The 57671-nt window shown below is 74.2% G+C and carries 50 protein-coding genes and 2 tRNA genes (1 of these 52 running past the window's edge); 27 read left to right on the forward strand and 25 right to left on the reverse strand.

Going from position 1 to position 57671, the window contains the following annotated elements; genetic code table 11:
- Positions 1-114 precede the first annotated feature (114 nt).
- The 5 genes from DT076_RS11775 to DT076_RS11795 all read right to left on the reverse strand — a co-directional run bounded on the left by DT076_RS11775 (position 115) and on the right by DT076_RS11795 (position 5396).
- Complete coding sequence (locus DT076_RS11775; protein WP_114126890.1) at positions 115-1500, reverse strand: DNA polymerase IV; 1386 nt, start codon at positions 1498-1500, stop codon at positions 115-117.
- Positions 1501-1547: 47 nt separating this feature from the next.
- Complete coding sequence (locus tag DT076_RS11780) at positions 1548-2606, reverse strand: NAD(P)-dependent alcohol dehydrogenase (RefSeq protein ID WP_114126891.1); 1059 nt, start codon at positions 2604-2606, stop codon at positions 1548-1550.
- Positions 2607-2672: 66 nt separating this feature from the next.
- A complete protein-coding gene (locus DT076_RS11785; protein ID WP_114126892.1) occupies positions 2673-3506 on the reverse strand; it encodes an alpha/beta fold hydrolase in 834 nt (277 codons plus the stop codon).
- A gap of 46 nt (positions 3507-3552) precedes the next feature.
- On the reverse strand, positions 3553-4935 hold the full coding sequence (locus tag DT076_RS11790) for a hypothetical protein (protein ID WP_114126893.1): 1383 nt from the start codon (positions 4933-4935) through the stop codon (positions 3553-3555).
- The gene (locus DT076_RS11795) at positions 4932-5396 is read right to left on the reverse strand and encodes a ribose-5-phosphate isomerase (protein WP_114126894.1); all 465 of its coding nucleotides are present in this window, start codon (positions 5394-5396) and stop codon (positions 4932-4934) included. The genes DT076_RS11790 and DT076_RS11795 overlap by 4 nt, the downstream gene beginning before the upstream one ends.
- Positions 5397-5463: 67 nt before the next feature.
- Between DT076_RS11795 and DT076_RS11800 the strand changes: the two genes are divergently transcribed.
- The 4 genes from DT076_RS11800 to DT076_RS11815 all read left to right on the forward strand — a co-directional run bounded on the left by DT076_RS11800 (position 5464) and on the right by DT076_RS11815 (position 10309).
- Entirely contained in the window at positions 5464-6246 is a 783-nt protein-coding gene (locus tag DT076_RS11800) for a hypothetical protein (protein ID WP_114126895.1), read from the forward strand.
- A gap of 124 nt (positions 6247-6370) precedes the next feature.
- The gene (locus tag DT076_RS11805) at positions 6371-7306 is read left to right on the forward strand and encodes a type IV toxin-antitoxin system AbiEi family antitoxin domain-containing protein (protein WP_158548113.1); all 936 of its coding nucleotides are present in this window, start codon (positions 6371-6373) and stop codon (positions 7304-7306) included.
- A 148-nt stretch (positions 7307-7454) separates the two neighbouring features.
- On the forward strand, positions 7455-10004 hold the full coding sequence (locus DT076_RS11810; protein ID WP_147264135.1) for an alkaline phosphatase D family protein: 2550 nt from the start codon (positions 7455-7457) through the stop codon (positions 10002-10004).
- 86 nt (positions 10005-10090) lie between these two features.
- Positions 10091-10309 carry a hypothetical protein gene (locus DT076_RS11815; protein WP_114126898.1) on the forward strand — a complete coding sequence of 73 codons (219 nt, stop codon included), beginning with the start codon at positions 10091-10093 and terminating at the stop codon, positions 10307-10309.
- A gap of 82 nt (positions 10310-10391) precedes the next feature.
- Here DT076_RS11815 and DT076_RS11820 read toward each other — a convergent pair whose 3' ends face one another.
- Positions 10392-11006, reverse strand: a complete 615-nt coding sequence (locus DT076_RS11820) for a DsbA family protein (RefSeq protein ID WP_114126899.1) — start codon at positions 11004-11006, stop codon at positions 10392-10394.
- 231 nt (positions 11007-11237) lie between these two features.
- Between DT076_RS11820 and pepN the strand changes: the two genes are divergently transcribed.
- A complete protein-coding gene (pepN, locus tag DT076_RS11825) occupies positions 11238-13835 on the forward strand; it encodes an aminopeptidase N (RefSeq protein ID WP_407642729.1) in 2598 nt (865 codons plus the stop codon).
- A 4-nt stretch (positions 13836-13839) separates the two neighbouring features.
- On the forward strand, positions 13840-14688 hold the full coding sequence (locus DT076_RS11830) for a Nif3-like dinuclear metal center hexameric protein (protein ID WP_233493899.1): 849 nt from the start codon (positions 13840-13842) through the stop codon (positions 14686-14688).
- A 211-nt stretch (positions 14689-14899) separates the two neighbouring features.
- On the opposite strand, the gene DT076_RS11835 is transcribed toward DT076_RS11830, so the two are convergent.
- The gene (locus DT076_RS11835) at positions 14900-15184 is read right to left on the reverse strand and encodes a hypothetical protein (RefSeq protein WP_147264136.1); all 285 of its coding nucleotides are present in this window, start codon (positions 15182-15184) and stop codon (positions 14900-14902) included.
- 204 nt (positions 15185-15388) lie between these two features.
- Here DT076_RS11835 and pyrR point away from each other — a divergent pair, with 204 nt between their 5' ends.
- The 5 genes from pyrR (at position 15389) to DT076_RS11860 (ending at position 20682) form a co-directional block, all read left to right on the forward strand.
- The gene (gene pyrR / locus DT076_RS11840) at positions 15389-15946 is read left to right on the forward strand and encodes a bifunctional pyr operon transcriptional regulator/uracil phosphoribosyltransferase PyrR (RefSeq protein WP_267896825.1); all 558 of its coding nucleotides are present in this window, start codon (positions 15389-15391) and stop codon (positions 15944-15946) included.
- Positions 15943-16887, forward strand: a complete 945-nt coding sequence (locus DT076_RS11845) for an aspartate carbamoyltransferase catalytic subunit (protein ID WP_114126901.1) — start codon at positions 15943-15945, stop codon at positions 16885-16887. Before pyrR ends, DT076_RS11845 begins: the two co-directional genes overlap by 4 nt.
- Positions 16884-18161 carry a dihydroorotase gene (locus DT076_RS11850; RefSeq protein WP_114126902.1) on the forward strand — a complete coding sequence of 426 codons (1278 nt, stop codon included), beginning with the start codon at positions 16884-16886 and terminating at the stop codon, positions 18159-18161. The genes DT076_RS11845 and DT076_RS11850 overlap by 4 nt, the downstream gene beginning before the upstream one ends.
- A 171-nt stretch (positions 18162-18332) precedes the next feature.
- Positions 18333-18788 carry a globin gene (locus DT076_RS11855; protein ID WP_114126903.1) on the forward strand — a complete coding sequence of 152 codons (456 nt, stop codon included), beginning with the start codon at positions 18333-18335 and terminating at the stop codon, positions 18786-18788.
- Positions 18789-18840: 52 nt separating this feature from the next.
- A complete protein-coding gene (locus DT076_RS11860) occupies positions 18841-20682 on the forward strand; it encodes a glycoside hydrolase family 13 protein (protein WP_114126904.1) in 1842 nt (613 codons plus the stop codon).
- Positions 20683-20812: 130 nt separating this feature from the next.
- On the opposite strand, the gene DT076_RS11865 is transcribed toward DT076_RS11860, so the two are convergent.
- The 5 genes from DT076_RS11865 to DT076_RS11885 form a co-directional block, all read right to left on the reverse strand.
- Positions 20813-21661 (reverse strand): acyl-CoA thioesterase, encoded by an 849-nt coding sequence (locus tag DT076_RS11865; RefSeq protein WP_114126905.1) that lies wholly within the window; start codon positions 21659-21661, stop codon positions 20813-20815.
- An 8-nt stretch (positions 21662-21669) separates the two neighbouring features.
- A complete protein-coding gene (locus DT076_RS11870; RefSeq protein WP_233493906.1) occupies positions 21670-23463 on the reverse strand; it encodes an AMP-dependent synthetase/ligase in 1794 nt (597 codons plus the stop codon).
- Positions 23464-23637: 174 nt separating this feature from the next.
- Positions 23638-24858 carry an acetyl-CoA C-acetyltransferase gene (locus DT076_RS11875; protein ID WP_114126907.1) on the reverse strand — a complete coding sequence of 407 codons (1221 nt, stop codon included), beginning with the start codon at positions 24856-24858 and terminating at the stop codon, positions 23638-23640.
- A gap of 37 nt (positions 24859-24895) precedes the next feature.
- Positions 24896-28693 carry an efflux RND transporter permease subunit gene (locus tag DT076_RS19975; protein WP_114126908.1) on the reverse strand — a complete coding sequence of 1266 codons (3798 nt, stop codon included), beginning with the start codon at positions 28691-28693 and terminating at the stop codon, positions 24896-24898.
- A 221-nt stretch (positions 28694-28914) separates the two neighbouring features.
- Entirely contained in the window at positions 28915-29460 is a 546-nt protein-coding gene (locus DT076_RS11885) for a YceI family protein (protein ID WP_114126909.1), read from the reverse strand.
- Positions 29461-29549: 89 nt separating this feature from the next.
- Here DT076_RS11885 and DT076_RS11890 point away from each other — a divergent pair, with 89 nt between their 5' ends.
- The gene (locus DT076_RS11890) at positions 29550-30029 is read left to right on the forward strand and encodes a MarR family winged helix-turn-helix transcriptional regulator (protein WP_233493907.1); all 480 of its coding nucleotides are present in this window, start codon (positions 29550-29552) and stop codon (positions 30027-30029) included.
- Between the two features lie 25 nt (positions 30030-30054).
- The gene (locus DT076_RS11895) at positions 30055-32892 is read left to right on the forward strand and encodes an FAD-binding and (Fe-S)-binding domain-containing protein (protein ID WP_114126910.1); all 2838 of its coding nucleotides are present in this window, start codon (positions 30055-30057) and stop codon (positions 32890-32892) included.
- A 27-nt stretch (positions 32893-32919) separates the two neighbouring features.
- On the opposite strand, the gene DT076_RS11900 is transcribed toward DT076_RS11895, so the two are convergent.
- From DT076_RS11900 to DT076_RS11910, 3 genes are all read right to left on the reverse strand, one after another.
- Positions 32920-33117, reverse strand: coding sequence for a DUF4253 domain-containing protein (locus DT076_RS11900; protein ID WP_158548114.1), 198 nt, complete (start codon positions 33115-33117; stop codon positions 32920-32922).
- 275 nt (positions 33118-33392) lie between these two features.
- Entirely contained in the window at positions 33393-34562 is a 1170-nt protein-coding gene (locus DT076_RS11905) for an amidohydrolase (protein WP_114127114.1), read from the reverse strand.
- A 469-nt stretch (positions 34563-35031) separates the two neighbouring features.
- On the reverse strand, positions 35032-35595 hold the full coding sequence (locus tag DT076_RS11910; RefSeq protein ID WP_199539146.1) for a GNAT family N-acetyltransferase: 564 nt from the start codon (positions 35593-35595) through the stop codon (positions 35032-35034).
- On the opposite strand from DT076_RS11910, the gene arfB reads away from it, so the two are divergent.
- Both arfB and DT076_RS11920 read left to right on the forward strand, forming a co-directional pair.
- Positions 35594-36016 (forward strand): alternative ribosome rescue aminoacyl-tRNA hydrolase ArfB, encoded by a 423-nt coding sequence (arfB, locus tag DT076_RS11915; protein ID WP_114126913.1) that lies wholly within the window; start codon positions 35594-35596, stop codon positions 36014-36016. The two genes, DT076_RS11910 and arfB, sit on opposite strands and share 2 nt — an antisense overlap.
- Positions 36017-36083: 67 nt before the next feature.
- Positions 36084-36953: a hypothetical protein gene (locus DT076_RS11920; RefSeq protein WP_147264137.1), complete on the forward strand. Its 870-nt coding sequence runs from the start codon at positions 36084-36086 to the stop codon at positions 36951-36953.
- A 15-nt stretch (positions 36954-36968) separates the two neighbouring features.
- On the opposite strand, the gene ettA is transcribed toward DT076_RS11920, so the two are convergent.
- Positions 36969-38651 (reverse strand): energy-dependent translational throttle protein EttA, encoded by a 1683-nt coding sequence (ettA, locus tag DT076_RS11925; protein ID WP_114126915.1) that lies wholly within the window; start codon positions 38649-38651, stop codon positions 36969-36971.
- A 252-nt stretch (positions 38652-38903) separates the two neighbouring features.
- On the opposite strand from ettA, the gene DT076_RS11930 reads away from it, so the two are divergent.
- Positions 38904-39347: a single-stranded DNA-binding protein gene (locus DT076_RS11930; RefSeq protein ID WP_158548115.1), complete on the forward strand. Its 444-nt coding sequence runs from the start codon at positions 38904-38906 to the stop codon at positions 39345-39347.
- Here the strand turns inward: DT076_RS11930 and DT076_RS11935 are convergent.
- The 7 genes from DT076_RS11935 to DT076_RS11965 form a co-directional block, all read right to left on the reverse strand.
- Positions 39268-39888, reverse strand: a complete 621-nt coding sequence (locus DT076_RS11935; RefSeq protein ID WP_199539147.1) for a hypothetical protein — start codon at positions 39886-39888, stop codon at positions 39268-39270. The genes DT076_RS11930 and DT076_RS11935 overlap by 80 nt on opposite strands.
- A 120-nt stretch (positions 39889-40008) precedes the next feature.
- Positions 40009-41652, reverse strand: coding sequence for a GTPase (locus DT076_RS20260; protein ID WP_114126917.1), 1644 nt, complete (start codon positions 41650-41652; stop codon positions 40009-40011).
- Positions 41652-43547 (reverse strand): GTPase domain-containing protein, encoded by a 1896-nt coding sequence (locus DT076_RS11945; protein WP_114126918.1) that lies wholly within the window; start codon positions 43545-43547, stop codon positions 41652-41654. The genes DT076_RS20260 and DT076_RS11945 overlap by 1 nt, the downstream gene beginning before the upstream one ends.
- Before the next feature lie 119 nt (positions 43548-43666).
- Positions 43667-45115 (reverse strand): PrsW family intramembrane metalloprotease, encoded by a 1449-nt coding sequence (locus DT076_RS11950; protein WP_114126919.1) that lies wholly within the window; start codon positions 45113-45115, stop codon positions 43667-43669.
- Between the two features lie 74 nt (positions 45116-45189).
- On the reverse strand, positions 45190-45903 hold the full coding sequence (locus tag DT076_RS11955; protein ID WP_114126920.1) for an alpha/beta fold hydrolase: 714 nt from the start codon (positions 45901-45903) through the stop codon (positions 45190-45192).
- 269 nt (positions 45904-46172) lie between these two features.
- Positions 46173-46245: transfer RNA gene (locus DT076_RS11960), tRNA-Arg, on the reverse strand.
- A gap of 242 nt (positions 46246-46487) precedes the next feature.
- Positions 46488-47024 (reverse strand): hypothetical protein, encoded by a 537-nt coding sequence (locus tag DT076_RS11965; protein WP_147264138.1) that lies wholly within the window; start codon positions 47022-47024, stop codon positions 46488-46490.
- Positions 47025-47228: 204 nt separating this feature from the next.
- On the opposite strand from DT076_RS11965, the gene DT076_RS11970 reads away from it, so the two are divergent.
- Positions 47229-49232 (forward strand): aldo/keto reductase, encoded by a 2004-nt coding sequence (locus tag DT076_RS11970; protein ID WP_114126922.1) that lies wholly within the window; start codon positions 47229-47231, stop codon positions 49230-49232.
- Positions 49233-49292: 60 nt separating this feature from the next.
- Here the strand turns inward: DT076_RS11970 and DT076_RS11975 are convergent, their stop codons facing one another.
- Both DT076_RS11975 and DT076_RS11980 read right to left on the reverse strand, forming a co-directional pair.
- Positions 49293-49604 carry a DUF1330 domain-containing protein gene (locus tag DT076_RS11975; protein ID WP_114126923.1) on the reverse strand — a complete coding sequence of 104 codons (312 nt, stop codon included), beginning with the start codon at positions 49602-49604 and terminating at the stop codon, positions 49293-49295.
- A gap of 47 nt (positions 49605-49651) precedes the next feature.
- Positions 49652-49867, reverse strand: coding sequence for an RNA-binding S4 domain-containing protein (locus DT076_RS11980; RefSeq protein ID WP_114126924.1), 216 nt, complete (start codon positions 49865-49867; stop codon positions 49652-49654).
- Positions 49868-49980: 113 nt separating this feature from the next.
- Between DT076_RS11980 and DT076_RS11985 the strand changes: the two genes are divergently transcribed.
- The 10 genes from DT076_RS11985 to DT076_RS12030 form a co-directional block, all read left to right on the forward strand.
- Complete coding sequence (locus DT076_RS11985; protein WP_114126925.1) at positions 49981-50463, forward strand: YbaK/EbsC family protein; 483 nt, start codon at positions 49981-49983, stop codon at positions 50461-50463.
- A 7-nt stretch (positions 50464-50470) separates the two neighbouring features.
- The gene (locus tag DT076_RS11990) at positions 50471-51652 is read left to right on the forward strand and encodes an MFS transporter (RefSeq protein ID WP_233493908.1); all 1182 of its coding nucleotides are present in this window, start codon (positions 50471-50473) and stop codon (positions 51650-51652) included.
- A 21-nt stretch (positions 51653-51673) separates the two neighbouring features.
- Entirely contained in the window at positions 51674-52327 is a 654-nt protein-coding gene (gene orn, locus DT076_RS11995) for an oligoribonuclease (RefSeq protein WP_114126926.1), read from the forward strand.
- An 88-nt stretch (positions 52328-52415) separates the two neighbouring features.
- A tRNA-His gene (locus tag DT076_RS12000) sits at positions 52416-52491 on the forward strand.
- Between the two features lie 199 nt (positions 52492-52690).
- Positions 52691-53914, forward strand: a complete 1224-nt coding sequence (locus tag DT076_RS12005; RefSeq protein WP_114126927.1) for a benzoate/H(+) symporter BenE family transporter — start codon at positions 52691-52693, stop codon at positions 53912-53914.
- 164 nt (positions 53915-54078) lie between these two features.
- The gene (locus tag DT076_RS12010; protein WP_114126928.1) at positions 54079-54960 is read left to right on the forward strand and encodes an ABC transporter substrate-binding protein; all 882 of its coding nucleotides are present in this window, start codon (positions 54079-54081) and stop codon (positions 54958-54960) included.
- 1 nt (position 54961) lies between these two features.
- Complete coding sequence (locus tag DT076_RS12015; RefSeq protein WP_114126929.1) at positions 54962-55666, forward strand: amino acid ABC transporter permease; 705 nt, start codon at positions 54962-54964, stop codon at positions 55664-55666.
- Positions 55666-56403: an amino acid ABC transporter ATP-binding protein gene (locus DT076_RS12020; protein ID WP_233493909.1), complete on the forward strand. Its 738-nt coding sequence runs from the start codon at positions 55666-55668 to the stop codon at positions 56401-56403. The genes DT076_RS12015 and DT076_RS12020 overlap by 1 nt, the downstream gene beginning before the upstream one ends.
- Positions 56400-57053, forward strand: coding sequence for a GntR family transcriptional regulator (locus DT076_RS12025; protein WP_114126931.1), 654 nt, complete (start codon positions 56400-56402; stop codon positions 57051-57053). The genes DT076_RS12020 and DT076_RS12025 overlap by 4 nt, the downstream gene beginning before the upstream one ends.
- A gap of 57 nt (positions 57054-57110) precedes the next feature.
- Positions 57111-57671 carry the start of a pyridoxal phosphate-dependent aminotransferase gene (locus DT076_RS12030; protein WP_114126932.1) on the forward strand. The gene runs 651 nt beyond the window's last position, so 561 of the gene's 1212 nt are visible here — the first part of the coding sequence; it begins with the start codon at positions 57111-57113; its stop codon lies off the right edge, out of view.

Genomic DNA, 57671 nt, shown 5'->3' on the forward strand with positions numbered 1-57671 from the left:
AAGGTCTTGGACTACGCCACCCCGGCTGAGAAACTCAACGAACTACTCACTGTTGCGCACACCCCTTGAATCCGCCGCCCCTGAGCGTCCGCTATCACCTCGAACCGCGAGGGGTCAGGACGATGGCGGGGGGTCGGGGGTGGTGGGGGGTTCGGGCTGGTAGACGGGTGGGTCGGCCGGGTGCAGGGCGGGGTCGGTGATGGCGAAGGTGCGGATCCGCCCCGGGAGGGTGTGCGGGCCCTCGAAGCGGACGGTGACCCGGCCGGCCCCGCTGCCCTGCACCCACCCCGGGCCGTGCTCGTCGTGCGCGACGTCCTGACCGGGCCGCCAGCCGGGCTCGGTCGGCTCGATCCGCAGCTCGTCCACGGCCTCCTCGCCCGGCTCGTCCGCCACCGCGTCCTCCGGCCCCTCCTCGGTGTCGGAGAGCAGGTCGGCCTGGGCGTACTCGGTCAGCCCGGACACCCCCACCCCGAGCAGCCGGACGCCGTCGGCCACCTCCAGCCCGGCCAGCAGCTCCCGGGCCTGCCGGGTCACCTCCCGGGTGGAGGCGGTCGCGTGCTGCAGCGTCCGGGAGCGGTTGAGGGTCTGGAAGTCGAAGCGGCGCACCTTGATGGTGACGGTCCGCCCGGCCAGCCCCTGGGCCCGCAGCCGGGCGGTGACCCGTCCGGCCAGCTGCCCGACCCGGTGCTCCAGCTCGCTGCGTCCGGTGAGGTCGACCCCGAACGTCTCCTCCGCCGAGACCGACTTGGCCTCCCGCTCGCTGACCACCGGGCGGGGGTCGATCCCGCGCGCCAGCGCCCACAGCGACGACCCGTGCGCGCGGCCCAGCAGCCGCACCAGCTCGGTCTCCCCGGCCCGGGTCAGATCACCGACGGTACGCAGCCCGTGCCGGGCCAGCCGCTCGGCGCTGACCGCCCCGACCCCGGGGATCCGGCGCACCGGCAGCGGGGCCAGCAGGGCCTCCTGCTCGGCCGGCGGCACCACCACCAGGGCGTCGGGCTTGCGCAGGTCGGAGGCGATCTTGGCCACCAGCTTGCTGGCTCCCGCACCGACCGAGACGGTCAACCCCGTCCGGGCCAGCACGTCGGCGCGGAACCGTTCGGCGACCCGCGTCACCGTCTCGGGGTCGGGCACCAGGCCGTCGGTGCGGGCACCGAGGTCGACGTAGGCCTCGTCCAGCGACACCGGCTCGACCAGCGTGGACAGCTCGCGGGCCAGCGCCATCACCTCCGCCGACACCCGCCGGTAGGCCTCGAACCGTCCGGCCAGGTAGGCCGCTCCCGGGCACAGCCGCCGGGCCTGCGCGGTGGGCATCGCCGAGCCGATCCCGAACCGCCGGGCCTCGTAGGACGCGGTCGCCACCACCCCCCGTCCGCCGACCCCGCCGACCACCACCGGACGGCCGCGCAGCGACGGCTTGTCCCGCTGCTCCACCGCGGCGAAGAAGGCGTCCAGGTCGAGGTGCAGGACGCCGGGACGGGTCGGGTCGGGTCCGGGCACCCCTCACCTCCTCCTGCGTCGGGGCCGACGACGCCGACCGGTGCGGATCAGCCCTGCTCCGCCGCGAAGGTCGAGGTGTCGATGACGAAGCGGTAGCGGACGTCGCTGGCCACCACCCGGTCGTAGGCGGCGGTGATGTCCTCCCCGCCGATCCGCTCCACGGTGGCGCCCAGCCCGTGCTCGGCGCAGAAGTCGAGCATCTCCTGGGTCTCGGCGATGCCGCCGATGTTCGACCCGGCCAGCTGCTTGCGGCCGCCGTTGAGCGAGCCCGCGCGCAGCGACAGCGGCTCCTCCGGCAGCCCGACGTTGACCAGGGTGCCGTCGACGACGAGCAGCGACAGGTAGGCGTCGAGGTCGAGGGTGGCCGAGACGGTGCTGATGATGAGGTCGAAGGACGAGCGCAGCGTGCGGAAGGTCTCGGGGTCGCTGGTGGCGTGGTAGGCGGCCGCGCCGAAGCGGCGACCGTCCTCCTGCTTGGACAGGCTCTGGCTGAGCACCGTCACCTCCGCACCCATCGCGGCGGCGAGCTTGACGCCCATGTGGCCGAGCCCGCCCATGCCGACGATGGCGACCCGCTTGCCGGGGCCGGCACCCCAGTGCCGCAGCGGGGAGTACAGCGTGATCCCGGCGCACAGCAGCGGCGCCGCCTCGGCCAGGTCGAGCCCGTCGGGGATGCGCAGCGTGTAGTCCTGCTCGACGGTGATCGAGGTGGAGTAGCCGCCGTCGTTCCACCGCCCGTCACGGCCGACGGCGTTGTAGGTGCCGACCATGCCGCCGCCGCTGCAGTACTGCTCGCGGCCGCTGCGGCACTCCGGGCACTTCCGGCAGGAGTCGACGAACACCCCGACCCCGACCCGGTCGCCGACGGCGAACTTCGTCACCTCGCTGCCGACGGCGGCGACGGTGCCGGCGATCTCGTGGCCGGGCACCAGCGGGAAGTGCGCCTCGCCCCACTCGTTGCGGGCGGTGTGGATGTCGGAGTGGCAGATGCCGGCCCAGGCGATGTCGACCAGCACCTCGGTCGGCCCGGGCTCGCGGCGCTCGATGGTGGTGCGCTCGAACGGGGCGCGGGCGGACGGGGTGGCGTAGGCGACGGCCTGCGGCATGGGACTCCTCCTGGGACGTGGTCGACGCCCCAGCCTGCCACGACCCCGGCGGGGGTCGTGCCGGGCTCAGCCGGCCGCGGCCGGCCGCACGCTGCGCACGGCGGTGGCGACCAGCTCGGGTCGGTCCACCATCAGCATGTGCCGGCCGTCGTCGACGACCACCTGGCGCCCGCCCAGCAGCCGGGCCAGCCGGTTCTGCCGGGCCAGTCGGTCCCGGCCGCCGGTGCTGCTGGAGGACAGCAGCACCGTTGGCACCGGGGGGTAGGGGTGGGCCGACCGCAGTGCGAGCAGGTCCCAGCCCTGACCACGGTAGGCCGAGTACTCTGCCACGGCGGCGGCGAGCGCGTCGGCGTCGGTGTAGCGCTCGAGCAGCTCCGGACGCCGGCGCACCCGCGCCCGCTCGGAGGACAGCAGGGCGACCCCGCCGCGGTGCACCCGTCCGCCCAGCCGCCCGACCGGCCGCAGCCGGGCCAGCCGGTGCACCGCCCGCGCCGCGGTGAGCCCGGCCTCCCGCGGCGGGGTGCGCGGGAAGCTGACCGTGGTGTCGACCAGCACCACCCCGGCCACCAGGTGCGGGTGGCGGCGGGCCAGAGCCTCCGCGGCGTAGCCCGCCATCGACTGGGCGACCACCACCGCCGGCCCGCCCCGGTCCTCGACCGCCGCCGCCATCAGGTCGACCACGCCGGTCAGGGTCGGCACCCACCGCGACCAGGCGGTGCCGCCGAGACCGGGCCGGTCGAGGGTGACCCAGTGCAGGTCCTCCAGCAGCGCGGTGACCCCGTCCCAGTACTCCGCGACCACCCCGGCACCACCGCAGAACAGCACCACCGGACCCTCTCCCGGGTGCTCGCGGAGGCGGACCTCAGCCCCCGCCAGCTGCTTCACCTCGGTGTTGATCATCCGACCAGCATGGCAGCCCGACCCGCCGGGCGCCGCCGGCGCCGCCTCAGGACGGGGACGCGGCGGTGCTGAGCAGGCAGAGCGCCTCGGTCGACAGCTCCTCCCCGCGGGAGGCCAGGAGCCGGCGCTCGGCGCGCTGCCGCAGCTCGGGCAGGGTGCTGGTCGGGGCGAGGTGCTGCTCCAGCCGGCGGGTCTCGGCGTCGGGCAGCCAGGCCAGCAGCGCGAGCCGGTGCGCGGCGGTCAGGTCGTCGGTGGGCAGGGGCAGCCCGGGCAGCCCGGCCCCGAGCTGCTGGGCGAGGGTGAGCGCGGTGCGCCGGGACGCCTCCGACAGCCGGCCCCCGAGCGCCTCCAGCTCCAGCGCGAGCGGACCCGTGGCCTGCGGCAGCCACCGGGCCAGCGCCGCCCCGGGCGCCACCGGCTGACCTCCCGCACCGGCCACCGCCACCAGCAGCGACACCGCGGCCACCGCCGCCCCCGGCTGCAGGGCGAGGTCGTCGAGCCACTGCTCGGCCGTCGCCAGCCAGGACGGCTCACCGGTGCGGCGGGCGTGCTCGACCGCGAGCAGGACGTGCCAGGGCGTCGGGGACGAGCCCGCACCGGCCAGGACGGCGGCGACCGCCTCCTCCGCCTCGGCACCGGGCTCGCCGCGGGACACCAGCAGCGCCTCGGCGGCCGACCCGAGCCGGGGGACGTCCTGACGTCGCGGGGCGCCGGCCAGCAACGCGGCCGCCCGGTGCCCGACGGCGGCGTCCACGGTGTCGGCCCGGCACGGCCGCAGCCACACCTCCCCCTCGGGCCCGGACAGGGTGACCGGCCACTGCTCCGACCAGGGGCTGGTGCGCTCGGCGGGGTGCTCGACCAGGGCGGCGTCGGGGTGCTCGAGCTCGAGGACGTCGTCGAGCTCGAGCTCCAGCGGCGGCAACCAGACCGGCAGCGCCCCGACCAGCTCGGCCAGCGACTCCCACCGGGTGCGCAGCCGCAGCACGCGTCGTTCACCGGCCCGCAGCGCCACCGGTCCGAGGTCGGCGTCGTCGCCCAGCGACCCCGGGCCCGGCCGGGTCACGAGGACGTCGTCGGCGAGCCCGAGGACGGCGGTGAAGCCGATCTCGCCGGCCGGGAAGTGCCACTGCGGGGCGGGCCCGTCGAGCTGCCAGCGCAGCCGGTCGACCCGGTGGTCCCGCTCGGCCGCCAGCACGACCCGGGTGTGCCAGGCGTCGGTGAAGGTGTGTCGCACGGTCCACCGCAGACCGGCGCCCGCACCGGTCAGGGTGATCTCGTCGGGCTCGACCTCCACGCCCCGTGCGGGTGCGCCGTCGGGTCGCAGGGTGCAGCGCAGCAGCGTCTCCCCGGCACGCACCAGCGTGATCCCGCCGTCGTCGGCGGTGACCTCCAGGGCGCCCCAGTGGGCGCGGGAAGGGGCCGGCCTCACACCGTCGGCAGCTTGCCGCTGGTCTCGTAGGCGTCCACCTGCGCGATCCGCCGGGCGTGGCGCTCCTCGCCGCTGAAGGGGGTGCCGAGGAAGGTGCTGACGATCTGCCAGGCCTCCTCCTCGGTGTGCATCCGGCCGCCGAGCGAGACCACGTTGGCGTTGTTGTGCTGACGGGCCAGGGTGGCGAGCTCGGTGCTCCAGGCCAGCGCGGCGCGGACGCCGGTGACCTTGTTCGCCGCCATCTGCTCCCCGTTGCCCGACCCGCCCAGCACGATGCCCAGCGAGCCGGGATCGGCGACCACCGCCTCGGCGCAGGGGATGACGTAGGTCGGGTAGTCGTCATCGGCGTCGAAGCTCTCGGCGCCGTGGTCGACCACCTCGTGGCCGGCGTCGACGAGGCGGGCGACCAGGTGCTCCTTGAGCTCGTAGGCCGCGTGGTCGGTGGCGATGTGCACGCGCATGGGCGTCAGTCTGGCAGCACCGGCGGACACCCGGCACCCTGCGGGGCGCTGGGTAGCATCGGGTCCCGTGCTCTCCCGGCGGACGCTGCTGGCCGGCGCCGCGGCGGCCGCCGGGGCCGGGCTGCTGAGCGGGTGCGGGTCGGGCCCGCCGTTGGCGCTGCCGCGCCCGCGGGCGTCCTGCGTGCCGCGCTCGTCGTTGCGCCGGACCGCGGCCATCGGCGCCACCGAGCTGGTCTACGAGGAGAACGGACGCGCCCAGCCCTTCCTCCTCGACGCCGGTTTCGCCGCCCAGCTGGGCGGCTGGCTGGATTGGTGGGTGGAGCACTCCGGGCTGCCCGCCCCCGACCAGCTGTGGACCTTCGGCACCTGGATCGACGGCGGTGGGCGCTGCGACTCCTGGCACCACGCCGGCCGCGCCTTCGACGTCACCAGCCTGCGCCGCGACGGCGACGTCCAGGCCCCGGGGCGGATGGACCGGGTGGACGCCCTGCCCGCCGCCGAGCGGGCCGCGGCCCGACGCCGCTACTGGCAGCTGGTGGCCGGGCTGTCCCGGCACTTCGCCGACGTGCTGACCTCGCTGTTCGACCAGGCGCACCGCAACCACGTGCACGTCGACAACGGCCGCTCCGGGAGCGCCCTGGCGGTGTTCACCGGACGCTCCGACATCCAGAACCGCAACCTGCAGGCGGTGCTGCGCGAGGTGTGGGGCCTCGGGGTCGACATCACCGGTGACTGGGACCGCGCCACCCGCCGCGCCGCCGATGCCGTGCTCGAACCGCTCGGCCGCTCCGGCGACCTCACCGACGAGGCGGCCTGGGACGTCTTCTGCACCGCCTCCGTGGGCGCCTGAGGCGCACCGACCCGGAGCGGAGTGGGGAGGGTTCTGCACCGAGTTCGGTGCACATCCCTCCCCGTTGTCCACAAGCAGCCGGCGAGCGGCGGCAGGCGGGCGGGGGCGTGCGCACGTGGGGAGCATGAGGACACGCATCGACCCCCCGCCCGGGCTCACGGACCTGGTCGCGCTGCAGGGCGGGGTCGCATCGATCGAGCAGGTGATGGGTCTGGGGCTGCCCCGCCGGTCCCTGCAGCGGCTGGTGGCGCAGCGGCGCTGGGTGCACCTCTGCCGCGGCATCTACGGCGTGGAGCCACTGACCTGGGTGAGCCATGCCTGGGCCGGCACGCTGCTCGGCGGTGACCGCAGCCGGATCGGCGGCACCGCCGCCCTGCACCTGCACGGTCTCGTCGCGGAGCCACCCGAGCAGATCGACGTGTGGGTGCCCCGCGAGCAGCGACCGGGCGACCGCGGCCCCTGGCGCTTCCGACGCGAGACCCCGGTGACCCACAGCGGTGCCACCGTCGGCGGGCCACCGCGGCTGGCCGTGGAGGACGCCGTCCTCGACGCCGCCGCCGACCTCGCCGAGGACGACTGGGCGGCGCTCGTCATCACCACCGTGCAGTGTCGGCGCAGCACCGCCCGCCGCCTCGCCCGGGCGGCCCGGCACCGGCAGCGACTCCGCCACCGGCGTGTCCTCGACGGCCTGCTCGGCGACGTCACCGACGGGGTGGAGTCACCGCTGGAGCGCGCCTACCTGCACGCGGTGGAGCGGGCGCACGGGCTTCCCCGCGGCGTCCGGCAGCACCGTTCCCACGGGATGCGGCGGGACGTCGTCTACCGCGGGCTGGGCGTCGTCGTCGAGCTGGACAGCCGCTGGCACGACGGCCGGATCCGCTTCGACGACATGTGGCGGGACAACGTGGCGCGGCTGAGCGACGAGATCACCCTGCGCTACGGCTGGCCCCACGTCGTCGGGTCGCCGTGCCGGACGGCTCAGCAGGTCGCCGAGCTGCTCATCGCCCGCGGCTGGCCCGGCCTGCCCACCCGGTGCGACCGGTGCCGCCGCGTGCCCTGACCAGCGAGGAGGGTCCTGCACCGAGTTCGGTGCACATCCCTCCCCGCTGACGGCTCGTCACCCGACCGTCGTCCGCGGTTCTCCTGGAGGGCACCGGGGTCTGGGGGAATGGGTCGGTCCACTCCCCCGAGACCCCCAGGTGGCTGCCGTGCCCGGACTGCGCATGTCCTCGCCCGCGATCGACCGTCGTCGCTTCCTCACCCTCTCCGCTGGCGTGGCCGTCGCCGGCCTCACCGCCCGCGAGCTGCTCGCCGCCACCGAGGCGGCCGCGGCCACCGCGGACCTCGACCCCGCCCCGTTCACCCTCGGCGTGGCCTCCGGCGACCCCGCCGCCGACTCGGTGGTGCTGTGGACGCGGGTCGTCCCCGACCCCTTCGCCGAGGACGGCGGCATGCCCGACCGGGCCGTGGACGTCCACTGGGAGATCGCCCGCGACGAGGCGCTGCGCAGCGGCCGGCGCACCGGCGTCGTCCGCACCGACGCCGCCAGCGCCCACACCGTGCACGTCACCGTCGACGGGCTGCGTCCCGACAGCTGGTACTGGTACCGGTTCACCGTCACCCTCGACGGGACGCCGGTGAGCAGCCGGATCGGTCGCACCCGCACCCTGCCCCGGCCCGGCGAGCGGGTGCCGCGGCTGCGGTTCGCCTTCGCCTCCTGCCAGTCCTGGGTGGGCGGGCCCTACCCGGCCTGGCGCGACCTCGCCGAGCAGGACCTCGACCTGGTCGTGCACCTCGGCGACTACATCTACGAGACCCAGCTCGGCACGCTGGCGGAGTTCCGCCGGCTGCACGCGCTCTACAAGACCTCACCCGACCTGCGCGAGGCGCACGCCCGGTTCCCCTTCGTCACCACCTGGGACGACCACGAGGTGCAGAACAACTACGCCGACGAGGTGCCCGGTGCCGCCGGCGACGGGCGTCCCTTCCTGGACCGGCGGGCCAACGCCTACCAGGCCTACTTCGAGCACCTGCCGCTGCGGGCGACCTCGGAGCCCGATGGCCCGGACCTGCTGCTCTACCGCCGCTTCGACTTCGGCCGGCTCGCCCGCTTCAGCGTCCTCGACACCCGCCAGTACCGCACCGACCAGCCCTGCGGGGACGGCCGACGGGTGCCGTGCGCGGAGGTGTCCGACCCGGCCGCGACGATGACCGGGCCCGAGCAGGAGCGGTGGCTGCTGGACAACCTCAGCAGCTCCCCCGCCACCTGGAACGTCATCGCCCAGCAGACGATCATGGCCCAGTTCGACTACGACCTCGGACCGCAGAAGGTGGTCAACCTCGACCAGTGGGACGGCTACCCCGCCGCCCGCTCGAGGATCCTCGGCCACCTGGCCCAGCACGCGGTGCGCAACCCGGTGGTGATCAGCGGCGACTGGCACACCGCCTGGGTGAACGACCTGCTGGCCGACTTCGACGACCCGTCCTCGCCGGTGCTGGCCACCGAGTTCGTCGGCACCTCGATCTCCTCCGGCGCCGGCTGGGACGCCGACGTCCAGCTGGGGCTGCCGGCCAACCCGCACGTGCGCTTCTACGAGGGCAGCTACCGCGGGTACGTGATGTGCGAGGTGACGCCCGGACGCTGGCGCTCCACCTACCGGATCGTGCTGGACGCCCGTGACGCCGCCAGTCCGGCCTACACCCTGGGCGTCTTCGACGTCACCGACGGGACGCCGGGTGCGGTGCAGGTCGGCTCCGGTGACGGGCTGAACGGCACCCTCACCGACACCGCCGGCGACCCGCTGGGCAACGCCGAGGTGGTGGTCGAGCAGGACGGGCGGGGCGTCAGCGCCGCGACCACCGACGCGCACGGCCGCTGGCGGGTGTTCCTCCCCTCCGGCGCCTACACCGTCACCGGCCACGCCGTCGGGTACGAGTCGCGCTCCACGACGGCCGAGGTGGATGGCGATCGCACCGAGGTCGGGCTCGCCCTGCCCGCCCTCGCCGACGCCCGCGCCGGGGTCGGACGGGTCCCGGGTCCGCGCCGGGAGGCCGGCGCGGCCGACCTGGTGCTGCAGAACAGCGAGCTCGCGGTGGCGATCGCCGTCGCCTTCTCCGACGGCCAGCTGGCTCCGGTCACCGCGGGGAAGCCGGTCGACCTGGCCGCCCGCGGCTCGCTCGACCAGCTGGACTGGATCAACCTGCCCTACGCCTCGCCGACCCAGCCCACCGGCACCGAGGCCTGGCAGTCGCGCACCGTCCGCTCCTCCGAGGTGCGGGTGGTCACCGCGCGGGGCGAGGTGGCCGAGGTCGAGGCGGTCGGCACGGTGGTCGGGCAGGAGCAGGTCCGGGTGAGCACCCGGTACCGGCTCGCGGCCGGCTCCCGCGACGTCGAGGTGCGCAGCACGTTCGCCAACCAGGGCTCGTCCGCGGTGACGCTGTGGGTGGGCGACGCGATGGACCACGACGGCGCCGGACAGCGCAGCGGCGTGCCCGGTCACGGCACCATCGCCACGCCCTACGGCTCACCGGCGGCCTACGCCCCGAGCGCGCCGTGGATGGGGATGACCGGGACCGACGGGCAGGTGTACGGGCTGCTCTACGCCGAGGACGGCTTCGACTGCTACGGCAACGGCAACTGGATCATGTCGCGGCGCGAGGTGCGTCTGGAGCCGGGCGCCACGGTCGAGCTGGTGCGCCGGCTGACGGCCCGGGCGGTCCTGGACGAGGACCCGTGGGAGGTGCTCGGCTCCGCCTGATCGGCGACGGCACCGGCGCGGGCGCGTGTGCGGGTCCCGCTACCGGGTACCGCCACGGCACAGCAGTCCAGACGAAGGAGCACACCATGTTGAAGTCCCTGCACAAGATGGGCGTCCGCAGCGAGTACGCCTACCTAGCCGGTCTCGGCAGCATCGTGCTGTCGCTGATCGCGTGGCTGAGCAGCCGCAAGGCCTCCAGTGACGACAAGCCACAGGCCGACCGGTGGGGCATCTTCATCGGCCACTGGGCCCCGACCTTCTTCGCGATCGGCGTGGGTCTGCGGCTGGAGGAGCAGGACGACTGAGGTGCCGACCGGCACGAGGACGGCCCCGCGACGCGGGACCGTCCTCGTGGCGGTTCGGGGGTCGGTGCGGTCCTGACGTGGGTCAGTCGAAGATCGGGCCGACGTCGCGCGTGCGCTTGAGCTCGAAGAAGCCGGGGTAGGCGGTGACCTTCTCGAACCCGTCGAACAGCTGGCCGGCCTCCTCGCCCTTGGGGGCCGGGGAGATCACCGGACCGAACAGCGACTTGCCGTTGATCCGCACCACCGGGGTGCCGACCTCCGAGCCGACCGGGTCCATCCCCTCGTGGTGGGAGGCGCGCAGCTTGTCGTCGTTCTCGTCGGTCTCGCCGAGGTCGGCGAGCTCGCGGGGCAGGCCGACCTGCTCCAGCGCCTGCTCGATGGTGGCCCGGTCGTTCTGCTGGCCACCGGGGTGGATCAGGGTGCCGACGGCGGTGTAGTAGTCGCGCAGCTTCTCCGAGCCGTAGCGCTCCTCGACGCCGATGCAGACCCGCACGTTGGCCCAGGTCCGCTTCATCCCCTCCCGGTAGTCCTCGGGGATGTCCTTGTCCTCGTTGAGCACTCCTAGGCTCATCACGTGGAAGGTGGTGCGCACGTTGCGCACCTTCTCGACCTCCAGCATCCAGCGCGAGGTCATCCAGGCCCACGGGCACGCGGGGTCGAACCAGAAGTCGACCTGCTTCATCTCGGTCTCAGCCATGTCCCGAACCCTAGGACGGGGACCCCAAGCACCTGCGGACGGGTCGACCGGCGGCCGGTGGCGGTCCGTCGTGCCGCAGCGGCGGGCTCCGGGCGGCCCACTTCGTGTAACGTCTCGCGGGCCCGGGGTGCCCGCCCCGGCCAGTGGTGCGTCCCCGCAGGGCCGGGTGCAGCGCAGGACGGGCTCGCCCGGTCGCGCCTGCCCGCCGTGCCCGGGCCGTGCCCTGCTGTGCTGATGACAGGTGGTGCCGTGTTCCCTGACAACCTGACGCGCGACGAGGCCCGCCAGCGGTCGGAGCTGGTGAGCACCGACTCCTACCAGGTGCTCGTCGACCTCTCCGGCAACGCGCCCGACGGCACGGCGCTGTCGGCCCCGGAGCACAACTTCGTGACGACGTCGACCGTCCGCTTCAGCTCCCGGGCGGGCCGGACCCACATCGACCTCATCGCCGACCACCTCTACTCCGCGACCCTCGACGGCGCCGCCCTGGACGTCGCCACCTTCGCCGACTCCCGGCTGCCGCTGGAGCTCACCGAGGGCGACCACGAGCTGGTCGTGGTGGCCATGCACCGCTACAGCCGCTCCGGGCTCGGCCTGCACCGCTTCGTCGACCCGGCCGACGGGCTCGTCTACCTCTACACCCAGTTCGAGGTGTCGGAGGCGCGCCGCGTCTACGCCTGCTTCGAGCAGCCCGACCTCAAGGCCACCTTCGAGCTGTCGGTGATCGGCCCCGCCGGCTGGACCGTCGCCTCCAACGCGCCGTCGGTCGAGCCGACCGACGTGGCCGAGGGGCTGCAGCGCTGGGACTTCACCCCGACCCTGCGGATCTCGACCTACATCACCGCGCTGGTGGCCGGCAGCTACCACCGGGTCACCGACACCTACACCGGCGTCCACGGCGACGTGCCGCTGTCGCTGCTGTGCCGCCAGTCCAAGGTGGCCGACCTCGACGCCGAGCGGATCCTCGCCACCACGAAGGCCGGGTTCGACGTCTTCGAGCAGCACTTCGGGACGCCGTACCCCTTCGGCACCTACGACCAGGCCTTCGTGCCCGAGTACAACATGGGTGCGATGGAGAACGCGGGCTGCGTCACCCTGCGTGATGAGTACCTGTTCCGCTCGCGGGTGACCAAGGCCCAGTACGACGGCCGCGACAACACGATCCTGCACGAGCTGGCGCACATGTGGTTCGGCGACCTGGTGACGATGAGCTGGTGGGACGACCTGTGGCTCAACGAGTCCTTCGCCGAGTGGGCCTCCCACTTCGCCCAGGCCGAGACCGGCGACCCGCACGAGCCGTGGGCCACCTTCGCCAACAGCCGCAAGATCTGGGCCTACCGCCAGGACCAGCTGCCCTCGACCCACCCGATCGCGGCCGACATGGTCGACCTCGAGGCGGTGGAGCTGAACTTCGACGGCATCACCTACGCCAAGGGCGCCTCGGCGCTGCGCCAGCTGGTGGCCTTCGTCGGCCGCGACCACTTCCTGGAGGGGGTGCGCACCTACTTCCAGCGCCACGCCTTCGGCTCCACCCGCCTCAGCGACCTGCTCACCTGCCTCACCGAGGCGTCGGGCCGTGACCTGTCGGGCTGGTCGGGCCAGTGGCTGGAGCAGGCCGGGGTGAACACCCTGCGCGCTGACTTCGACACCGACGCCGACGGCCGCTTCACCCGGTTCGCGGTGCTGCAGGGCGCCACCGAGCAGCACCCGACGCTGCGGGCGCACCGGCTCGCGATCGGGCTCTACACCCTCGACGGTGAGGTGCTGCGCCGCACGCACCGGGTCGAGGTGGACGTCGACGGCGAGCGCACCGAGGTGGCCGACCTGGTGGGCCAGCAGCGGCCCGACCTCGTGCTGCTCAACGACGACGACCTCACCTACGCCAAGGTCCGGCTGGACGAGCGGTCGCTGCAGACGCTGACCGAGCACATCCACCACCTGGAGAGCCCGCTGGCCCGGGCGCTGTGCTGGGGCGCGGCCTGGGACATGTGCCGCGACGCCGAGATGGGCGCCGCCGACTACCTGGAGCTGGTGCTGCGCGGGATCGCCACCGAGTCCGACCTGGCCGCCGTCCAGCGGACGCTGGGCCAGGCCCAGCTCGCGGTCCACCAGTACACCCCGCGCGACCAGCGCGAGACCCTGGCCCGACGCTGGACGTCCGGGCTGGCCTCGCTGCTGGCCGCGGCCGTCCCCGGCTCGGACCACCAGCTCGCGCTGGCCCAGGCGCTGGCCCGCTCGATCCGCACCGACGCCGGGGTGCGGGTGCTGCAGGGCTGGCTGGCCGGGGAGGAGGTGCCCGAGGGGCTGGAGGTCGACACCGACCTGCGCTGGCTGCTGATCACCCAGCTGGCCCGGCTCGGCCAGGTGGACGAGGCCGCCGTCGCCGCCGAGCAGCAGCGGGACCAGACCATCGCCGGGGCCGAGCGGGCCGCCGGCGCCCGCGCGGCGCGTCCGACGGCCGAGGCCAAGCAGGCCGCCTGGGCGCTCGCGGTGGACGACCCCGACGTGCCGAACGAGACCCAGTACCAGGTGTGCGTGGCGTTCTGGCAGTTCGGCCAGGAGGAGGTCGGCGCCCCGTTCGTCGACCGCTACCTGCAGGCCGTGGAGGACATCTCCGCCGCGCGTGGGGTGTGGGCCACCAAGGGGTTGTCGCTGAAGAACAACGTGCTCGAGCACCTCTTCCCCGTGCCGCTGGCCGACCAGGCGCTGGTGGAGCGGATCGAGCGGTGGATCGGCGAGCGCGAGCTCACCGAGCCGGTGCGCCGGGTGCTGGCCGAGCGGCTCGACGACGCCCGCCGCGCGCTGCGCTGCCAGCAGCGTCAGGGCTGAGCCGGTGGCGGGGTCGCCGCTGACCGTCGGGGCGGTGCTCGACGTCCTCGAGCACCGCTACCCGCCCACGACCGCCGAGGGGTGGGACCGGGTCGGGCTGGCCGTCGGCGACCGCGCCCAGTCGGTGACGTCGGTGCTGCTGACGGTCGACGTCACCCCGCAGGTGCTCGCCGAGGCGGTCGGGCTCGACGCACAGCTGGTGGTGGCCCACCACCCCCTGCTGCTGCGCGGGATCACCGCCGTGGACGCCGCCGAGCCCAAGGGCCGGCTGGTGATCGAGGCGGTCCGGGCCGGGGTGTCGGTCTACACCGCGCACACCAACGCCGACATCGCCGTCGACGGGGTGTCGGCGTCGCTGGCCGAGACGGTCGGGCTGGTGGACACGCGTCCGCTGGTGCCGTCGGCGCACGACCCCGCGGTCGGCGCCGGCCGGGTCGGACGGCTGGCCGAGCCGCTGACCGCCGGGGGCTGGCTGGAGCGGGTGGCCGCGGCGCTGCCGGCGACGGCGGCGGGGGTCCGGCTGGCCGGTGACCCCGACCGGCTGGTGCGCACGGCCGCAGTGGTCGGCGGGGCCGGTGACTCCTACCTCGACGGCGCCCTGGCCGCCGGGGTGGACGCCTACCTCACCTCCGACCTGCGCCACCACCCCGTCAGCGAGCTGCTGCAGCGCGACGACGCCCCGCTGCTCCTCGACGTCCCGCACGCCGCCGCCGAGGCGACCTGGCTGCCGGTGGTGCAGCGGGTGCTCCGCGACGGCCTCCCCGACCTCGACGTCACCGTCTCCGGAGTCCGCACCGACCCGTGGACGCGGCACGCCGCCTCCCCCACCGCCAACCCGCACACAACGCGCTGAGCTTGTCGAAGCGCGACAGGACCCGCCCTTCGACAGGCTCAGGGCGCTGGGATACAGCGGCTGCCCGGGCCACGACCCCGCACCGTCCTCAGCCGCGGGGAAACCGACACCTCACGCACCCCGGCCCCTGCAGCGCGCTGAGCTCGTCGAAGCGCGACAGAGCCCGGCCTCGACAGCTCAGGGCGTTGGGGTGGGCCAGAGGATCGGACCGTCAGCGCTCGATCGCGCGGCGGTCGTCGACGCCGGCGGACAGCTGGTGGTACTCCTCGGGGGTCTCGACACCCCAGATGCTCAGCGGGTGGTCGATCTCGGGAGCGGTCTCGCCGCGGCCGCGGGCGATCAGCCGCGGCACCATCCCGAGCACGAAGATGATGAGCAGGGCCACCAGCGGCAGCCCGACCATGACGAACAGGGCCATCAGCACCGTCGGCTCCTCCACCGAGGGCCACCCCGGGAGGGTGCGCAGGGGCACTAGCATGCTGGTCAGTCCGCTCACAGGCCCTACCGTAGTGCCTGCCGGGAACCGGCGCGCCACCAGACGCCCGACACCCGACACGCACCCGGGGGCCTGGTCCGAACCAGCACCGAAGGGGACCTCGTGCCACGACCCTCCGAGCCAGGCACCGGCCCGGACCCGTCCCAGCGTCCTCCCCGACCTCCCACGGCACGACCCGGTGGCGCCGCCGCGCCCGCCGGCCGGGTGGTGATGAACGCGGAGGAGATCAACCGATCGCTGGCCCGGATCGCCCACCAGGTGCTCGAGGCCAACCACGGCGCCCGCGACCTGATGGTGCTGGGCATCCCGACCCGCGGCGTCCCGCTGGCCGCCCGGCTGGCCCGGCTGATGGGCGAGGTCGAGGGCCACCCGGTGCCGACCGGGCAGCTGGACGTGACGATGTACCGCGACGACCTGCGCAGCCAGCCCACCCGCCCGGTCGGGCGCACCGTGCTGCCCGGGGACGTCGACGGCGCCGTGGTGGTGCTCGTCGACGACGTGCTCTACTCCGGGCGCACCGTGGTCGCCGCCCTGGACGCCCTGCACGACCTCGGCCGTCCGGCGGCGATCCGGCTCGCGGTGCTGGTCGACCGCGGCCACCGCCAGGTGCCGGTCCGGGCCGACCACGTCGGCAAGAACCTGCCCACCGCCAGCCACGAGCGGGTCCAGGTGCGGCTGGCCGAGACCGACCACGTCGACGCCGTCTCGATCCTGCGGGACGCCCCCGCGGAGCAGGGCGTCGGGACGGAGGGGGCGCGGTGAAGCACCTGCTGTCGGCCGCCGACCTCTCCCTGGACGAGATCACCGGCATCCTCGACCTCGCCGAGGAGATGTCGCAGGTCCAGAGCCGCCCGGTGAAGAAGCTCCCGGCGCTGCGCGGACGGACCGTGGTCAACCTCTTCTTCGAGGACTCCACCCGCACCCGCTCCTCCTTCGAGCTGGCCGGCAAGTGGCTGTCGGCCGACGTCATCAACGTCTCGGCCAAGGGCTCCTCGGTGTCGAAGGGTGAGTCCCTGCGCGACACCGTGCTCACCGTCGCCGCGATGGGGGTGGACGCGCTGGTGATCCGGCACATGGCCTCCGGCGCCCCGCAGCAGGCGGCGCAGTGGGTCGACGCGCACGTCCTCAACGCCGGCGACGGCACCCACGAGCACCCCACCCAGGCCCTGCTCGACGCGTTCTCGATGCGCCGCCACTTCCGGGCGAGCGACCCCGACGTCGACTGGCGGGACAAGACCGTGGCCGTGGTCGGCGACCTCACCCACTCCCGGGTGGTGCGCAGCAACGTGCTGCTGCTGCGGACCCTCGGCGCGCGGGTGGTGCTCGTCGCCCCGCCGACGCTGCTGCCCTCAGGGGTGCACAGCTGGCCGGCGGAGGTCAGCACCGACCTGGACGAGGTGCTCGGCAGCGCCGACGTGGTGATGATGCTGCGGGTGCAGCGCGAGCGCATGTCGGGCGGCTACTTCCCCACCCCGCGGGAGTACACCGTCGGCTACGGGCTGACCCGCGACCGGCTCGCCCGGCTCAAACCCGGGGCGGCGATCTGCCACCCCGGCCCGATGAACCGCGGCCTGGAGATCTCCGCCGACGCCGCCGACAGCGCGGCCTCGCTCGTGCTCGACCAGGTCGCCTCCGGGGTGGCGGTGCGGATGAGCGTCCTGTACCACCTGCTCGGCGGCGACGACGAAGGAGGAACGCGGTGACCCACCCGCCCGTGCTCATCACCGGGGCCCGGCTGCCCGACGGCCAGCCCCGCGACCTGCTGCTGGAGGGCGGCCGGTTCGCCGACCCCGCCTCGGCACCCGCCGACGTCCGCCGGGTCGACGCCGACGGCCTGCTCGCCCTGCCCGGTCTGGTCGACCTGCACACCCACCTGCGCGAACCGGGCCGCGAGGACGCCGAGACGGTCCGCACCGGCACCCTGGCCGCGGCCCGCGGCGGCTACACCGCCGTGCTGGCGATGGCCAACACCTCCCCGGTCACCGACACCGCCGAGGCGGCCGAGCACGTCGCCGCCCTGGGACGCCGCGACGGCTGCGCCCAGGTCGCCCCGGTCGGGGCGGTCACCAAGGGCCTGGCCGGGGAGGAGCTGGCCGAGCTGGGGCTGATGGCCCGCTCGGCCGCCGGCGTCCGGGTGTTCTCCGACGACGGCCACTGCGTGCACGACTCCCGGTTGATGCGCCGGGCGCTGGAGTACGTGCGGGCCTTCGACGGGGTCATCGCCCAGCACGCCCAGGACCCGCGGCTGGCCGGCCCGGACGCCTGCTGCCACGAGGGCGAGATCTCCGGACGTCTCGGGCTGGGCGGCTGGCCCGCGGTGGCGGAGTCGACCATCGTCGCCCGCGACGTCCAGCTCGCCCGGCTCACCGGCTCCCGGCTGCACGTCTGCCACGTCTCCACCGCCGAGACGGTGGAGGTGCTGCGCTGGGCCAAGGGGCTGGGCATCGCGGTGACCGCCGAGGTCACCCCCCACCACCTGCTGCTCACCACCGACGCGGTCACCGGCTACGACCCGACGTTCAAGGTCAACCCGCCGCTGCGTCCCGACGAGCACGTCACGGCGCTGCGCCAGGCGCTGGCCGACGGCACCATCGACGCCGTCGGCACCGACCACGCCCCGCACGCCCGCCACGACAAGGAGCACGCCTTCGCCGACGCCGCCTTCGGCATGGTGGGGCTGGAGACCGCGCTCGGCGTGGTGGCCGCGACCATGGTCGAGACGGGGCTGATGGCCTGGGAGGACGTCGCGGTGCGGATGTCGACCTCCCCGGCCCGGATCGCCGGGCTGACCGACCAGGGACGTCCGCTGGCCGTCGGCGAGCCGGCGAACCTGGTGCTGGTCGACCCCTCCCGGCGCACCCGGGTGGACGCCGCCGACACGCTGTCGCTGTCGCGCAACAACCCCTACCACGGCCTGGAGCTGCCCGACCCGGTGGTCGCCACCTTCTGGCAGGGCCGCCCCACCTTCACCCGCTGACCCGGCGCTCGCTCTCGGGCAGGTAGGGGCTGTCGTGGTCGTCGGTCGCGGTGTCGCCGCGGTGACGGGGTTCGTCCTGGCCGGGGACGTACCGAGGCAGCCAGGTGATGTCCGCGTGCTGGTCACCGGTCCCGGCGGCGCCGCTGGAACCGGCAGGCAGAATGGACGCCGATGACTGAGACCAGCTACTACGACGCCGTCGGCGGCCACGAGACGTTCGCCCAGCTCACCCGCGTGTTCTACGAGCAGGTCGCGCAGGACCCCGAGATGCGGGCGATGTACCCCGAGGAGGACCTGGGCCCGGCCGAGGAGCGGCTGCGGATGTTCCTCGAGCAGTACTGGGGCGGCCCGACCACCTACCACGAGCAGCGCGGGCACCCGCGGCTGCGGATGCGGCACGGCCCGTTCAAGGTGACCCCGACGATGCGCGACCACTGGGTGGCGCACATGCGGGTGGCGCTGGACTCGCTGCAGCTCTCCCCGGAGCTGGAGCAGCCGCTGTGGGAGTACCTGCAGCGGGCGGCCTCGTTCATGGTCAACACCGAGGACCCGCGCCCGCCGACGCCCGCGCAGGTGCTGCCGTTGAGCGCCGTCGAGCGGCCGGGGCCGGACGTCCCGCTCACCTGAGGCACCCCGGCGGCGGTGACGCGGGGGGCGGCCTCTGCCAGACTCGCGTGACATGACAGTCGACGACCCGACGACCGGCCCGCTGCCCGACGACACCGGCGCCGCGGGCGGCGACGACGCACCGGGTGGGGCACCGGGTGGCGGCGAGCAGACCGCGACCCGGCCGGCCCCGGCCATCACCGACGACCCGCTGTGGTGGCGCAGCGCGGTGGTCTACCAGATCTACCCCCGATCCTTCGCCGACAGCGGCGACGACGGGACCGGCGACGTCCGCGGGATGATCGAGCGGCTGCCGCACCTGGCCTCGCTCGGCGTGGACGCCGTGTGGATCTCGCCGTGGTACCCCTCCCCGCTGGCCGACGGCGGCTACGACGTCGCCGACTACACCGGCATCCACCCCGACTTCGGCACCCTGGCCGACGCCGACGAGTTCGTCGCGGCCGCGCACGCCCTCGGCATCCGGGTGCTCATCGACCTGGTGCCCAACCACTGCTCCGACCAGCACCCGCTCTTCCAGGCCGCCCTGGCCGCCGGACCGGGCAGCCCCGAGCGCGAGCTGTTCGTCTTCCGGGACGGTCGCGGCCCCGACGGCTCGGAGCCGCCGACGAACTGGCCGGCCGTCTTCGGCGGCAGCGCCTGGGAGCGGGTCACCGAGCCCGCTGGAGACGCGGCTTCCGCCGCGGGGCCCGACGGCACTCCCGGCCAGTGGTACCTGCACCTGTTCGCGCCGGAGCAGCCGGACTGGAACTGGGAGCACCCCGAGGTGTTCCGGTTCTTCGAGTCGGTGCTGCGGTTCTGGTTCGACCGCGGGATCGACGGCTTCCGGATCGACGTCGCCGACTCGATGAAGGTCGACCAGGAGTTCCCGGACCTGCCCGTCGACCCGGGCACCGGGCTGGCCACCCTGGAGAAGTTCCCGGGCGGACCGGTCTTCGACCGTCCCGACCTCGACGAGATCCACCGGCACTGGCGGGCGGTGGCCGACGAGTACGCCGCCGCCGGCAAGGGCACCAAGGTGTTCGTCTCCGAGGCCTACCTCACCCCCGCCGAGCGGCTGGTGCGCTACGTGCGTCCCGGCCAGCTGCAGACGACGTTCAACTTCGACGCCCTGCTGTGCGAGTGGACCGCGGAGTCGCAGCGCCACGTCATCGACCTCACCGTGGCCGCGCACGAGGCGGTGGGCGCCCCGCCGACCTGGGTGCTCTCCAACCACGACGTGACCCGGGTGGCGACCCGCTACGGCAAGCCGCGCACCGGGTGCCGCTTCACCGCCGAGGGCATGCACCCCGACGACCTGCGGCTCGGCCCGTCCGACCTGGCCGAGCTCCCCACCGACATCGAGCTGGGACGCCGCCGCGCCCGCGCCGCGGCGCTGCTCGAGCTGGCGCTGCCCGGCGGGGCCTACGTGTACCAGGGCGACGAGCTGGGCCTGCCGGAGGTGGAGGACCTGCCCGAGGAGGTGCTGCAGGACCCGACCTGGCTGCGCTCGGGCCACACCGTCCGCGGCCGTGACGGCTGCCGGGTGCCGATCCCCTGGTCGGGTGACCGTCCGCCCTACGGCTTCGGCACCGGGACGCCGTGGCTCCCCCAGCCCACCGACTGGGCGCCGCTGACGGTCGAGGCCCAGGACGGCGTCCCCGGCAGCCACCTGGAGCTCTACCGGGCCGCGCTGCAGATCCGCGGCCAGCACCCGGCCCTCGGCGACGGCACCCTGCAGTGGCGCGACAGCGGCCCCGAGGTGCTGCACTTCTCCCGCGGGCAGGGGTTCGAGTGCCTGGTGAACTTCGGCCCCGAGCCGGTCGAGCTGCCGGCCGGCGCGGAGGTGCTGGTCGCCTCCGGCGACGTCACCGGCGGTGTCCTCACCCAGGACGTCGCCGTCTGGCTCTCCGTCTGACCTGAGGGAACCCCCCACGCCCTGAGCCGACCCCAACGCCCTGAGCCGACCCCAACGCCCTGAGCCTGTCGAAGGGCGAGCCTGCCGCGCTTCGACAGGCTCAGCGCGCTGTGGTGGTGTGCTGCGGATGTCAGACGTGCTCGAGAGCGCTGCGGACGGTGTCCGGCAGCGGCACGGGACGCCCACGCTCGTCGGCGCAGACGGCGACCGTGCGCACCTCGGCGAAGAGGGTGCCGTCCTGCGGGTCGCGGACCAGGGTGCGTAGCGTCATCGATGTGCGGCCCAGCGCGGCCACGGCCACCGACGCCTCGTAGGGCTCGGAGCGGTAGCCGAGCTGGGCGCGGTGGTCGACGTCCTGGCGCACCACCAGCCACTGCCCCGCCCCGTCCGGGGTCCCGGCGAGCACCTGCTGCAGCAGCCGGATCCGGGCCTCCTGGGCGTAGTCGAAGAACCGGACGTTGTTGACGTGACCGTAGGAGTCCAGGTCGGACCAGCGCACCCGCAGCGGCACCGCCAGCCCGGGCCGGTCGGCTCCCGCCAGCTGCGGCCACGGCTCGGCCGGCACCTCACGGGCGCGGAAGAACGCCCGCTGCTCCGGCGTCAGCCGCAGCACCCGCCCGCCGGCCAGGTCGTAGGGCGCGAGCAGGGTTCTGGCCCGCGCCACCGGGGCGTCGGCCGGCCCGAGCTCGTAGCCGAGGGTGAACCGGGCCCCGCCGACGGCGTGCAGGTCCATCCGGACCTCCAGCTCCTCGGTGCTCCAGATCAGCGGCCGCAGCAGCTCCACCTGGGTGCGCACCACCAGCACCCCGTGCGAGGCGGGCGCGGTCCCGTCGGCCCGGCCGAGCATCCCGGCCACCTCCGAGCGGGTGAGGAAGTCGACCCGCGCCTCCTGCAGGTAGTCGACGAAGGCCCCGTTGTTGACGTGGGCCTGCGCGTCCATGTCGCCCCAGCGCAGGGGGCAGCGGTAGACGTGGAGCACCGCAGCGATCAGTCCTCGTCGTCGTAGAGGCCGGCGAGCAGGTCGGCGTGCTTCTCCGCGATGGCGGCCCGGCGGATCTTCATGCTCGGGGTCACCTCGCCCTCGTCGATGCTCAGCTCGGCGGGCAGCACCGCGAAGCGCTTCACGGTCTCGTGCCGCTCCAGCGTGGCGTTGGCCTTGTCGACGTGGGACTGCAGCAGCGCGCGCACCTGCGGGGAGTTGATCATCGCGGCGTAGTCGTCGGTCGGCAGCCCCTGGCTCTTCGCCCAGGCGGTGATCGAGTCCGGGTCGAGGGCGATGAGGGCGACGATGTACTTGCGTCCCTCGCCGCTGACCACGACCTGGCTGGCGTAGGGGCTGGCGGCCACCAGGGCGCCCTCCACCTTCTGCGGCGCCACGTACTTGCCGCCCGAGGTCTTGATGAGGTCCTTCTTGCGGTCGGTGATCTTGAGGTAGCCGTCGGCGTCCAGCTCGCCGATGTCACCGGTGTGGAACCAGCCGTCGACGAAGCTGCCCGACTCCAGCTCGTCCTGGCCCTGGTAGCCGCTGGCCACCCCCGGACCCTTGATCAGCACCTCGCCGTCGTCGGCGATCTTGATGGTGGTGCCGGGCAGGGCCGGCCCCACGGTCCCCAGGCGCGGTGTGCGGGGGTCGTTGACGGCGCTGACCGCGCTGGTCTCGGTGAGCCCGTAGCCCTCGATGACCAGCAGCCCGGCGGAGTAGAACCAGCTCTGCACCTGGGCGTTGAGCTTGTTCGAGCCCGAGACCATGAAGCGGATCCGACCGCCCAGGCGGGCCTTGAGCTTGCTGAACACCAGCCGGTCGGCGATGGCGTACTGCACCTTGAGCAGACCGGTCAGCGGCTCGCCGCGCAGCCGCGGCGCGGCCGAGCGCTTGCCCACGCTGAACGCCCAGCGGGCGATCTTCGCGCGCGGGCCGCTGGCGGCGCCGGTCATCACCCGGGCCCGCACCTTCTCGAAGATCCGGGGCGCGCCGGCCATGAACGTCGGCCGCACCTCACCGAGCCCGTCGACGATCCGGTCGATCCGCCCGTCCACCGCGGTGGCGAAGCCCACCTCGAGCTGGATGGCGATCAGCGCCTTGCCGAAGACGTGGCTCAGCGGCAGCCAGAGGAACTGCAGGTCGTCGGGCCGGAGCAGGTCGATGGCCACCACCCCGCGGCCGATGTAGGCCCAGGAGTCGTGGGTGATCCGCACGCCCTTGGGCTGCCCGGTGGTGCCGGAGGTGTAGATCAGGGTGGCCAGCTGCTCCGGACGGGTCCCGGCGACGGCCTCCTCGACGACGTCGGGCTGCTCGGCCAGCAGCTCGCGGCCGCGGCGGCGCAGCTCCTCCCAGCCGAGGACGCGCTCGGAGTCGCTGGTGCCCTCGATGAGGACGATCGTGGTGGCCTCGTCCACGTGGTCGAGCACCTTGGCCAGCTGCTGGTCGTCCTCCACCACGAGGATGCGCGACTCGGAGTCGGACAGGATGTAGTCGACCACCGGCGCGGTGCTGGTCGGGTAGATGGTGGTGGTGGCACCGCCGGCGCACATCACGGCGAGGTCGGCCAGGATCCACTCGATCCGGGTGCTGCTGGCGATGGCGACCCGCTGCTCGCGCTCCAGGCCGAGGCTGAGCAGCCCCGCCGCGAGCTCGAACACGATGTCGCGGGTCTCCGCCCAGGTCAGCGAGACCCACCGGTCGTCGGCGTCGCGGTGGCGGAACGCCTCGCGGTTGCGACCGAGGGCGACCTGCGCGGTGAACATCGCCCCCACGGAGGGCGACCGGTCGCTGACGTCCACGTCCTGAGAGCGATCAGGTCCCTGCGGAGCGAGTTCGGCGCTGCTACTCATCTACCATCCCCGTCTCGTGGACGGCGCCCTCACGCGCCGTCGCGGTGTCTCGCCCGCCAGCCTAGTGCCGGTACGCCCGTTCGTCCCGGTGGCGCGAGCGGAGCAGCCGCGGGAGCCCGCCGGTCAGAGCCGTTGGACGAGCAGCGCCATCCCCTGGCCGCCCCCCACGCACAGCGTCTCCAGCCCGATCTCGGCGTCCCGCTCGACCATCGCGTTGAGGAGTGTGGTGAGCATCCGGACGCCGGTGGCGCCGAAGGGGTGCCCGAGCGCGATGGCGCCGCCGTGCACGTTGAGCCGGTCGAGGTCGAGCCCGAGCTCGCGGGCGCAGGCGAGCACCTGGGCGGCGAAGGCCTCGTTGAGCTCGACCAGGTCGACGTCGTCGATGGTCATCCCGGCCCGGTCGAGCACCCGCCGGGTGGCCTCGACCGGCCCCATCCCCATCACCTCCGGGCTGAGGGCGCTGGTGGCGGTGGCGACGACCCGCGCCAGCGGGGTCAGCCCGAGCTCGCGGGCCCGCTCGTCGCTGAGTACCACGACCGCGGCGGCGCCGTCGTTGAGCGGGCAGCAGTTCGCCGCGGTGACGGTTCCGCCGGCGCGGAACACCGGCTCCAGCGCGGCCACCTTCTCCAGCGTCACCCCGGCCCGCGGCCCGTCGTCGGCGCCGACCACCCGGCCGTCGGGCAGCGTGGCCGGGAGGATCTCGCGGGCGAAGACGCCCGCGGCGACCGCGTCCTGCGCGCGGTGCTGGGAGGCGACGGCGTAGGCGTCCTGGTCGGCCCGGCTGACGTCCCAGGCGGTCGCCACGTTCTCCGCGGTCTGCCCCATCGCGACGTAGACGTCGGGCAGCTCGCCGCCCAGCCGCGGGTCGCTCCACCGCCGGTTCGTCGCGGCGGTCTCCGCCGACCGGCGACCGGCGGCGGCGAACGCGGGATGGTGGGTGTCCTCGGGGTCCAGACCGGCGCCGGCGAACCCGCGGTAGCGCGAGACGCACTCCACCCCGGCCGAGACGAAGGCGTGCCCCTCCCCCGCCCGGATCGCGTGGAAGGCCATCCGGGTGGTCTGCACGCTGGAGGCACAGAACCGGTTGATGGTGGCGGCCGGCACCTCGTCCAGGCCGAGCAGGACGGCCACCCGCCGGGCGAGGTTGCCACCGTGCTCGTCGCGGGGGTCGGCGCACCCGACGTAGAGGTCGTCCAGCGTCCGCGGGTCGAGCTCGGGCACCCGGGCCAGCACGTCGGCGACCACCCCGGCCACCAGGTCGTCGGGGCGCACCGTGGTCAGCGAGCCCCTGGACGCCCGTCCGATCGGCGTCCGCCCCGCCGCCACGACCACCGCCTCCGCCATGTCCGCACCCTAGCCGCGGGGCCGGCGGGCGCCCGGCTCAGGTGAGCATCTCCTCCAGCTTGCCGTCCTCGGTGCCGTCGTCCTCGCGACGGCGCCCGCGCGGCCGGCTGCCCCGCTCGCGCAGCTGCTCGACCAGTCGGTAGAGCACCGGCACGAGCACCAGGGTCAGCACGGTGGAGGAGATCAGGCCACCGATCACCACGATCGCCAGCGGCTTGGAGATGAACACCCCGCCACCGGTCAGGCCGAGGCTCATCGGCACCAGGGCCATGATCGTGGCGAGCGCGGTCATGATGATCGGGCGCAGCCGCAGCCGGGCCCCGTGCACCACCGCGTCGTCGATCGAGGCGCCCTGGGCGCGGTAGTGGTTGACCAGGTCGATCAGCACGATCGCGTTGGTCACCACGATGCCGATGAGCATCAGCAGCCCGATCATCGACGGGATGCCCAGCGCGGTGTCGGTGAGCAGCGACAGCCCGATCGCCCCGGTGGCGGCGAAGGGCACCGACACCAGCAGGATCAGCGGCTGCAGCAGCGAGCGGAAGGTCGCCACCATCACCACGTAGACGATGGCGATCGCCACCCCCATCGCCAGGAACAGCTGGCCGAACGCCTCGTCCTGCTCCGCCGACACGCCACCGATCTCGGCGCGGACGCCGTCGGGCAGGTCGAGCCCGTCGATGGCCTGGGTGACGGCGAGCGTGGTGGCGCCGAGGTCGTCGCCGGTGCTGGTCGCGGTCACCGTGACGGTGCGGGCGCCGTCCACCCGGGTGATGGTGGCGGGGGCCCGGACCTCCTCCACGGTGGCGACCTCACGCAGCGGGACGGGGTCGGCACGCAGGTCGGCGATGCCCTCGGTCCGCTCCTGCAGCTCCTCGGCCTCCCGCTGCTGGGCCTGGGAGTCGGCGCGCTGATCGGCCAGCTCGACGGTCTGCTCGTCGAGGGCGACGATCTGCTCCTCGAGCTGGTCGATCGACTCCTCCAGCTGCTCGACCGCCGCCGCCTGCTGCTCCGCCGCCGCGGCGGCCTGCGCGGCCGCGGCCTCCTCCGCGGCGCGCTGCTGCTGCTCGACCGCCCGCTGCTGGTCCTCTGCCGCCTGCTCGGCGGCCTCCCGCAGGGACTCCGCCACGTCCTCGGCCGCCTGCTGCAGCTCCTCGGGGCTGGCGTCGGCGAGGTCGCTGGGCAGGCTGCTGGGCAGGTCGTCGGGCAGTCCGCCAGCGGGAAGCCCCGCACCCGGCAGCCCCGCCCCGGGCACCCCGGCGCCGGGTGCGCCACCGGCGCCACCGGGCAGCCCGGCCGAGGGGGCGGGCGCGTTGCGGGCCTCCTCCAGCTGGTCGTTCAGCTCGGCCAGCTGGTCGGTCAGCTCACTGCGCTGCTCGGCCAGCGCCTCGGCCTGCTCGTCGAGCTGGGCCTCGGCCTCGGCCTGCTGCTCCTCGGCGTTCTCCTCCTGGATCTCGGTGACCTCGTCGGACTCCCGCTCCTGGACGTCGGCGGTCTGGCGCTGGGTCACCGGCAGCTCCAGCGCCTCCAGCGCGGCCTTGTCCTCGACCGGGGCGCGGGAGCGCAGCACCACCTGCTCGGTGCGGTCGTCCAGCACGACCTCACCCAGCGGCTGACCGTCCAGCGCCTGGGCGACGGCCTGGCCGATGGTGGACTGGTTCATCCCCAGCTCCGCGGCGCGCACCTGGTCGACCTCGACGGAGAAGACGGTCTGCTGCTCGGCCAGGTCGCTGCCCACGTCGGTCAGGCCGGGCACGCCGGCGAGGGCCTGCTCGACCTGCTCCGCGCCGGTGGCGATCGCCTCCTCGTCGGTCGCCACCACCTGGACCGCCATCTCGTTGGTGCCGCCGGCGCCGCCGTCGGCCAGACCCACCTCGGTCTCGCCGATGTCGGTCATCGGGTCCAGCTGGGCGCGGAGCCGGTCGGCCACCACCGATCCGTCGGTGTCGGGCCGCAGGGTGATCGAGATGGTCGCCGTGTTCGACCCACCGCCGGACCCGGTGAGGACGTCCGCACCCTGGCCGCCGACCGTGGTCTGGTAGGTCTCCACCGCCGGATCCGCGGCCACCACCGCCTCCACCTTCTGCGCGGCGGCGTCGGTGTCGGCCAGCGTGGTGCCGCTGGGCATCTCCTGGGAGACCAGCAGGGTGTTCTGACCGGCCTCACCGAGGAAGTCGGTCTTGAGCAGGGTGGTCGAGCCCAGCGTCAGCACGAACACCACGGCGGCCACCACGAGGGTGATCACCGGGTGCCGCAGCGCCGCGCGCAGCACCGGCAGGTAGCCCTTCTGCAGCGGCGTCTCCCGCTCCTCGTGGGCGGCCCGCACCGAGTCGTCGGTGGCGTCGACGGCCGCCTGCTGCTTGCGGCTGGGCCGCATGAACCACATCGCCAGCACCGGCACGATCGTCAGCGAGACCAGCAGGGAGGCCAGCAGGGCCACCGTCACGGTGACCGCGAAGGGGCGGAACAGCTCACCGACCTGCCCGCCGACCAGCGCGATCGGCAGGAACACCGCGACGGTGGTGATGGTGGAGGCGGTCACCGCCCCGGCCACCTCCCGCACCGCGCCGAGGATCGTCGACGTGCCGAACGGCTCGCCCAGGCCGAGGTGGCGCTTGATGTTCTCGATGACGACGATCGAGTCGTCCACCACCCGTCCGACGGCGACGGTGAGCGCACCCAGGGTGAGGATGTTGAGGCTGAACCCACCGACGTAGAGCCCGATCATCGCGATGAGCAGCGACAGCGGGATGGAGATCGCGGTGATGATCGTGGAGCGCACCGAGAGCAGGAAGACCAGGATGACGATGATCGCCATCGCGAGCCCGAGCCCGCCCTCGACCGCGAGGTCGTGGATGGACTGCTCGATGAACGGCGACTGGTCGAAGACCGTCTGGAACCGGGTGCCCGAGCCGATCTCCTGCTCCAGCTCCGGCAGCAGCTCGCGCAGGTCGTGGGCCACCGTCACGGTGTTGGCCTCGGTGGTCTTGGTGACGTTGAGGCTGATCGCGGGCTCGCCGTTGACCCGCGAGATGGCGGTGGCCTCGACCGGGTCGTTGGTGACGTCGGCGACGTCACCCAGCCGGACCGGGCCGTCGGTGCCCTGCAGCTGGATGGCCTCGACGTCCTCGACCGAGCCGAGCGTCCGGCCGACCTGGACGTTGACGCGCTGGCTGCCGGTGTCGAGGTCGCCGGCCGGCACCTGCGTCCCGTGCACCTGGAGCAGCTGCTGCAGCTCGGTGGGCTGGACGCCGAGGCGATCCAGGTCGTCCTGGCGGGTGGTGATGACGACCTCGCGGACCTCCTCACCGGAGACCGTCGCCTCCCCCACCCCGTCCAGGGCGTTGATCCGCGGCACGGCGACGGTGCGCAGCCGCTCGGACAGGTCGGCCGGGGAGAGGTCGGAGGAGACGGCGAGGGAGACCACCGGGAGGGCGTCGAAGTCGAAGGCGGCGATCTCGGGCTCGACGTCGGCGGGCAGCCCCGGGACGGCGTCGACGGCGGCCCGGATCTTGTTCTCCATCTCGGTGGCGTCCTCGCCGTAGTCCCACTCCGCCGAGATCTGGGAGACGTTGGCCGAGGAGGTGGAGCTGACGCCGGTCACCCCGGCCACGCCCTTGACCGCGTCCTCGATGGGACGGGTGACGTCACGCTCGACCGAGGCCGGCGCCGCACCCTGCCAGATGGAGAGGACCGTGACCTGGGGGAGGGTCAGCGAGGGCATCAGCTCCTGCTTCAGCGCCCCGGTGGAGAACAGCCCGGCGCCGATGATGACGAGGCTGAGCAGGGCGACGACCGCCCGGTTGGCCAGGCTGAGGCGGGCCAGCCCGGTCATCGCGCGCCCACCCCTTCCGGAGCGGTGGTGGTGGCGGGGCGGACGGTCACGCTGCTGGGCACGCCGTCACAGTACGGACCGCACCCGCACCGGAGACACCCGCTCAGGGTCCTCCGACGCGATCCCCGGGGTCGAGCCCGGGGTGCCCCCAGGGCCGGGTCCGACCCCGGGACGGCTCCCCCCGAGCCGTCCCGGGGAGCCCTGCACCCGGGGTCGTCCGATCAGGCCTTGACGGCCTGGATCGTCAGGGTGATGTCGACCTTGTCGCCGATCAGCACCTTGTCGCCCTGGAGCGCGACGTTGAAGTCGATGCCGAAGTCCTTGCGGGAGATCGAGGTGGTGGCCTCCACGCCCAACCGGGTGGCGCCGTAGGCGTCCACGTCGACCCCGAGGAACTCCGCCTGCAGCACGACCGGACGGGTGGTGCCGTTGATGGTGAGGTCGCCGGCGATCTCGTACTCGCCGTCGGCACCGGTGATGCCGGTGGAGACGAAGGTCATCAGCGCGTCCTTCTCGGCGTTGAAGATGTCGGCCGAGCGCAGGTGGCCGTCGCGCTGCTCGTTGCGGGTGTTCACCGAGGCGAGCTTGACCTCGGCGGTGACGCTCGCGGCGGTCGGGTCGTCGGAGGTGGTGGTCACGGTGGCGACGTAGTCGTCGAAGGTGCCGCGCACCTTGCTCATCAGGTGCCGCACGGTGAAGCCGACCTCGGAGTGGGCGGGGTCGACGTTCCAGGTGCCGGCGGTGAGGGTGAGGGTCTGGGCGTCCATGGGGGTTCTCCAACTGGTTGAAGTTTCAACAACGCGACCAGGGTAGCCCAAGAAGTTGAACTGTCAACTTCCTTGGTTACGATGTGGACATGACCGAGCAGACCATGGAGAGCCCGACGCGCTGGCTCGACGCCGAGCAGCAGCGCATCTGGCGCACCTACCTGCTCGGGGCGGCGCGGATCAACGAGGTGCTGGACGCCGACCTGCGCACCCACGGCCTCGACCTCGCCGAGTACGAGATCCTCGTCACCCTGTCCGAGGCCGACGACCGGCGGCTGCGGATGGCCGAGCTGGCCGAGGCGGTGCACCAGTCCCGCTCGCGGCTGACCCACACGGTGACCCGGATGGAGCGCCGCGGGCTGGTCGAGCGGCAGAGCTGTCCCGATGACCGGCGCGGTGTGTGGGCGCACCTCACCGAGGCGGGGATGGGTCTGCTGCGCCGTTCGGCGCCCAGCCACGTGGAGTCGGTGCGCCGGGTGTTCGTCGAGGCCGTCGGCCCCGAGGACTTCCGCGCCGTCGGTCGCGCATTTGAACGCGTCCTCGCCGCCGGGCGGGAGTCGGCAGACTGACCCCCATGACCTCTGGGTGCCCGCGATGACCGATCGTGCCCTGCTCGACCGCGAGCTCGGCCGGCTCAGCTGGCGTCTGGACCGAGCGGGCTCCTCCGGTCTGGTCGACACCTCCAGCCTGGCCCGGGCCCTCTACTCCAGCGACGCCTCGCTCTACCGGGTGGTGCCCCGCGGCGTCGCCCACCCCCGCACCGTCGAGGAGCTGACCCGGCTGCTGGACGAGGCCCGCGCCGACAAGGTGCCCGTGACGCTCCGCGGCGCCGGGACGTCCTGCGCCGGCAACGCCGTCGGGCCCGGTCTGGTCGTCGACGTCAGCCGCCACCTGCACCGGGTCGTCGACGTGGACCCCGAGCGGCGCACCGCCGTGGTGGAGCCCGGGGTCGTCCAGGCGGCGCTGCAGAAGGTGGCGGCCCCGCACGGGCTGCGCTTCGGACCCGACCCCTCCACCCACAACCGCTGCACCCTCGGCGGGATGATCGGCAACAACGCCTGCGGCCCGCGCGCGCTCGGCTACGGCAAGACCGCCGACAACGTGCTCGGCCTGGAGGTCGTCACCGGCTCGGGTGAGCGGCTGGTGCTCGGCGGGTCCGACGCCACCGCCGTCGAGGACTCCCCCACCCTGACCGCGCTGCGCGAGCTGGTGGGGCGCAACCTCGCGCTGATCCGCACCGAGTTCGGCCGCTTCGGACGCCAGGTGTCGGGCTACAGCCTGGAGCACCTGCTGCCGGAGAACGGCTTCGACGTGGCCCGCTTCCTCGCCGGCACCGAGGGCACCCTGGCCACCATCACCCGCGCCACGCTGCGGCTGGTCAGCGACCCGCCGCACCGGGTCATGGTCGCCCTGGGTTACCCCTCGATGGCCGAGGCCGCCGACGACGCGCCCACCGTGCTGGCGCACCGGCCCACCGCCTGCGAGGGTCTGGACGCCCGGATCGTCGACGTCGTGCGCGACCGCCTGGGTCCCTCCGCCGTGCCCGAGATGCCCGCCGGCCAGGGCTGGATGCTGGTCGAGCTGGCCGACGACGACCCGGTGCGGCTGGGCGAGCGCGCCCGCGCGCTGCTCGCGGCCAGCGGCTGCGGTGACGGGTTCGTGGTCGAGGACGCGGCCCGCGCGACCGCGCTGTGGAAGATCCGCGAGGACGGCGCCGGGCTGGCCGGGGTCAGCCTGGGTCGTCCGGCCTACCCCGGCTGGGAGGACGCCGCGGTGGCGCCGGAGCACCTCGGGGCCTACCTGCGCGCCTTCGACGAGCTGCTCACCCGGCACGGGCTGCGCGGGCTGCCCTACGGCCACTTCGGCGACGGCTGCGTGCACGTGCGGATCGACTTCCCGCTCACCGAGGAGGGCGGCGCGGCCGGCTACGAGTCGTTCGTCACCGAGGCCGCCGAGCTGGTCGCCTCCTTCGGTGGCTCGATGTCGGGCGAGCACGGCGACGGCCGGGCCCGCTCGGCGCTGCTGCCCACGATGTACTCCGCCGAGGCGATCGCCCTGTTCGGCGCGGTCAAGCAGGTCTTCGACCCCGACAACCTGCTCAACCCCGGCGTGCTGGTCGACCCGCGTCCGGTGGCCGCCGACGTCCGCGCCGACCTGGTCCGCCACGCGCCGATGCGCGGACGTGAGCTCGAGCTGGCCGCCGACGTCCACCGCTGCAGCGGGGTCGGCAAGTGCCTGGCCGACACCACCGGCTCGCTGGGGGTGATGTGCCCCTCGTTCCAGGCCACCCGCCAGGAGAAGGACTCCACCCGCGGCCGGGCCCGGGTGCTGCAGGAGATGATCAACGGCAGCACCGTGAAGCGCGGATTCCGCTCCCCGGAGGTGCACGAGGCCCTCGACCTCTGCCTGTCCTGCAAGGGCTGCCGGCGCGACTGCCCGACCGGCATCGACATGGCCGCCTACAAGGCCCGGGTGCTGGACGAGACCTACCGCGGCGGGATCCGCCCGCGCAGCCACTACGCGCTGGGCTGGCTGCCCCGCTGGGGCCGGCTGATCACCCGGGTGCCCGGGCTGTCCGCGCTGGTCAACGCGGTGATGGCCGCGCCGCTGCTGCGCAACGCGCTGAAGTGGGGCGCCGGCGTCGACCAGCGCCGCCAGCTCCCCCGCTTCGCCCGCCGCTCGGCGACCGCGACCGGCCGCCGGGAGGCGACGGGGCAGACCGCGCCGAACGGACCGGTCGTCATCTGGGTCGACTCGTTCTCCGACGCCTTCGCCGGCGCCGGCGCCCGCCCGATGGTCGAGCTGCTGCGCGGCGCCGGCTACGAGCCGCGGTTCCTCGAGCGGGACGCCTGCTGCGGGCTGACCTGGATCAGCACCGGCCAGCTCGACGGCGCCCGCCGCCAGCTGCGCCGGGCGCTCGACGTGCTGCACCCGGTGGTCAGCGCCGGGACGCCGGTGGTGGGGATGGAGCCGTCCTGCCTGGCGGTCTGGCGCAGCGACGCCCCCGAGCTGCTGCCCGACGACCCGCGGGTGCCCGAGGTGGCCGCCGGGGTGCTGACCCTGGCCGAGCTGCTGACCCGCACCCCCGGCTGGAGCGCACCCGACCTCAGCGGCACCACCGTGGTGGCCCAGCCGCACTGCCACCACGCCTCGGTGACCGGCTGGAAGACCGACGCCGCGCTGCTCGCGGCCACCGGGGCCAGCGTCACCACGGTCGGCGGCTGCTGCGGGCTGGCGGGCAACTTCGGCGTCGAGCAGGGCCACTACGAGGTGTCGGTGCAGGTCGCCGAGCACGACCTGCTGCCCGCGGTGCGGGCGGCCGGGGACGACGCGGTGGTGCTGGCCGACGGGTTCTCCTGCCGCACCCAGCTGGCCGAGCTGGCCGACCGGGGCGCGCTCACCCTGCCCGAGCTGCTGCTGCGCGGACGCTGAGCCGGGGGCCCGGGCGTCCCGGGCCGCTCAGTCCCACCAGAACGCCCAGACCCCGCGGTCGGGCTGCTGGGCGGCGAGCCCGGCGCGGTACTCCTCGGCCGGCAGGCCCTGGTCGATGCCGTCGGGGCAGAAGGCGTGGTGCTCGGCCACCAGGGCGTCGAGCCCGGCCGGGTCGGTCGGCGTCCGGCCGGCCTGCAGCAGCAGGGTGTCGGAGCCGATCCCCACCACAGGACGGCGCCGAAGCGGTCCTCCCAGCTGCGCAGCACCGCGCTCACCTCACCGGGGCCGAGCTCGTGGTTGACCGGGCCCTGCCAAGCCCAGCCGGGCCGGGACGTCGGCCGCTCGCAGCGCCGGCACCAGCATCAGCGGCGAGCCGGCCGGGTCGAGGGAGACCGGCAGCTCCCGGGGCGGGCCGTCTGCCCGGACCGGGCAGACAGCCGCGGGTGGAGACGTCATGGCCGGAGCCTCGGACGCTGCCGGGGAGCGGCCGGACCGGCCGCTCAGGCCGTCTCGCGGGTGTGGGCCTCGCGTCCCTGCACCCACACGCGGTCGGCGTGCTGCATGACGTCGAGCGGGTCCCCGCTCCACAGCACCACGTCGCCCAGCTTGCCGACCTCGAGCGAGCCGACCCGGTCCTCCAGCCCGAGGGCGCGGGCCGGGTGGATGGTGATCGAGCGGAGCGCGGTGTCGCGGTCGAGCCCGGCCTTGACCGCGAACGTGGCCTGGTGGACGAGGAAGTGGATCGGCACCACCGGGTGGTCGGTGATGATGGAGATCTCCACGCCGGCGCGCGCGAGCCTCCCGGGGTTGGCGGTGGAGCGGTTGCGCAGCTCGACCTTGGAGCGGCTGGTCAGCAGCGGCCCGATGAGCACCGGGATGCCCCGCTCGGCCAGCACGTCGGCGACCAGGTGCGCCTCGGTGCCGTGGTCGATGACCAGCTGGTAGCCGAACTCGTCGGCGATCCGGACGGCGGTGGCGATGTCGTCGGCGCGGTGGGAGTGCTGGCGCCACGGGATCTCCCGCTCCAGCACCGACACCAGCGCCTCCAGCTTGAGGTCGCGGGCGTCGAAGGTGGTGCCCGCGCCCTCGGCGTTGCGCTGCCGGCGGCGGTAGTTGTCGGCGGCGACGAAGGCCTCCCGCAGCACCGCGGCCACCCCGAGCCGGGTGGAGGGCATCTTCTTCTGCTCGCCGTAGACCCGCTTCGGGTTCTCCCCGGTGGCGGCCTTCACCCCGACCGGGTGGCGCAGCACCATCTCGTCCACGGTGCGGCCGACGGTGTGGATCGCCACGCAGAGCCCGCCGATGACGTTGCCCGAGCCGGGGTTGACCCCGACCGTGGTGACGCCGCCCTCCAGCGCGTCGGCGAAGCCGGTGTCGCCGGGGTAGATGGCGTCCAGCGCGCGCACCTGCGCGGTGACCGGGTCGGTCATCTCGTTGGTGTCGTCGCCCGACCAGCCCTCGCCCTCCTCGTGCACGCCGAGGTGGGTGTGGGCGTCGACGAACCCGGGCAGCAGCCAGCGGCCACCGGCGTCCACCACCTCGGCGTCGGCCGGCACCTCGACGTCCGGGCCGAGCGCGGAGATCCGGCCGTCGGTGACGACGAGCGTCCCCTCGAACGGGTCGGCGGTGATGGGGACGACGGAGGCGTGGGTGATCGCGAGGGTGCTCATCCCCGTCACCCTAGGCCGGCGGGAGCGGGCGGCACGTGTCCTCCTCCGGCGAGCCCAGCGCCGGCCTGCGTCACCGACGGGCGCGGCGTGCGCCGAGCAGCGACACGACCGGGCGGTGCTCCGCTCCAGCGGCCGTTGGAGCACGAAGGATCGCCCCGAGCGGGCGGTCCTCAGCACCGGGGGCGTGCGCCACGGACCACCCGTGCGGCGGACGTCCCCGGCAGTCCACGAAGGCGAAGCAGTGACGCGAGCGGGCGATCCTCAGCCCCAGCGGACGGGAAGGCGGGAAAGAACGAGCCGACCGGGCGGTCCTCAGCGCGGTCGGCCCGTCACCGGTGAGGAGCGTCTGAGACCGCGCCAGTCAACCGACTGGCGCACACCGAGAAGCCACGCGTGCGGCGGTCCGACGAGGTGCGGCCGGTCGAGGCCGGAGCAGTTCAGGAGCCGACCGGGGCGACGACCCGGCGCATCACGCAGTTGCCCTGGCCCTTCGGCGGTCGTGGACGAAGCCGGCCCGCTCGTACATGGTGCGGGTGCCGTTGTAGAGGAAGGAGGAGGAGACCTTCTTGCCCTGCCGCTTCTTCTCTGCGAGGTCGTGCGGGTAGCCCTCGACCGTCCCGCCGCCGGCGGCGGCGATGAGCAGGAGCGCCCCGCGCAGCGCGACCTCGGCCCAGCCCTGGCGGCGGTGCGTCTTCTCCACCTGGATGCAGGTGACGCGCCAGTCGGTCGGCTCGGTCAGGGTGGCCTCGTACTCCTTGCGGTGGTGGATGCGGGGGAGCTCCTCGGGCGTGCCGTACTCGGCCCAGGCGATGGCCCGGTCGTCCAGCACCACCAGGGCCGCGTGCGCGATGCCCTCCTCGACCATCTCCCGCTTGAACTCGCGGGAGCCCTCGGCCCCGGGCGTCCGGTCGTCGCGGTCGGGGTGGAACCAGGAGCACCAGCAGCCGCCGAACAGCCCGCCCTGACGCTGCACCAGGTCGGCGAACAGGGTCCAGCTGGACGGCTCCAGCGCGACGATAGAGTGCTCGGCCATGAGCGGCACGCCAGCCCTCGTGGTGCCGCCGGGGCCAGGACTGCCGGACGGTCTGGTCGTCCCCGGCGAGGAGCTGGTGGAGCGGTTCAGCCGGGCCTCCGGGCCGGGCGGGCAGGGCGTCAACACCACCGACAGCCGGGTCGAGCTGGTCTTCGACGCCACCACCAGCAGCGTGCTGCCCCCGCACGCGGCCGAGCGGCTGGGCGTCGTCCGGGTCGTCGCCACCGAGCAGCGCAGCCAGCGGCAGAACCGGGTGGCCGCCCGGGACCGGCTGGCCGAGCGGATCCGGGAGGCCTGCGCACCACCGCCGCCGAAGCGGGTGCCGACCAAGCCGTCGAAGGCCTCGCGCCGGCGTCGGCTCGAGGCGAAGGCGCGCCGCGGGCAGACGAAGGCACTCCGCGGACGGGTCCGTCCCGACTGACCTGCCCGGGGCCGGGTGGGCCCCGGACGCCCGCGCGGTGGGCTCCCGGGCTGGTTCAATGCCGCGGATGCGTACCGAACCGGCCCCCGACCACCAGGGCACCCCGCCACCAGGACCGGCTGGACCCACGCTGCTGACCGCGGCCGAGCGGCAGCACCTCGCGCAGGAGGACCGGCGCGACCTCCGGCGGCTGCTGGTGGTCCTCGTCCTGGCGGTGCTGGCAGGGGCGGTCCCCGCCGCGGCCTACCTGCCCTCTCCGGGCCGGGTCGACCACCTGCTCGGGCGCGACGTCGCGACCCACGCCGAGGTGGTCGCCGTCCACCCGGACGGGCGGTGCGGCCGCAGCAGCAGCCGATTCCGGGTGGAGGTGCGCTACGACGTGGGCTCCGGCCCGCGGCTCGGCAGCTACCGCGAGTGCGGGGCCGTCCCGGGCCGGGGTGCGCTGATCACCGTCTGGGTCGGACCCGCGGGCACCGTCGAGGACCGCTCACCCGCCTACGACCGGGTCGGGCTGGCCGCCAGCTCGCTGGTCATCGCCGGGCTCCCGGTGGCGGTGGGGTGGCTGGTGGTGGGGCGGCCGCGGCGGCTGCGCCGGCTGCTGCGCGAGGCCGACCGGGACGGTGTCGGCGTCGCCGCCGAGGACACGGTCACCGTCCGGGGCCTGCGGGTGCCGCGGGTGGTGCCCGTCCGCCCGCTGCAGCATCCGCCGGCGCCGGAGTACGGGTTCGAGGCGATCACCGGCCGGGACATGGTGCGGGCCGAGCTGGGCAGCACCCCCGACCCGGCGGCCCGGCGCTGGCGGATGCGGCTGCTCCCGCCGCACCGGCCGCTGCGTCGTCTGGTGCTGCTCGAGCACGAGGGCACGCGGATCTGGGGTGCGGTCGACCTCCGGGAACGGCCCACGCTGAGCGCGCGGATCCGCCCCGGACGTCCCTGACCCGCGGACCGCGGGTCAGCCGCGGGTGAGACGGCGGTGGGTGGCCCGGTGCGGGCGGGCCGCCTCGGGCCCGAGGCGGTCGAGCTTGTTGGCCTCGTAGTCGGCGAAGTTGCCCTCGAACCAGAACCACTGGGCCTGGTTCTCCGCGTCGCCCTCCCAGGCGAGGATGTGGGTCGCCACCCGGTCGAGGAACCAGCGGTCGTGGGAGATCACCACGGCACAGCCCGGGAACTCCAGCAGCGCGTCCTCCAGCGACTGCAGGGTCTCGACGTCGAGGTCGTTGGTCGGCTCGTCGAGCAGCAGCAGGTTGCCGCCCATCTTCAGGGTGAGCGCGAGGTTGAGCCGGTTCCGCTCGCCCCCGGAGAGGACGCCGGTCGGCTTCTGCTGGTCGGGGCCCTTGAAGCCGAAGGAGGCGACGTAGGCCCGCGAGGGCATCTCGAAGGTGCCGACCTTGAGGAAGTCCAGGCCGTCGGAGACGACCTCCCAGACGTTCTTCGCCGGGTCGAGGCCGCCGCGGCCCTGGTCGACGTAGGAGATCGAGACCGTCTTGCCGACGTCCAGGTTGCCGCCGTCGGGCTGCTCCTCGCCGACGATCATCTTGAACAGCGTCGACTTGCCGACGCCGTTGGGGCCGATGATGCCGACGATGCCCGAGCGCGGCAGGTCGAAGGTCAGCCCGTCGAACAGCGTGCGGTCGCCGAAGCCCTTGACCAGGTCGGCCACCTGCAGCACGTCGGTGCCCAGGCGGGGACCCGGCGGGATGTTGATCTCCGACGTGTCGATCTTGCGGTTGCGCTCGGCCTCGGCCGCCATCTCCTCGTAGCGGGCCAGCCGGGCCCGGTTCTTGGCCTGGCGCGCCTTCGGGCTGGAGCGCACCCACTCCAGCTCCTTCTCCAGGATCTTGGCGCGCTTGGCGTCCTTCTTGCCCTCCACCTGCAGCCGGGAGCGCTTGGTGTCGAGGTACTTGGAGTAGTTGCCCTCGTAACCGTGCAGCCGGCCGCGGTCGACCTCGCAGATCCACTCCGCGACGTTGTCCAGGAAGTACCGGTCGTGGGTGACGGCCAGGACGGCACCCGGGTAGGTCTTGAGGTGGCCCTCGAGCCAGTGCACCGACTCGGCGTCGAGGTGGTTGGTGGGCTCGTCGAGGAGCAGCAGGTCGGGCTGCTGCAGCAGCAGCTTGCACAGCGCGACCCGGCGGCGCTCACCACCGGAGAGGACGTCGACCGAGGCGTCCGGCGGCGGGCAGCGCAGCGCGTCCATCGCCTGCTCGAGCTGGGCGTCGATGTCCCAGGCGTTGCGCCGGTCGAGCTCGGTCTGCACCTCACCCATCTCGGCCATCAGCGCGTCGAAGTCGGCGTCCGGCTCGCTCATCGCCATGCCGAGCTCGTCCATCCGGCGCTGCATGCCCTTGATGTCGGCGACCGCCTCCTCGACGTTCTCCAGCACCGTCTTGCCCTCGGTCAGCGGGGGCTCCTGCTGCAGGATGCCGACGGTGGCGTCCTTGGCCAGCATCCCGTCGCCGTTGTCGGGCTGGACCAGCCCGGCCATCAGCTTGAGCAGCGTCGACTTGCCGGCGCCGTTGGGGCCGACCACACCGATCTTGGCCCCCGGCAGGAAGGCCTGGGTGACGTTGTCGAGGACGACCTTCTCACCGAGCTTCTTGCGGACGTTGTGCAGCGTGTAGATGAACTCAGCCATCGAGGTGCGTCAACCTTTGCGTGGGAGCGGCGAACAGGAGGCGCACCAGGTGCGCCGGTCGGGGACGAGTATGCCAGCGCCGTCCGCCACCTCCCAGCCCGACGACCGGGTCCACCGGAGTTGTCCCCAGCCCCGGCACCGCACCAGACGTCGTCCACAGCCCCGGGCCCGGGCCGGCACCCGCACCGCCGGACGCCCATGGTCCACCCGGACGCCGTGGCACCCGGCCGCGGCCGCAGAGAGGACAGAGCAGTGGACGCATTCGTCACCATGAACGGCTGGGTCGGCACCGACGTGCAGGCCTACGACGGGCCGTCGGCCTTCGCCACCTTCCGGCTGGGCGCCACCCCGCGGTTCCGGCGCAACGGCGACTGGGTGGACGGCCCGACCAACTGGATCAGCGTGCGCTGCTACCGCAGCCTCGCCGAGAACGTCGCGGGTTCGGTGCGCAAGGGCGAGCCGGTGGTCGTCACCGGCCGGCTGCGCACCTCCTCGTGGACGGACCAGTCCGGGGAGACCCGCGACCGGCTGGTGCTGGAGGCCTCCGTGGTCGGGCACGACCTGAGCCTGGGCACCACCACCTTCCGCCGCACCGAGAAGAGCGTGCCGGAGGAGGTCAGCGAGGACGAGCGGGAGGCGATGATCTCCTCGATGGAGCAGCGCCAGGCCGCGGAGGTGACGGCCGTCGCGGGCTGAGCGCGCGGCGCACCCGGCCCCACGGCTTGGCGACCGACAGCACGACCGCCAGCGACAGCGCGGTCAGCGACACCACCGGCGGGTACACGAGGAAGGAGACGTCACCGGCTGGCGGCCGGGCCTGCAGCAGCGCGCGGCCGTGGTCGGCCACCGCCGGCATCCCCGGTCGCAGCAGCACCAGGATCAGGGTGGACAGCACCAGGGTGATGACGAGCTTCACCGCGACCCACCAGTAGCGGACCAGCCCCCACCGGGTGCCGAGGCCGAGCAGCAGCCCGCTGGCCAGGCAGACCAGGGCGGAGACGAGCATCGGCGGCACCACCGCCGTGCCGAGCACCAGCAGGGCCGCACCGCCCAGCTCGGGGTCGGGGGCGAGCAGGCCGAGCCCGACCAGGACGGCGACGAGCACGTCGACGCCGATCCAGGTGGCGGCGGCGAGCACGTGCACGGTCAGCACGGTCTTGCGGGCGGGTCCGCGCAGCTCGGGCAGGCGGGGACGGGAGCGCTCCTGGTCGCGCGCGGCGACGGCGGTCGAGGTCATGGCTGCAGTCTTCGCGCGGTGGCACCCAGGCGGCGTCGGCCTGTCGACGACACCTCTGCTACGTCAGCCGGCGTAGCGGCGGCGGTCGCGGGTCAGCAGGAGCGGGGCCGGTGGGTCCGGTCAGCGGCCGGCGCGGTCGAGCGCCGCCACCGCCCGGGCGCGCCGGGACAGCTCGTCCTGGACCGGTCCGAGCACGGCGTCCTCGGCCACCTCGGCGACGGCCCGGCGCAGCGCGCGTCTGGCCCGCAGGCCCTGGCGGCGGGCGCTCACACCGATCGCCAGGCGGCTCGCGCCGGCGAGCAGCAGACCGGCGAGCACCCCGCCCACGGTCAGCCAGGTGGGAGCGGGGAAGCGCCACCACAGCACCTCGGGCAGCGGCGGCAGCCGCAGGTAGGCCAGACCGAAGTCGGCCCCCAGCCACAGCAGCCCGGCGAGCACGGCCGCGACCAACACCCACTGCACCACCCGGACGGCGTTCCACCACCACCGGTGCCGGCCCATCTCGAGGTCGGTGCCGGCGACGGCCCGGTCGAGCCGGTCGGGCAGGTCGGCGCGGTGCTGCAGGGAGGCCTCGCGGACGCGGTCGCTCCAGCCGCGGGAGGTGCCGGCGGCGGCGTCTTCGGCCAGCCGGCGGAGCGCGGTGTCCACGCCCGCCTGCACGGCACCACGGGCGGCGGGCAGCGAGGAGCGGCTGACCGTGGTCGGCTCGAGCACCGCCCGCCGCGCCTTTCCGACCGCCGCCGGCACCCGGTCCAGGTGCAGCCGGCGGAGCGGGTCGGGACGGAAGCGCCCGAGCCAGCTCAGCGCGGGCCAGCCGGTGGCCAGCGCCCCGCGGTGGCGCCAGGAGCCCTCCACCGCGGCGACCACCTCGGGCACCCCGGCGGCCGCGCTCAGCGCCTCGACCAGACGCGGACGCTCCTCGCGCAGCTGGCGCCCCTCCTCCGCACCGGCCGGGCCCGCGGCCTCCCGCAGCGCCCGGGCCGCCTCGACCACGTCGACCGTCAGCCGCTGGGCGGCCGCGCTCTTCTCCGCGACCCGCTGGGCGATCGCCTTCTGCAGGCGGGGCACACCGAGCCCGGTGACCGCCGACAGGCTGAGCACCGGCACCCCGGCCAGCCCGTCACGGGCCAGCAGCCGCTCGAGGTCGCGCTGGCAGGCGTCGGCCTCGCTGCGGGTCAGCCGGTCGACCTGGTTGAGCACCACGAGCATGACGTCGCGGTGCTCGGCCATCGGGGCCAGGAACTGGTCGTGCAGGGCGGCGTCGGCGTACTTCTGCGGGTCGACCACCCACACCATCAGATCGACCAGCTGCACCAGCCGGTGCGCCTCGATCCGGTGCTCGACCTCGGTCGAGTCGTGGTCGGGCAGGTCGAGCAGCACCAGGTGGTCCCGCGCCGGGTCGGCGGGCAGGGAGTGCCGGCGGCGGACGTCCAGCCAGTCGAGCAGGTCGGTCGGCGGGTCGTCGCCCCAGGTGACCGCGAACGCCTCGGAGGTGGTGGGGCGCCGGACCCCGGTGGTGGTCAGCGGTTGCCCGACGAGGGCGTTGAACAGGCTGGACTTGCCCGACCCGGTGGCCCCGGCCAGCGCGGCGACGGTGAAGTCGCCGGAGGCGGCCAGGCGCCCCTCAGCCCGGTCGACCACCTGCTGGGCCCGCAGCAGCAGCGCGTCGTCGACCCGGCCCCGGCTCAGCTCGGCGCCCTCGGCCAGCTGCTGCAGGCGTCCGGCCAGACCGCGGCTGGTCCGCGGGGTGCGTCGCAGCTGCATCACCGCTCCTGCGCCCCGTCGCCGCTCGTGGGAGCACCGGTCCCGGTCTCGCGGCCCGCCACCGGGCGGTCGTCCGCAGCCCGGTCCAGCGCGGCCGGCGCCGGCCGGTCGAGCGCGGGTGCGGCCTCGCCCGGAGCCAGTGCGGGCTCATCCGCCGGGGCCGGCTCGAGCTCGAGCTCGGCGGTCCAGCGCTGCACCTCCGCGACCGCGCGCCGGATCCGGTCCGCCTGGCCCGGCTCCACCTGCTCAGCGGCCAGCACCTGGTGGAACCGGGCGAGCTCGACCGACATCAGCACCTCGACATCTCCGTCCAACAGCTCCTTCGCCCGTCGGGCCAGCCGACGGACCGCCTCGTCACCGAACACCGCCTCCAGCACGCGCTGGGCCAGCACCGCCGTCCCGCCCGCCACCCCGATCTCGGCTCCGACCAGGCCGCCGGTCTGGGCGAACACGACGATCATCAGGGCGACCCCGGCGCCGTTGACCCCGAAGGCCAGCGCCCGGGCCCGGGACCGCCGGCCCATCCCCTCGTCGGAGACGAGGTCGAGCACGTCACCCTGCCAGTCCCGGATCGTCCGCGCGACCGCGGCGGGGAAGCCCGGTGAGGGCCGGCGCAGGTCGGCCCCGGTGCGCTCCAGCAGCGCCCGCCCGACCGGATCGGCCTGCCAGGACGCCTCCGCGCGCTCGGCGGCCGCCTCGCCCTCCTCCACCAGCAGCGTCTCCAAGCCCGAGCCGACCGCTAGCCGCACCTCGTCCGCACCACGCGGCCGTCCGGTGACGGCGGCGACCAGCCGGTCCCGCAACCAGCCCAGCCGCCGCTCGAAGGCGCGGAAGAACTCCCCGGTCCCCACGAAGTCGTGCCAGCGCTCCAGGACCTCACCGCGCAGCAGGGTGCCGTCGGCGGTCTGCACCGAGACCCGGCGCACCGCCTCGGCGTAGGGACGGTCGGCGTCGTCGCGCAGCTGCACCACCGCGGCCACCTGGTCCTCCACGGCCTGGGCCACGGCCGGGGCGTCCCGGGTGATCTGGGCGATCGCCCCGCCGAGGGTGCGCCGGACCACCGCGGTGCGGCGACGCCCGTCTGCGGCCAGCTCGGCCAGCCAGGAGCGGATCGGGGCGACGGCGGCCTCGGGCAGCAGACCTCGCTCGTCGGTGGTGGTCTCGGGCACCGCGAACAGCGGCGACTCCCCCAGCCCGCGCTCCTCCATCAGCTGGCCCAGGTGCGGCGGCACCTCGCGCATCGCGGCCGGTGGCACCCGGCCGAGGACCACCGCGACGGCGGCGCTGCGCCGGACAGCGGCGTGCAGGTACTCCCAGGGGACGGCGTCGGCGTAGCGGGCCGCGGAGGTGGCGAACAGCCACAGGTCGGCCGCGGCGAGCAGCTGGGCGGCCAGCAGCCGGTTCTCCTCGACCACCGAGTCGATGTCGGGGGCGTCCAGGAGCGCCAGACCGGCCGGCAGCGCCGGCTCCGCCACCAGCTGCAGCGAGCCCGGCTGCGTCGTCATCCCGGTCGTGCGGGCCAGCCCCGGCAGGATCCGGTCGTCGACGAACCAGGCGGCGTCGTCGGGGTGGTGCACCAGGACGGGCGCCCGGGTGGTGGGCCGGATCACCCCCGGCGCCGAGACCACCCGGCCGACCAGCGAGCTGACCAGGGTGGACTTGCCGGCGCCGGTCGAGCCGCCGACCACCGCGAGCAGCGGGGCGTCCAGCGTCGCCAGCCGCGGCAGCACGTAGTCGTCGAGCTGGTCGGTGGTCGTCCGCGCCCGCCGGCGCAGGTGCTCGGCGTCCGGCAGCGGCAGCGGCAGCCGGGCCGGGGCCAGGGCGTCGCGGAGCCCGGTCAGCGCCGTGACCAGCTGCGCGAGCTGCGGCGGAGGCCCCCCGGGGTCGTGGTCCACCGTGCCTCCTCCCGCCGCGTCGACGCGGTCGGCCGACCGCTAGGGCGATCCTGCCAGCCCGCGCCGACGGGCGTCCGCCAGCCCGGGCAGGCCGTGCACGCGGCAGCAGGACGACGACGTCAGGACGACGGCGGCTTCCAGCGCGGGTCGACCTCGGAGTAGGTGGTCGCGGTCTGCCCCAGCGGCTGGGCGGGGCCGGGCGGTGCCGGCCAGCTGCCGCCCAGACCGGCCGGTCCGGGGTAGGACGGGGGCGCCCACTGCTCCACCGGGCGGCGGCGTCCGCGCAGCCGCGGGTAGGGCGCCCGCCCGGTCGGGGTGACGACCGCGAGCGGCCGGTGCCGCTCCACCACCCCGAGCAGCTCGTGCTCGCGGTCCACCCCGGCCTGGTCGACCAGGCCGCGGGTGAGCGAGTCGCGCAGGTAGGCGAGCTCGGTGAGGCTGACCTGCAGCACGATCGTCGACCAGAACGAGCGCGGGCCCCGCCACAGCGCGTGCCACAGCGCCCGCATCCGGGTGCGCAGCCGGCTCACCGCGACCGCGTCCTCCTCGCGCAGCCAGCCCGCCCGCACGTAGTCCTCCAGCCGCGCCCGCACGCTGCGGCCCTCGCGGAACAGCTGGCGGACGATGAACCCGATGGCGCTGGCCAGCAGCAGCAGCGCGCCACCCCAGAGCAGCAGCAGCTGCGGCCCCTGCACCAGCGTGGAGGAGGCGTTGAACATCATGTGCAGCAGGGCCGCGGCGAGGAACCCGATCAGCGGCGCCAGCACCCGGAAGAGCTTGCTCTTGGCCCGCACCGCCACCGCGAGCCCGATCCCGGCGCACATGGTGAACAGCGGGTGCGCGAACGGCGTCATCACCCCGCGCAGGAAGAAGATCTCCTGCAGCACCTGGTCGGGGTCCTGCTGGCCGAAGGTCTGCGCGGCGTACCGGTAGGCGCGTCCGTAGTAGAGGATGTTCTCGGTGAAGGCGAAGCCGGCGCCTGAGAGCCCGGCGAGGATGATCCCCGACAGCCGGTTGACCCACCGGTAGCGCAGCAGGATCGCGATGAAGAAAAGGATCGTCGCCTTCGTCGACTCCTCCACGAACGGCGCCACGAACACCGCCGCCCGGGCGCTGGAGGCCGGATCGCCGTCGCCCATCACGGCCAGGTGGGAGGCCGCCCAGGTGTTGATCTGGGCGGAGAGGAAGGTGGAGACGAAGGCGCCCCAGCCGAGCGCGACCAGCCAGAACGCCACCCGCGCCCAGACGTAGACCGGACGCCAGCGGTCGGCCCAGAAGTACAGCAGCGTGATCGGCACCAGGCTGTAGGCGGCGTAGCGGGCCACCAGCGGGATGACGTCGGTGCCGAGCCCGATCAGGGTGCCGCCGGGCACCTCGCGGTCGGGCACCATCTGGTACCACATCAGCACGCCGCAGACGATGAAGAGCACGAACGCCGCCACCGTCAGCCACAGCATCGGGTTCGTGAGGAGGCGTCGCGCCAGGTCGCCCCGGCGCGGGACCGGCAGGCCGTTGCGCCGACGTGCGCGCCGCCGATCGACGTCGCCGTGGGAGGCCTGCACCGACATGCGGGCCAGCGTACAAGGGCCCCGGCCACCCCCCGCCCGGCCGCGACGCCCTCCGGCCGCCGCCGCGCCGGCCGTCAGCCGTCGGCCGGGCCCGGCCCGGGCCCGACCTCCGCGGCCAGCTCGACCAGCAGCTCGGCGACCGCCCGCGGGCGGCTGAGATGGACGCAGTGGCTGCCGTCGATCTCGACCGGCCGGAGACCCAGCCGCTCAGCCGCCACCCGGCGCTGCAGGGCGGGCGGGAGGAAGCGGTCCTCCCGGCAGAGGACGACCCTGGTCGGCACGTCCGGCCAGGCCGCCAGCGGCCACGGGGCCGCCATCGCGGCCGCCGACGGGTGGTCGCGCTCGCGGACCATCGCCTCCTCCGCCAGTGGGCGGGGCACGTCGTGCAGGTAGGCGACGTACGGGTCGTCGTGCCCGGTCAGCCCGCCGTCGAGGGCGGCCTGCTCCTCGACCGCCCGCGCGTAGCCGGTGTTCTCCCACCACCGCCCGGGCGGCTCGCCCGGGGCCGGGACCATCGCGGCCAGCAGCACGAGCAGGCGTGCCGGCAGCCGGTCGGCGACCAGGGTGGCGGTGAAGGCGCCGAAGGAGTGGCCCAGGACGACGAGGTCGCTCCGGTCCCCGACCGCCTCGACCACGGCCGTGGCGTAGTCGTGGAGGGTCGGCGTCTCGTCGTCGGCGGGCAGGTCGGGTGCGACCGCGTCGTGGCCGAGGGCCTGCAGCTCGTCCGCCACCCGGTGCCAGGCCCAGCCGCTGTCGCCGGCGCCGTGGACCAGCACGAACGTGCTCACCCGCCGTCCTCCCGGCCTCCGGACCTCCCCCGGTCCCGCCCCAGCTGGGGCAGCAGCGGGACGACCACCGCGACCCCGATGGAGAGACCCCCGACCGTCAGCACCCACGGACGGGACGTCCAGCGCGGCGGTGCCCAGACCGAGCACCAGGGCGCTGGCGACGAAGGCAGCAGCCTCAGGTGGTACCGCCGCCCGCCGTCCATGGCCGTTCCCTTCTCCGCCGGCGACCGGCGCCACGTCGTCGTGCCCGCGGGTGCCACCCCGCCCGGCGCCCCCGGCAGGACTCGAACCTGCGACCAAGAGATTAGAAGGCTCCTGCTCTATCCGCTGAGCTACAGGGGCCAGACACCTGACCTTCACGGTACCGCAGCGTTGGGCTTGGCCCAGTGCGTCGCGGCCGCTGGCCGGTGTCGGTGCCGCCGCTCGCTGGGCGTCCGCAGCGCCACGCCACCGGGACCGCCCGGCAACACGATGACGGCGGCGGGGACGACCACCGCCAGCGGCCCGCAGGTCGGGACCTCTGGCTCGCCCCAGGTCAGCCGACATCGCCCCAGCGGTCCACCGACGAGCCCGGAGCCCCGCCCTCACTGCTCGGGGTGCAGCTCCATCGACTCCAGCACGCGGCGCTCCAGCTCCGGGTCGTGGACGGGGGTGAGGATCGACACCGCGACCGCCTGCGGGTAGGGATACCGGGCGGCGACCACCCACGTCCCCGACACCTGGCCACCGTCGGGGGAGTCGACCGTGAAGCGCGTGAGCTGACCGGTCGTGGCGCCCTCGATGCTCACCTCGCGGATCTCGACGACCTCGAAGCCGTCGAGGCCCGGGGCGAGCTGGGCCTGCCCGATGAGGGTGGAGGCAGCCTCCGAGGCGGTGGCGTACTCGCCCAGCAACCCCGACAGCTGGATCTGCTCGACCGAGTCCGGCCCCTGCTGGAAGCCCGCGGTCCACGGCTCCTGCACCTCGATCGGTGTCGCCCACGCCGCTGGGCGGTCGACCGACAACCGGCCGGTCTCCTCCCGGACGTAGCGGGCGTCCTCCGGGTCGGTGCAGGCCGTCAATCCCAGCACACCCAGGCAGAGCAGCAGGGCCGACCACCGCACCAGCCATCCTCGAGGCATGACGTCCTCTCCTCCGCGCGTGGCGGTCCGACGAGCCGCGTCCGGCCCGGACGATACCTCCTGCGGGGGCGACGTTGCCGTCGCTCGAGGGCCTCGCAGCCCTGGCGCGCTGTGGTCGGGGCACGCCCCGCGCCCGGCTGACGGCGCAGCGCGCCGACCGCTAGCGTGAGCCGCGCCCCGATCCCGACCTCGACGGAGAGCCCCATGACGACCTCCAGCGGCGCCCCCACCGACCTCGCCCCCTCCCTGCGCTGGGCGGTGCTCGGCGCCGGACGCATCTCGCGCACCTTCGCCGACCAGCTCCCCCGCAGCAGCACCGGACGGCTGGTGCGGGTCGGCAGCCGCGACGCCTCCCGGGCAGCCGAGATGGCCGGCGAGCTCGGCGTGACGGCCGGCAGCTACGAGGAGGTGCTGGCCGACCCCGAGGTCGACGCCGTCTACGTCGGCACCGTGCACACCACCCACGCCGAGCTGGCCGTGGCGGCGCTGCGGGCCGGCAAGCACGTGCTGTGCGAGAAGCCGATGGCGCCCACCCACGCCGAGGTGATGACCATGGTCGACACCGCCCGGGCCACCGGCCGGGTGCTGGTGGAGGCCTTCATGTACCGCTTCCACCCCCAGACCCGCCGGCTCCTGCAGCTCGTCGGCGAGGGCGCGATCGGGCAGGTGCTGCACGTCGACGCCGCCTTCGGCTTCGCCACCAGCGCCACCGGTGGACGCCTCCTCGACCCGGCCCTGGCCGGCGGGGCGATCCTGGACGTCGGCTGCTACCCGGTCTCGATGGCCCGCGCCGTGGTGGCCGCCGCCCGCGGCACCGCGGTCGCCGACCCGGTCGCGGTCACCGGCGGCGGGACGCTCGAGCGCGGCGTCGACGCCTGGGCCGTCGGCCGGCTCGACTTCGGCGACGTCACCGCCACCGTCCGCACCGGCGTCCGGCTGGCCGAGAGCGGCGTCGTCGTGCACGGCACCCGCGGCAGCATCCGGGTGCAGGACCCGTGGACCATCGGCCCGGAGCAGTCGCTGACCATCACGGTGGTCGGCCAGGAGCCGGTGGTCGAGCGGTTCGAGGGCGAGGCCTCCTACGCGCTGGAGGCCGACGGTCTCGCTGCGGCGGTCGGCACCGGCGACAGCCGGGTGATGAGCCAGGCCGACAGCCTCGGCAACGCCCGGGTGCTCGACCAGTGGCGCGCCGCGCTCGGGCTGGTCTACCCCTTCGAGACCCACGACGCCCCCTTCCCCGCGCCGCTGGTCGCCCCGCTGCGGCGCGGCGTCGACGTGGACGGCAGCCCGGGCCGGATGCGCCACGGCCGGATCCCCGGGGTGGACAAGGACGTCTCCCGGCTGGTGATGGGCTGCGACAACCAGCAGACCCCCGCCCACGCGGCCGCCATGTTCGACTCCTTCTTCGCCGCCGGCGGCACCACCTTCGACACCGCCTGGCTCTACGGCGGCGGCCGGCAGGAGGAGCTGCTCGGCCGCTGGGTGCGCGAGCGCGGCGTCCGCGACGAAGTGGTCATCATCACCAAGGGCGCGCACAGCCCGCACTGCGACCCCGAGTCGATCAGCCGCCAGCTGCTGGAGTCGCTGGAGCGCCAGGGCACCGAGTTCGCCGACATCTACCTGATGCACCGCGACAACCCGGAGGTGCCGGTCGGGGAGTTCGTGGACGTCCTCGACGAGCACGCGAAGGCCGGTCGGATCGGCGTCTTCGGCGGATCCAACTGGACGCCGGCCCGCTTCGACGAGGCGAACGCCTACGCCGAGGCCAACGGCCGGCAGGGGTTCACCGTGCTGAGCAACCACTTCGGCCTGGCCGAGGCCCTCGACGTGCCGTGGAAGGGCTGCGAGCACGCCACCGACCGGGCGTCCAAGCAGTGGCTGGCCGAGCGGAAGGTGACCCTGCTGCCCTGGTCGAGCCAGGCCCGCGGCTTCTTCACCGGCCGGGCCCACCCCGACGACCACAGCGACCCCGAGCTGGTGCGCTGCTACTACAGCGAGGACAACTTCGAGCGGCTGCGCCGGGCCGAGAGCCTGGCCGCCGAGCTGGGGGTGCCGACCACGGCGGTGGCGCTGGCCTTCGTGCTGCACCAGGAGTTCCCGACGTTCGCGCTGATCGGGCCGCGCAGCATCGCCGAGACCCGCTCCTCGATGGCGGCGCTGGACGTCGAGCTCACCCCCGAGCAGCGGGCCTGGCTCGACCTGCTCTGAGCGGACGTCGCGGTGGGCGGGACGCGGTCGGCGTCCCGCCCACCGTGCGTCCCGGGCCGGTCAGACGTCCTGCGGGACGCCCTCGACCAGCAGGTAGCGCCGGTCGAACGCGGTCTGCGCCAGCTCGAGGGAGGGCGCGTACTCCGCGGAGTGGTAGAAGGTGCGGGCCGCCTCCAGGGAGTCGAACTCGATGACGACCCAGCCGGTGCCGTCGGGGTCCGGCTCACCCTCGAGCACCTCAGCCTGCCCGCCGCGGACCAGGTAGCGGCCCCCGGCGGCGGCCACCACCTCCGCGGCCTGTCGCAGGTACTCACTCGCCTGGTCGGCGTCGACGACGGTGCGGCGCACCAGCACGTATCCCTTGGCAGTCATGGACGCACCCTGGCACAGCGGCGGCGCGGCGCCGGTCGGCGTCCGGCTCAGCCGACCTCGGCCGAGCGGCCGTCCCGCAGCGCGACGACGTCCCCGCGCACCAGCTGACGGCCCCGCCGGGTCTCCACCTCGTCGTTGACCAGCACCACCCCGTCGGCGAGCAGCCCCTTGGCCTCCGCGCCGGAGTCGATGAGGTTGGCCAGCTTGAGGAACTGCCCCAGCCGGATCTCCCCGCTCACCGGCACCACCTCGCGCTCAGGCACCCGGCGCCTCCGTCCCGGGGTCGGAGATCGGCGCGGCTGCGTCTGGGCTGCTCATGGGCCCACCGTACGACCGCCCCGACCCGGCGCGCCGACGCTCCCTAGACTCGGGCGCCATGAGCTCCCCCCAGCCCCGCCGCAGCCAGGAGGTCGCCGCCGCGCTCAGCGCCGCCGGGGTGGAGGCCGAGATCCGCCACCTCGACGACTCCACCCGCACCGCGGTCGAGGCCGCCCGGGCGCTGGGCTGCGAGGTGGGCCAGATCGCCAGCTCGCTGGTGTTCATGAGCGGCGACGAGCCGGTGCTGGTGCTGACCAGCGGACGCCACCGGGTGCAGACCGAGCTGGTCGACGAGCTGCTCGAGCTGGCCGAGCCGCTGCGCCGGGCGAGCCCTGAGGAGGTCCGCGCCGCCACCGGGCAGGCCATCGGCGGGGTCGCCCCGGTCGGGCACCCGCGGCCGCTGCGCACCGTGGTCGACCGGGCGCTGTTCGAGCACGCACGCGTCTACGCCGCGGCCGGGACGCCGCACTCGATCGTCCCGCTCACGCCCGAGCAGCTGGTGCAGCTCACCCGTGGTGTGGTGGGCGACGTCGGCCCGTGACCGTCCCGTGAACCGCTGGCGGCCCTCACCGACCTTCCTCCTCACCGCCTACGGCCCGACGCTGCTGGCCTCGATGGGCATCGGGGCCATCACCCCGCTGGTGGCGCTGACCGCCCGCGACCTCGGCTCCGGCGTCGGTGTGGCCGCCTTCGTCGTCGCCCTGCTCGGCATCGGCCAGCTCTGCGGCGACCTGCCGGCGGGGGTGCTGGCCGACCGGCTGGGTGAGAAGCGGGCGCTGGTGCTGGCCTGCCTGCTCGAGGCCGCCAGCCTGGCCGTGGCCTGCGTCGCCCCGGACGTCGTGGTGCTGGGTGCGGCGGTGTTCGCGGCCGGGGTGGCGAGCTCGGTGCTCGGGCTGGCCCGGCAGTCCTACTTCACCGTGGCCGTCCCCGCCGCCTACCGGGCCCGCGCGCTCTCCGGGCTGGGCGGCAGCCTGCGGATGGGGTTCCTCGTCGGGCCACTGGTGGGGGCGGGGCTGATCGCCGCGTTCGACCTGTGGGCCGCCTACGCCTTCGCCGCCCTGATGAGCCTCTTCGCCGGGCTGGTCACCCTCGCCCTGCCCGATCTGCCCAGCACCGGACGACCGAGCGGGCCGGCGCCGCGGGTGGCGCTGCGCGAGGTGCTGTGGCAGCACCGCCGGGTGCTCGCCACGGTCGGCGTCGGCTCGCTGCTCATCATGATGGTGCGGGCGTCGCGGCAGTCGATCATCCCGCTGTGGGCCGACTCCCAGGGCGTCGACCCGGCCGTCACCAGCATCATCTTCGGCATCTCCGGGGCGATGGACATGCTGATGTTCTTCCCCGGCGGCTGGATCATGGACCGGTTCGGACGGCTGTGGGTGGCCGCCCCGGCGACGGCGGTCATCGGGGTGGGGATGCTGCTGCTGCCGCTGACCTCCACGGTCGTCACCATCGCCGCGGTCGCGCTGCTGATGGGGCTGGGCAACGGGATCAGCTCCGGGGTGGTGATGACCATGGGCTCCGACGCCTCCCCCGCGGTCGGGCGCTCGCAGTTCCTCTCCGGCTGGCGGCTCTTCGCCGACGCCGGCACCAGCCTCGGCCCGCTCCTGATCACCCTCGTCGCCGGGCTGGCCTCCCTCGGGGCCGCCTCGCTCACCGTCGGGGCGCTCGCCCTGCTCGGCACCGGCTGGCTGGTGCGCTGGGTGCCCCGCCGTCGGCGTCCGGCCGGGTGAGGCTCCCCTAGAGTGGTCGCGATGAACCAGAACCTGGTGTGGATCGACTGCGAGATGACCGGGCTCGACCTCGAGCGGGACGCGCTGGTCGAGGTCGCGGCCCTCGTCACCGACAGCGACCTCAACGTGCTCGGTGAGGGCATCGACGTCGTCATCAAGCCGCCGGCCTCCGCGCTGGAGCAGATGGGCGACTTCGTCCGCGAGATGCACACCTCCTCGGGTCTGCTGGCCCAGCTCGAGCACGGCCTGGAGCTGGCCGAGGCGGAGCGGCGCGTGCTCGAGCACATCCGCCAGTACGTCCCCGAGGCCCGCAAGGCGCCGCTGGCCGGCAACACCATCGGCACCGACCGCGCCTTCCTGCTGCGGCAGATGCCCCAGCTGGAGGCGCACGTGCACTACCGCAACGTCGACGTCTCCTCACTCAAGGAGCTGGCCCGGCGCTGGTACCCGCGGATCTACTTCAACAGCCCGGCCAAGGGCGGCAACCACCGGGCGCTGGCCGACATCCAGGAGTCGATCGAGGAGCTGCGCTACTACCGCGACACCCTCTTCGTCGCCCCGCCGGGGCCCGACACCGCGACCTGCCGCGACCTGGCCCGCCAGCACGCCGGATCGCTGACGGGTCTGGAGGCGGTCGAGGTCACCGAGGAGACCGAGCAGAGCACCGGCACCTGAGCCGGCGCCCCGCCGGGAAGCCGATTTCACGGCGGGTGCCCTTCTGGTTAGACTGTGCCAGCCGTCGCCCGGTCCGCCGGGTGTCGTGGTGGGTGTAGCTCAGTTGGCAGAGCACCTGGTTGTGGTCCAGGGGGCCGCGGGTTCAAGTCCCGTCATCCACCCCAGCAGCACGAGGTCCGGGTACGCGGCCGGGGACGACCCCCGGCCGGGTGCCCGGACCTTCGTCGTCCCTCCCCCACCCTGCACGGTCGCCCAGCGGGGGTGCCCGACTGGCGGGAGCACCGCCCCGGACGCCGCCAGGGTGGCTAGCGTCGGGCCGACCACCCCACCGTCGATCGGGCACGCCCGGGTCCGGAGCCGCCAGTGACGCACCAGTCTGCGGGCACCCGTCCCGGGCCCGCGAGCACCCGGGCTGCCCGGCTGCGGCCGGTCTCGGCGGGGATCGTCTCCGCCCTGGTGGGCTTCACCAGCTCCTTCGTCGTGGTGCTGAGCGGGCTCGCGGGTGTCGGCGCCGACCCCGACCAGGCTGCGAGCGGGCTGCTGGCGGCCAGCGTGACGATGGGGCTCGGCAGCATCGTCCTCGCCTGGCGCACCCGGATGCCCGTCACCGTCGCCTGGTCCACCCCGGGTGCTGCACTGCTGGCCTCCACCGGCACGGTGCCGGGCGGCTGGCCGGCCGCCGTCGGGGCCTTCCTCGTCACCGGGGCGCTGATCGTGCTCACCGGCCTGCTGCCGTGGCTGGGTGCGCTGATCACCCGGATCCCCACCTCGGTGGCGCAGGCGATGCTCGCCGGGGTGCTGCTGCAGCTCTGCCTCGGCCCGGTCACCGGGCTGGCCGAGAACCCGGTGGCGGTCGCCCCGGTGGTGCTGGTCTGGCTGCTCGCGCTGCGGTGGCTGCCCCGGTGGGCGGCCCCGCTGGCCTTCCTCACCGCCGCCGTCGTCATCGCCGTGCACGTCATCCGCTCCGGCGTGGTGGTCGACGCCGCCGCGCTGCTGCCGCGGGTCGAGCTGACCACGCCCACGTTCACCCTCGGCGGGCTGGTCGGCATCGCGCTGCCGCTCTACCTGGTGACGATGGCCTCGCAGAACGTGCCCGGCGTGGCGGTGATGAAGGGGCTCGGCTACCAGGTGCCGTGGCGGTCCTCGATGCTCGTCACCGGGGCGGGCACCCTGCTCGGGGCCCCGGCCGGAGGGCACGCGATCAACCTGGCCGCGATCAGCGCCGCCCTCGCCGCCGGTCCGGAGGCCGGGCCGGACCGCTCCCGCCGCTGGCTCGCCAGCCTCAGCGCGGGTGTGGTGCTGGTCGGGCTGGGCATCGCCTCGGCGGCGTTCGGCACCCTAGTGCTGCTGGCACCGGTCGGGGTGGTCGCCGCCGTCGCCGGGCTCGCGCTGCTCGGCACCCTCGCCTCCTCGCTCAAGGCCGCCCTCGACGAGCCGGCCGACGTCGTCCCGGCCGCCGTCACCTTCGTCACGGCCGCCTCGGGCATCGCCGTCGCCGGCGTCAGCGCCGCCTTCTGGGCCCTGCTGGCCGGGCTCGCGGTGCGGGCCGTGCTGCGGCTCCGGAGCTCTGGCGCGCCTGCGCACTGAGCTGCGTCCTCGTCGCGCCGGGCGCGGGAAGAGCTGCGTGACAACCGCCGTAACGGTCCTGTTAAGCGCTCCTGGAACCCTCGACCGGCCGCCACGGCACCCGTATGTTGTATACAACATACGCACCGATCGTCGCTGAGCGGCGTTCCGAACGGAGGAATCCGATGAAGAGGACCGTCCGCAGCGCCGCCGCGCTCGTGCTGGCCGCGCTGCTCGTCGCCACCGCCGCCTGCTCCAGCGAGCCCGAGGTCGCCGCTGGTCCGGCGGTCGTGCCGCCGCCGAGCACCCTGGTCGAGGAGGGCGAGCTGACCTACGGTGTCGCCGCCACCTTCCCCCCGTTCGAGTACAAGGACGGCACCGACCTCACCGGCTTCGACGTCGACATGGCTGAGAGCCTGGCTGGGTACATGGGCCTGACGCCGGCCCCGCTGGACGTCGACTTCGACGGGCTCATCCCGGCTCTCGGCGGTCAGCGCATCGACGTCATCAACTCGGCCATGTACATCAACGAGGAGCGCTCGACCCAGGTCGACTTCGTCCCCTACCTCGTGGTCGGCGAGGCGCTCCTGGTGCCCAAGGGCAACCCCGCTGGCATCACCACCATCCCCGACGACCTCTCCGGCAAGACCATCGCCGTCACCCGCGGAGCGATCGGGGAGACCTACATGAACGAGTTCAACACCGAGCTCGAGGCCAAGGGCCTGGCGCCGATGACCGTGATGACCCTGCCGACCAACCAGGACGCCCTGCTCGCGGTCACCTCGGGCCGCGCCGACGGGTTCGACACCTCCACCCCCGGTGCCGCGTACACGCTGACCGAGCGGCCGGACTCCTTCGACATCGCCGGCACCTTCGCGCTGGGCACCCAGATCGGGATCGCGGTCCGCAAGGGCGACACCGAGACGAAGGCCGCAATCGAGGCCTCGCTGCGAAAGCTGGTCGACGACGGCACCTACGCCGAGTTGATCGAGCGCTACAACCTGCCGCCGGAGTCCAGCCTCTTCGCTGGCGCCGGCGCCGCACCTGATCCCGGCACGGAGGACTGAGGTGCAGCTCCTCGAGTACGTCTTCTCGGCGGCGTTCGTCAGCGCCATGCTCGTCACGCTGGCGCTGACCGTCCTCTCGATGGCCCTCGGCGTCCTCGGCGGCCTGCTGCTGGCCCTGGCCGGCGGCTCCCGGTTCCGGGTGGTCCGCCTGCTGGTGCACGGCTACGTGTGGCTGTTCCGCGGCACCCCGGTCCTGCTGCAGCTCATCTTCGTGTTCAACGTGCTGCCGCTCGTCGGACTGCGGTTCGACTCCTTCAGCTGCGCGATCATCGCCCTGAGCCTCAACGAGGCGGCCTACATGGCCGAGATCATCCGCGGCGGTCTCCTTGCGGTGGACCGGGGCCAGCGCACCGCTTCCCACATGCTCGGGCTGACCCGGTTCCAGACGTTGCGCTACGTCGTGCTGCCCCAGATGGTGCGGCTGGCTCTGCCCCCGACCGGCAACCAGCTGATCGGAATGCTCAAGACGTCCGCGCTGGCCTCGGTCGTCGCCGTGCAGGACCTGCTCCTTGTGGCCCAGCGCACCGCGGCCGGGAACTTCGACTACGTCAACACCCTGCTTGCCGCCGCCGTGCACTACCTGCTGCTGACCACTCTGTGCACCTTGTTGATCAACGCCGTCGAGAACCGGTTGGACGTCGGCCGGAAGTCCGGTCGGCGGCAGCGCCGGGAGACCCGCGCCCTGGCGACGGCAGGAGGACGATGATGCCCGAGAACCTGATCGAAGCCCAGCAGATCACCAAAAGGTACGCCTCCACCACCGTCCTCTCCGATGTCGACCTGCACATCCGGCGCGGTGAGTGCCTGGTGCTGGTGGGGCCCTCGGGTGCCGGCAAGTCCACCGCGCTGCGCTGTCTGGCCGGCCTGGAGAAGCTCGACGCCGGCTCGGTGGTCTTCCAGGGCGAGACCTTCGTCACCCCAACCGGCACCCGGCGCCACCTCGGCGGCGCCATCGGGATGGTCTTCCAGCAGTTCAACCTGTTCCCCCATCTCAGCGTGATCGAGAACGTCGTGCTGGCCCCCCGCCGGGTCCGTCGGCTGCCGCTGCCCGAGGCGCGCGCCAAGGCCGAGCAGCTGCTCGACCTGGTGGGCCTCGCCAACCGGCGTGACTACTACCCGCACGAGCTGTCCGGTGGGCAGCAGCAGCGGGTCGCCATCGCCCGGGCCCTGGCCATGGAGCCGACGTTGATGCTCTTCGACGAACCCACCAGCTCCCTCGATCCCGAGCACACCCGCGAGGTCCTGAGGGTGATGAAGCAGGTCGTCGACCTCGGCATGACGGTGGCGGTGGTCACCCACGAGATGTCCTTCGCCCGGCAGAGCGCCGACCGTGTCGTCTTCATGGACGACGGGAGGGTGCTGGAGGAAGCTCCCACCGAGCGCTTCTTCGCCGACCCGCAGACCGAGCGTGCCCGCAGCTTCCTCAGCCAGGAGGCCTGGTGAGCACGCCCGCCGCCCCGCCCACCTGGCGCAAGCAGGACTGGGCGTACGAGCAGCTGCGGGAGTGGATCATTGTGGGTCGGCTCGGGTACGGGGACCGGCTGGATGAGGCGTCCTTGGCCGAGGAGCTGCGGATCAGCCGGATCCCGCTGCGCCATGCGCTCTCGCGGCTGGCGTCGGAGGGTCTGCTCATCGACCGCCCGCACCGCAGCCTGCTGGTGGCGCCGATGTCGCGGGAGGACGCCGAGGACGTCTACGCCGGCCGCACCGCGCTCGAGGTGCTGCTGGCCACCCGAGCCACCGAGCGCGCGGGGACCGAGGACGTCGAGCGGGTCCGGCGGGTGCTGGCCGTCCAGACCGAGCACATCGCGGCGGGACGGCTCGAGGACTCCCGCCACGACGACCGCAACTTCCACGCGGCGATGTACGAGTCGGCGCGGATGACCTCCACCTTCGCCGCCCTCCAGCGGCTCCGGCTGCTCAGCGAGCGCTACATCCACCTCTACCTCAAGCAGCCGGCCCGGTTGCAGGACTCGGTGCAGCAGCACCACGCCATCTTCGACGCCTTCGCGGCCGGGGACGGCGCCCGAGCGGCCCAGCTGACCGAGCGCCACGTGACCGAGGGCATCGAAGTGCTCCGCACCCTCCTCTGAGGCCGCTTCCCCTCGCACCCGACCACCACCCACCAGCCACCACCCACAAGGAGAACCGTGTCCCACCTGCCCACCGCCCTCGCCCGCCTCGACCTTCCCGAGATGCAGCGCCACATCGGGTCCTCGGTCCGCGAGGCCGAGCGCGAGCTCGAGCAGGCGCCAGGGCCACACGACCTGGTCGACGCCACCTACGCCGACACCCACCGTTTCCCGCCCCCGGAGTGGACGACCGAGACCCTCCTCCGGGCCTCCACCGGTGGGGGGATGACCTACACCCCGTACCGCGGGGACGCCGGGGTGCGGGGGGCGGTCGCGCAGAACCTGCGCGAGGTGCTCGGGCTGCCCGCCGTCGACGGCGTCGAGCCGATCCTCACCCCCGGCACCCAGGGGGCGCTGTTCGTCGCGCTGGCCTCGGTGCTCGAGCCGGGGGACGTCGTCCTGCTGCCGGACCCCGACTACCTGTCAACCGAACGGATGCTGCGCTGGTTCGGCGCGGAGGTGGTGCGCATCCCGATGCGCTTCCCCGAGGCCGACGGCCGTCCGGTGCTCGACGCGGAGGCGCTCGCCGCAGCGGCAGCCCGGGGTCCCCGGCTGCTCGTCTTCTCCCACCCCAACAAC

This window comes from Desertihabitans brevis (assembly GCF_003327535.1).
GTDB lineage: Bacteria > Actinomycetota > Actinomycetes > Propionibacteriales > Propionibacteriaceae > Desertihabitans > Desertihabitans brevis.

What these genes read in the sequence shown, in the direction of transcription:
- DT076_RS11875 (WP_114126907.1), bottom strand. Translation starts at nt 24,858, where the DNA reads ATGGCGGAGGCGGTGGTCGTGGCGGCGGGGCGGACGCCGATCGGACGG.
- DT076_RS11985 (WP_114126925.1), top strand. Translation starts at nt 49,981, where the DNA reads ATGAGCTCCCCCCAGCCCCGCCGCAGCCAGGAGGTCGCCGCCGCGCTC.
- orn (WP_114126926.1), top strand. Translation starts at nt 51,674, where the DNA reads ATGAACCAGAACCTGGTGTGGATCGACTGCGAGATGACCGGGCTCGAC.
- DT076_RS11860 (WP_114126904.1), top strand. Translation starts at nt 18,841, where the DNA reads ATGACAGTCGACGACCCGACGACCGGCCCGCTGCCCGACGACACCGGC.
- DT076_RS11780 (WP_114126891.1), bottom strand. Translation starts at nt 2,606, where the DNA reads ATGCCGCAGGCCGTCGCCTACGCCACCCCGTCCGCCCGCGCCCCGTTC.
- DT076_RS11935 (WP_199539147.1), bottom strand. Translation starts at nt 39,888, where the DNA reads ATGACCTCGACCGCCGTCGCCGCGCGCGACCAGGAGCGCTCCCGTCCC.
- DT076_RS11950 (WP_114126919.1), bottom strand. Translation starts at nt 45,115, where the DNA reads ATGTCGGTGCAGGCCTCCCACGGCGACGTCGATCGGCGGCGCGCACGT.
- DT076_RS20260 (WP_114126917.1), bottom strand. Translation starts at nt 41,652, where the DNA reads ATGCAGCTGCGACGCACCCCGCGGACCAGCCGCGGTCTGGCCGGACGC.
- DT076_RS11890 (WP_233493907.1), top strand. Translation starts at nt 29,550, where the DNA reads ATGACCGAGCAGACCATGGAGAGCCCGACGCGCTGGCTCGACGCCGAG.
- DT076_RS12020 (WP_233493909.1), top strand. Translation starts at nt 55,666, where the DNA reads ATGCCCGAGAACCTGATCGAAGCCCAGCAGATCACCAAAAGGTACGCC.
- DT076_RS11920 (WP_147264137.1), top strand. Translation starts at nt 36,084, where the DNA reads ATGCGTACCGAACCGGCCCCCGACCACCAGGGCACCCCGCCACCAGGA.
- arfB (WP_114126913.1), top strand. Translation starts at nt 35,594, where the DNA reads ATGAGCGGCACGCCAGCCCTCGTGGTGCCGCCGGGGCCAGGACTGCCG.
- ettA (WP_114126915.1), bottom strand. Translation starts at nt 38,651, where the DNA reads ATGGCTGAGTTCATCTACACGCTGCACAACGTCCGCAAGAAGCTCGGT.
- DT076_RS11895 (WP_114126910.1), top strand. Translation starts at nt 30,055, where the DNA reads ATGACCGATCGTGCCCTGCTCGACCGCGAGCTCGGCCGGCTCAGCTGG.
- DT076_RS11910 (WP_199539146.1), bottom strand. Translation starts at nt 35,595, where the DNA reads ATGGCCGAGCACTCTATCGTCGCGCTGGAGCCGTCCAGCTGGACCCTG.
- DT076_RS11970 (WP_114126922.1), top strand. Translation starts at nt 47,229, where the DNA reads ATGACGACCTCCAGCGGCGCCCCCACCGACCTCGCCCCCTCCCTGCGC.
- DT076_RS11805 (WP_158548113.1), top strand. Translation starts at nt 6,371, where the DNA reads ATGAGGACACGCATCGACCCCCCGCCCGGGCTCACGGACCTGGTCGCG.
- DT076_RS11785 (WP_114126892.1), bottom strand. Translation starts at nt 3,506, where the DNA reads ATGATCAACACCGAGGTGAAGCAGCTGGCGGGGGCTGAGGTCCGCCTC.
- DT076_RS11885 (WP_114126909.1), bottom strand. Translation starts at nt 29,460, where the DNA reads ATGGACGCCCAGACCCTCACCCTCACCGCCGGCACCTGGAACGTCGAC.
- DT076_RS11815 (WP_114126898.1), top strand. Translation starts at nt 10,091, where the DNA reads ATGTTGAAGTCCCTGCACAAGATGGGCGTCCGCAGCGAGTACGCCTAC.
- DT076_RS11795 (WP_114126894.1), bottom strand. Translation starts at nt 5,396, where the DNA reads ATGCGCGTGCACATCGCCACCGACCACGCGGCCTACGAGCTCAAGGAG.
- DT076_RS11820 (WP_114126899.1), bottom strand. Translation starts at nt 11,006, where the DNA reads ATGGCTGAGACCGAGATGAAGCAGGTCGACTTCTGGTTCGACCCCGCG.
- DT076_RS12010 (WP_114126928.1), top strand. Translation starts at nt 54,079, where the DNA reads ATGAAGAGGACCGTCCGCAGCGCCGCCGCGCTCGTGCTGGCCGCGCTG.
- DT076_RS19975 (WP_114126908.1), bottom strand. Translation starts at nt 28,693, where the DNA reads ATGACCGGGCTGGCCCGCCTCAGCCTGGCCAACCGGGCGGTCGTCGCC.
- DT076_RS11855 (WP_114126903.1), top strand. Translation starts at nt 18,333, where the DNA reads ATGACTGAGACCAGCTACTACGACGCCGTCGGCGGCCACGAGACGTTC.
- DT076_RS11905 (WP_114127114.1), bottom strand. Translation starts at nt 34,562, where the DNA reads ATGAGCACCCTCGCGATCACCCACGCCTCCGTCGTCCCCATCACCGCC.
- DT076_RS11965 (WP_147264138.1), bottom strand. Translation starts at nt 47,024, where the DNA reads ATGCCTCGAGGATGGCTGGTGCGGTGGTCGGCCCTGCTGCTCTGCCTG.
- DT076_RS11975 (WP_114126923.1), bottom strand. Translation starts at nt 49,604, where the DNA reads ATGACTGCCAAGGGATACGTGCTGGTGCGCCGCACCGTCGTCGACGCC.